The sequence below is a fragment of the Streptomyces sp. NPDC012637 genome, from assembly GCF_042954805.1.
Classification (GTDB): Bacteria; Actinomycetota; Actinomycetes; order Streptomycetales; family Streptomycetaceae; genus Streptomyces.
This window is the reverse complement of record NZ_JBIBDS010000007.1, coordinates 458,086-514,018: the sequence shown is the minus strand read 5'-3', so window position 1 is coordinate 514,018 and position 55,933 is coordinate 458,086. Positions and strand designations below refer to the sequence as shown.

The 55,933-nt window shown below is 74.7% G+C and carries 49 protein-coding genes and 1 pseudogene (1 of these 50 cut by a window edge); 24 read left to right on the top strand and 26 right to left on the bottom strand.

Annotated elements, in window-relative coordinates:
- On the bottom strand, positions 1 to 701 hold the 5' portion of the coding sequence (locus tag ACFY8W_RS28090) for an undecaprenyl-diphosphate phosphatase (protein WP_391110811.1). The gene continues 202 nt to the left of window position 1, outside the view; the window shows 701 of its 903 coding nt (coding positions 1-701); its start codon is at positions 699 to 701; the stop codon falls past the left edge of the window.
- A gap of 238 nt (positions 702 to 939) precedes the next feature.
- Positions 940 to 1,401, bottom strand: coding sequence for a winged helix-turn-helix transcriptional regulator (locus tag ACFY8W_RS28085; RefSeq protein ID WP_391110808.1), 462 nt, complete (start codon positions 1,399 to 1,401; stop codon positions 940 to 942).
- Between the two features lie 145 nt (positions 1,402 to 1,546).
- On the opposite strand from ACFY8W_RS28085, the gene ACFY8W_RS28080 reads away from it, so the two are divergent.
- Positions 1,547 to 2,716 (top strand): acetyl-CoA C-acyltransferase, encoded by a 1,170-nt coding sequence (locus ACFY8W_RS28080; protein ID WP_391110805.1) that lies wholly within the window; start codon positions 1,547 to 1,549, stop codon positions 2,714 to 2,716.
- Between the two features lie 103 nt (positions 2,717 to 2,819).
- On the opposite strand, the gene ACFY8W_RS28075 is transcribed toward ACFY8W_RS28080, so the two are convergent.
- Positions 2,820 to 3,599 carry a VTT domain-containing protein gene (locus ACFY8W_RS28075; protein ID WP_391110802.1) on the bottom strand — a complete coding sequence of 260 codons (780 nt, stop codon included), beginning with the start codon at positions 3,597 to 3,599 and terminating at the stop codon, positions 2,820 to 2,822.
- Positions 3,600 to 3,672: 73 nt separating this feature from the next.
- On the opposite strand from ACFY8W_RS28075, the gene ACFY8W_RS28070 reads away from it, so the two are divergent.
- The 5 genes from ACFY8W_RS28070 (at position 3,673) to ACFY8W_RS28050 (ending at position 7,832) form a co-directional block, all read left to right on the top strand.
- A complete protein-coding gene (locus tag ACFY8W_RS28070) occupies positions 3,673 to 4,395 on the top strand; it encodes a DNA alkylation repair protein (protein ID WP_391110799.1) in 723 nt (240 codons plus the stop codon).
- Positions 4,396 to 4,595: 200 nt separating this feature from the next.
- Positions 4,596 to 4,751: a hypothetical protein gene (locus tag ACFY8W_RS28065; protein WP_391110796.1), complete on the top strand. Its 156-nt coding sequence runs from the start codon at positions 4,596 to 4,598 to the stop codon at positions 4,749 to 4,751.
- A gap of 97 nt (positions 4,752 to 4,848) precedes the next feature.
- Complete coding sequence (gene tuf / locus ACFY8W_RS28060; RefSeq protein ID WP_391110793.1) at positions 4,849 to 6,027, top strand: elongation factor Tu; 1,179 nt, start codon at positions 4,849 to 4,851, stop codon at positions 6,025 to 6,027.
- Between the two features lie 97 nt (positions 6,028 to 6,124).
- Positions 6,125 to 6,982, top strand: coding sequence for a patatin-like phospholipase family protein (locus ACFY8W_RS28055; RefSeq protein ID WP_391110790.1), 858 nt, complete (start codon positions 6,125 to 6,127; stop codon positions 6,980 to 6,982).
- A gap of 4 nt (positions 6,983 to 6,986) precedes the next feature.
- Entirely contained in the window at positions 6,987 to 7,832 is an 846-nt protein-coding gene (locus tag ACFY8W_RS28050; RefSeq protein WP_391110788.1) for a fused MFS/spermidine synthase, read from the top strand.
- Here the strand turns inward: ACFY8W_RS28050 and ACFY8W_RS28045 are convergent.
- Both ACFY8W_RS28045 and ACFY8W_RS28040 read right to left on the bottom strand, forming a co-directional pair.
- Entirely contained in the window at positions 7,794 to 9,314 is a 1,521-nt protein-coding gene (locus ACFY8W_RS28045; protein ID WP_391110785.1) for an MFS transporter, read from the bottom strand. The two genes, ACFY8W_RS28050 and ACFY8W_RS28045, sit on opposite strands and share 39 nt — an antisense overlap.
- Positions 9,311 to 10,420 (bottom strand): hypothetical protein, encoded by a 1,110-nt coding sequence (locus ACFY8W_RS28040; RefSeq protein ID WP_391110782.1) that lies wholly within the window; start codon positions 10,418 to 10,420, stop codon positions 9,311 to 9,313. Before ACFY8W_RS28040 ends, ACFY8W_RS28045 begins: the two co-directional genes overlap by 4 nt.
- Before the next feature lie 94 nt (positions 10,421 to 10,514).
- On the opposite strand from ACFY8W_RS28040, the gene ACFY8W_RS28035 reads away from it, so the two are divergent.
- From ACFY8W_RS28035 to ACFY8W_RS28025, 3 genes are all read left to right on the top strand, one after another.
- Positions 10,515 to 10,967: a DUF4442 domain-containing protein gene (locus ACFY8W_RS28035; protein ID WP_391110779.1), complete on the top strand. Its 453-nt coding sequence runs from the start codon at positions 10,515 to 10,517 to the stop codon at positions 10,965 to 10,967.
- A 128-nt stretch (positions 10,968 to 11,095) separates the two neighbouring features.
- Positions 11,096 to 13,669: a glycoside hydrolase family 3 C-terminal domain-containing protein gene (locus ACFY8W_RS28030; protein ID WP_391110776.1), complete on the top strand. Its 2,574-nt coding sequence runs from the start codon at positions 11,096 to 11,098 to the stop codon at positions 13,667 to 13,669.
- Positions 13,670 to 13,735: 66 nt separating this feature from the next.
- On the top strand, positions 13,736 to 14,473 hold the full coding sequence (locus ACFY8W_RS28025) for a VTT domain-containing protein (RefSeq protein WP_391110773.1): 738 nt from the start codon (positions 13,736 to 13,738) through the stop codon (positions 14,471 to 14,473).
- Between the two features lie 96 nt (positions 14,474 to 14,569).
- Here ACFY8W_RS28025 and ACFY8W_RS28020 read toward each other — a convergent pair whose 3' ends face one another.
- A complete protein-coding gene (locus ACFY8W_RS28020) occupies positions 14,570 to 15,115 on the bottom strand; it encodes a DapH/DapD/GlmU-related protein (protein WP_391110770.1) in 546 nt (181 codons plus the stop codon).
- 123 nt (positions 15,116 to 15,238) lie between these two features.
- On the opposite strand from ACFY8W_RS28020, the gene ACFY8W_RS28015 reads away from it, so the two are divergent.
- Complete coding sequence (locus ACFY8W_RS28015) at positions 15,239 to 16,006, top strand: DapH/DapD/GlmU-related protein (RefSeq protein ID WP_391110767.1); 768 nt, start codon at positions 15,239 to 15,241, stop codon at positions 16,004 to 16,006.
- A gap of 140 nt (positions 16,007 to 16,146) precedes the next feature.
- Here the strand turns inward: ACFY8W_RS28015 and ACFY8W_RS28010 are convergent, their stop codons facing one another.
- On the bottom strand, positions 16,147 to 17,016 hold the full coding sequence (locus ACFY8W_RS28010; protein WP_391111081.1) for an EamA family transporter: 870 nt from the start codon (positions 17,014 to 17,016) through the stop codon (positions 16,147 to 16,149).
- Between the two features lie 104 nt (positions 17,017 to 17,120).
- On the opposite strand from ACFY8W_RS28010, the gene ACFY8W_RS28005 reads away from it, so the two are divergent.
- Positions 17,121 to 17,693, top strand: a complete 573-nt coding sequence (locus tag ACFY8W_RS28005; RefSeq protein ID WP_391110764.1) for a cupin domain-containing protein — start codon at positions 17,121 to 17,123, stop codon at positions 17,691 to 17,693.
- A gap of 44 nt (positions 17,694 to 17,737) precedes the next feature.
- On the top strand, positions 17,738 to 18,310 hold the full coding sequence (locus ACFY8W_RS28000) for a YbaK/EbsC family protein (RefSeq protein ID WP_391110761.1): 573 nt from the start codon (positions 17,738 to 17,740) through the stop codon (positions 18,308 to 18,310).
- Positions 18,311 to 18,371: 61 nt separating this feature from the next.
- Here ACFY8W_RS28000 and ACFY8W_RS27995 read toward each other — a convergent pair whose 3' ends face one another.
- Complete coding sequence (locus ACFY8W_RS27995) at positions 18,372 to 18,770, bottom strand: nuclear transport factor 2 family protein (RefSeq protein WP_391110758.1); 399 nt, start codon at positions 18,768 to 18,770, stop codon at positions 18,372 to 18,374.
- A 102-nt stretch (positions 18,771 to 18,872) separates the two neighbouring features.
- Positions 18,873 to 19,301 (bottom strand): CoA-binding protein, encoded by a 429-nt coding sequence (locus tag ACFY8W_RS27990; RefSeq protein WP_391110755.1) that lies wholly within the window; start codon positions 19,299 to 19,301, stop codon positions 18,873 to 18,875.
- Positions 19,302 to 19,436: 135 nt separating this feature from the next.
- Between ACFY8W_RS27990 and ACFY8W_RS27985 the strand changes: the two genes are divergently transcribed.
- The 3 genes from ACFY8W_RS27985 to ACFY8W_RS27975 all read left to right on the top strand — a co-directional run bounded on the left by ACFY8W_RS27985 (position 19,437) and on the right by ACFY8W_RS27975 (position 24,466).
- The gene (locus tag ACFY8W_RS27985) at positions 19,437 to 20,063 is read left to right on the top strand and encodes a YigZ family protein (protein WP_391110752.1); all 627 of its coding nucleotides are present in this window, start codon (positions 19,437 to 19,439) and stop codon (positions 20,061 to 20,063) included.
- A gap of 177 nt (positions 20,064 to 20,240) precedes the next feature.
- Positions 20,241 to 21,410, top strand: a complete 1,170-nt coding sequence (locus ACFY8W_RS27980) for an exonuclease SbcCD subunit D C-terminal domain-containing protein (RefSeq protein ID WP_391110749.1) — start codon at positions 20,241 to 20,243, stop codon at positions 21,408 to 21,410.
- Entirely contained in the window at positions 21,407 to 24,466 is a 3,060-nt protein-coding gene (locus ACFY8W_RS27975) for an AAA family ATPase (RefSeq protein WP_391110746.1), read from the top strand. The genes ACFY8W_RS27980 and ACFY8W_RS27975 overlap by 4 nt, the downstream gene beginning before the upstream one ends.
- On the opposite strand, the gene ACFY8W_RS27970 is transcribed toward ACFY8W_RS27975, so the two are convergent.
- From ACFY8W_RS27970 to ACFY8W_RS27960, 3 genes are all read right to left on the bottom strand, one after another.
- The gene (locus ACFY8W_RS27970) at positions 24,456 to 24,905 is read right to left on the bottom strand and encodes an AsnC family transcriptional regulator (RefSeq protein ID WP_391110743.1); all 450 of its coding nucleotides are present in this window, start codon (positions 24,903 to 24,905) and stop codon (positions 24,456 to 24,458) included. The two genes, ACFY8W_RS27975 and ACFY8W_RS27970, sit on opposite strands and share 11 nt — an antisense overlap.
- A gap of 290 nt (positions 24,906 to 25,195) precedes the next feature.
- On the bottom strand, positions 25,196 to 26,914 hold the full coding sequence (locus tag ACFY8W_RS27965) for a DUF885 family protein (protein WP_391110741.1): 1,719 nt from the start codon (positions 26,912 to 26,914) through the stop codon (positions 25,196 to 25,198).
- A gap of 49 nt (positions 26,915 to 26,963) precedes the next feature.
- Complete coding sequence (locus tag ACFY8W_RS27960) at positions 26,964 to 27,461, bottom strand: Lrp/AsnC family transcriptional regulator (protein WP_384415935.1); 498 nt, start codon at positions 27,459 to 27,461, stop codon at positions 26,964 to 26,966.
- 66 nt (positions 27,462 to 27,527) lie between these two features.
- Here ACFY8W_RS27960 and ACFY8W_RS27955 point away from each other — a divergent pair, with 66 nt between their 5' ends.
- Positions 27,528 to 28,727: a PLP-dependent transferase gene (locus ACFY8W_RS27955; RefSeq protein ID WP_391111079.1), complete on the top strand. Its 1,200-nt coding sequence runs from the start codon at positions 27,528 to 27,530 to the stop codon at positions 28,725 to 28,727.
- On the opposite strand, the gene ACFY8W_RS27950 is transcribed toward ACFY8W_RS27955, so the two are convergent.
- From ACFY8W_RS27950 to ACFY8W_RS27925, 6 genes are all read right to left on the bottom strand, one after another.
- Positions 28,675 to 30,129 carry a GNAT family N-acetyltransferase gene (locus tag ACFY8W_RS27950; protein WP_391111076.1) on the bottom strand — a complete coding sequence of 485 codons (1,455 nt, stop codon included), beginning with the start codon at positions 30,127 to 30,129 and terminating at the stop codon, positions 28,675 to 28,677. The two genes, ACFY8W_RS27955 and ACFY8W_RS27950, sit on opposite strands and share 53 nt — an antisense overlap.
- Positions 30,130 to 30,226: 97 nt before the next feature.
- The gene (locus ACFY8W_RS27945; RefSeq protein ID WP_391110738.1) at positions 30,227 to 32,893 is read right to left on the bottom strand and encodes a DUF6493 family protein; all 2,667 of its coding nucleotides are present in this window, start codon (positions 32,891 to 32,893) and stop codon (positions 30,227 to 30,229) included.
- On the bottom strand, positions 32,890 to 34,296 hold the full coding sequence (locus tag ACFY8W_RS27940; RefSeq protein WP_391110735.1) for an SWIM zinc finger family protein: 1,407 nt from the start codon (positions 34,294 to 34,296) through the stop codon (positions 32,890 to 32,892). The genes ACFY8W_RS27945 and ACFY8W_RS27940 overlap by 4 nt, the downstream gene beginning before the upstream one ends.
- Positions 34,297 to 34,729: 433 nt before the next feature.
- Complete coding sequence (locus tag ACFY8W_RS27935; protein ID WP_391110732.1) at positions 34,730 to 36,334, bottom strand: alkaline phosphatase D family protein; 1,605 nt, start codon at positions 36,332 to 36,334, stop codon at positions 34,730 to 34,732.
- A gap of 206 nt (positions 36,335 to 36,540) precedes the next feature.
- Entirely contained in the window at positions 36,541 to 37,131 is a 591-nt protein-coding gene (locus tag ACFY8W_RS27930; protein WP_391110729.1) for a dihydrofolate reductase family protein, read from the bottom strand.
- Between the two features lie 76 nt (positions 37,132 to 37,207).
- Positions 37,208 to 38,644, bottom strand: coding sequence for an aminotransferase class I/II-fold pyridoxal phosphate-dependent enzyme (locus tag ACFY8W_RS27925; protein WP_391110726.1), 1,437 nt, complete (start codon positions 38,642 to 38,644; stop codon positions 37,208 to 37,210).
- A 166-nt stretch (positions 38,645 to 38,810) separates the two neighbouring features.
- Here ACFY8W_RS27925 and ACFY8W_RS27920 point away from each other — a divergent pair, with 166 nt between their 5' ends.
- The 3 genes from ACFY8W_RS27920 (at position 38,811) to ACFY8W_RS27910 (ending at position 42,633) form a co-directional block, all read left to right on the top strand.
- On the top strand, positions 38,811 to 39,563 hold the full coding sequence (locus tag ACFY8W_RS27920) for an ATP-binding cassette domain-containing protein (protein WP_391111074.1): 753 nt from the start codon (positions 38,811 to 38,813) through the stop codon (positions 39,561 to 39,563).
- A 5-nt stretch (positions 39,564 to 39,568) separates the two neighbouring features.
- Positions 39,569 to 40,945: an FtsX-like permease family protein gene (locus tag ACFY8W_RS27915; protein WP_391110724.1), complete on the top strand. Its 1,377-nt coding sequence runs from the start codon at positions 39,569 to 39,571 to the stop codon at positions 40,943 to 40,945.
- Positions 40,946 to 41,412: 467 nt separating this feature from the next.
- Complete coding sequence (locus ACFY8W_RS27910) at positions 41,413 to 42,633, top strand: sensor domain-containing protein (RefSeq protein ID WP_391110721.1); 1,221 nt, start codon at positions 41,413 to 41,415, stop codon at positions 42,631 to 42,633.
- Positions 42,634 to 42,637: 4 nt separating this feature from the next.
- On the opposite strand, the gene ACFY8W_RS27905 is transcribed toward ACFY8W_RS27910, so the two are convergent.
- Positions 42,638 to 43,303: a response regulator gene (locus ACFY8W_RS27905; RefSeq protein WP_391110718.1), complete on the bottom strand. Its 666-nt coding sequence runs from the start codon at positions 43,301 to 43,303 to the stop codon at positions 42,638 to 42,640.
- 147 nt (positions 43,304 to 43,450) lie between these two features.
- Here ACFY8W_RS27905 and ACFY8W_RS27900 point away from each other — a divergent pair.
- Positions 43,451 to 44,344: pseudogene (locus ACFY8W_RS27900) on the top strand (DMT family transporter); the annotation flags it as partial.
- A 51-nt stretch (positions 44,345 to 44,395) separates the two neighbouring features.
- Here the strand turns inward: ACFY8W_RS27900 and ACFY8W_RS27895 are convergent.
- Positions 44,396 to 45,229 carry an alpha/beta fold hydrolase gene (locus tag ACFY8W_RS27895; RefSeq protein ID WP_391110715.1) on the bottom strand — a complete coding sequence of 278 codons (834 nt, stop codon included), beginning with the start codon at positions 45,227 to 45,229 and terminating at the stop codon, positions 44,396 to 44,398.
- Positions 45,230 to 45,381: 152 nt separating this feature from the next.
- Between ACFY8W_RS27895 and sigJ the strand changes: the two genes are divergently transcribed.
- Positions 45,382 to 46,263 carry an RNA polymerase sigma factor SigJ gene (sigJ, locus tag ACFY8W_RS27890; RefSeq protein ID WP_391111071.1) on the top strand — a complete coding sequence of 294 codons (882 nt, stop codon included), beginning with the start codon at positions 45,382 to 45,384 and terminating at the stop codon, positions 46,261 to 46,263.
- 351 nt (positions 46,264 to 46,614) lie between these two features.
- Positions 46,615 to 47,355 (top strand): UTRA domain-containing protein, encoded by a 741-nt coding sequence (locus tag ACFY8W_RS27885; RefSeq protein WP_391110712.1) that lies wholly within the window; start codon positions 46,615 to 46,617, stop codon positions 47,353 to 47,355.
- Positions 47,356 to 47,472: 117 nt separating this feature from the next.
- On the opposite strand, the gene ACFY8W_RS27880 is transcribed toward ACFY8W_RS27885, so the two are convergent.
- Positions 47,473 to 48,630: an ROK family protein gene (locus ACFY8W_RS27880; RefSeq protein WP_391110709.1), complete on the bottom strand. Its 1,158-nt coding sequence runs from the start codon at positions 48,628 to 48,630 to the stop codon at positions 47,473 to 47,475.
- Positions 48,631 to 48,784: 154 nt separating this feature from the next.
- Between ACFY8W_RS27880 and ACFY8W_RS27875 the strand changes: the two genes are divergently transcribed.
- Positions 48,785 to 49,153, top strand: a complete 369-nt coding sequence (locus ACFY8W_RS27875; protein WP_391110706.1) for a hypothetical protein — start codon at positions 48,785 to 48,787, stop codon at positions 49,151 to 49,153.
- A gap of 91 nt (positions 49,154 to 49,244) precedes the next feature.
- Here the strand turns inward: ACFY8W_RS27875 and mug are convergent, their stop codons facing one another.
- The 3 genes from mug to ACFY8W_RS27860 form a co-directional block, all read right to left on the bottom strand.
- Positions 49,245 to 49,820: a G/U mismatch-specific DNA glycosylase gene (mug, locus tag ACFY8W_RS27870; RefSeq protein ID WP_391111068.1), complete on the bottom strand. Its 576-nt coding sequence runs from the start codon at positions 49,818 to 49,820 to the stop codon at positions 49,245 to 49,247.
- Complete coding sequence (purB, locus tag ACFY8W_RS27865; RefSeq protein ID WP_391110703.1) at positions 49,817 to 51,259, bottom strand: adenylosuccinate lyase; 1,443 nt, start codon at positions 51,257 to 51,259, stop codon at positions 49,817 to 49,819. Before purB ends, mug begins: the two co-directional genes overlap by 4 nt.
- 73 nt (positions 51,260 to 51,332) lie before the next feature.
- Complete coding sequence (locus ACFY8W_RS27860; RefSeq protein WP_391110700.1) at positions 51,333 to 52,118, bottom strand: GDSL-type esterase/lipase family protein; 786 nt, start codon at positions 52,116 to 52,118, stop codon at positions 51,333 to 51,335.
- 66 nt (positions 52,119 to 52,184) lie between these two features.
- Between ACFY8W_RS27860 and ACFY8W_RS27855 the strand changes: the two genes are divergently transcribed.
- On the top strand, positions 52,185 to 53,198 hold the full coding sequence (locus ACFY8W_RS27855) for a maleylpyruvate isomerase family mycothiol-dependent enzyme (protein ID WP_391110697.1): 1,014 nt from the start codon (positions 52,185 to 52,187) through the stop codon (positions 53,196 to 53,198).
- Between the two features lie 61 nt (positions 53,199 to 53,259).
- Here the strand turns inward: ACFY8W_RS27855 and ACFY8W_RS27850 are convergent, their stop codons facing one another.
- Positions 53,260 to 54,279, bottom strand: coding sequence for a CNNM domain-containing protein (locus ACFY8W_RS27850; RefSeq protein WP_391110694.1), 1,020 nt, complete (start codon positions 54,277 to 54,279; stop codon positions 53,260 to 53,262).
- The gene (locus ACFY8W_RS27845) at positions 54,276 to 55,616 is read right to left on the bottom strand and encodes a CNNM domain-containing protein (protein ID WP_391110691.1); all 1,341 of its coding nucleotides are present in this window, start codon (positions 55,614 to 55,616) and stop codon (positions 54,276 to 54,278) included. The genes ACFY8W_RS27850 and ACFY8W_RS27845 overlap by 4 nt, the downstream gene beginning before the upstream one ends.
- Between the last annotated feature and the right edge of the window lie 317 nt (positions 55,617 to 55,933).

Here is a 55,933-nt window from a genome sequence, read left to right as displayed (position 1 = left end):
AAGGCCGTCGGCCCCCAGGAGACGTGGCCGCCCTCGGTCGCGTCCTTCAGTTCGAACAGCCCGGAGGCGAGCACCGCCGGGATGGCGAGCAGGAAGGAGTAACGGGCGGCGGCCTCACGGGTGTAGCCCATGAGCAGACCGCCGGAGATCGTGGCGCCGGACCGGGAGACACCCGGGACCAGGGCCATCGCCTGGCAGGCGCCGAAGATCAGGCCGTCGCGCACGCCCAGCTCCTTGAGCGACTTGCGCTCGCGCACCGCGCGGTGCTTGCCGCCGATCTCGTCGCGCGCGGCGAGCCGGTCGGCGATGCCGAGCACGACGCCCATGACGATGAGCATCGTGGCGGTCAGCCGGAGATCGCGGAACGGGCCCTCGATCTGGTCCTTGAGCGTGACGCCGAGGACGCCGATGGGGATCGAGCCCACGATGACCAGCCAGCCCATCTGGGCGTCGTGGTCGGAGCGCATCGCCTTGTCGAAGAGGGAACGGAACCAGGCCGAGACGATCCGCGCGATGTCCTTGCGGAAGTAGATGAGGACGGCGGCCTCGGTGCCGATCTGGGTGATGGCCGTGAACGCGGCGCCCGGGTCCTCCCAGCCGGCGAACGCGGCGGTGAGCCGCAGATGCGCGCTGGAGGAGATGGGAAGGAACTCCGTCAGCCCCTGGACGAGCCCGAGGATGAATGCTTCGAACCAACTCATGGAGCCAGGGCCGTCCCGAATGTACGTGTGCGGTCATAAGGTCGGTGCGCAGCGTACCGTCCTCAGGTGACACGCCCGTTCGCAGGGCGGGCGCCGCGGCCCGCACGGGACCGGTGACCGGGTCCGCACGGCGGATGCCGGGTCGGGCCCGGCCCGGCATCGGGACTGCCGGGCGGATGCCGGGCCGCCGCCGGGATCGGACCCGCTCGCCGGTGGCCGGGTGGGCAAGGACCCGGGCTCAGTCCTCCACGGGGCCCGTCGTCGTCCAGCCCGGTGCGCGCACGTGCGTCGTGAGGCTCGGGCGGTCGGCGCGCTCGCCGCAGTGGGCGCAGACCACGCGCGGGCTGAGCGTCTCGCCGCAGCTGTGTTCGAGCACCACCGGCCGGTCCTTCTCGTTGAGGTGGCGGTCGCCCCAGGCCATCAGGGTCACGAGGACCGGACCGAGCTCCTCGCCGGCCGGTGTGGCCCGGTACTCGTAGCGCAGGGGCCGTTCGCTGTACGCGACCTTCTCCAGGATCCCGGCCTCGACGAGCCGCTTGAGCCGGGCCGTGAGGATGTCGCGCGGCGCGCCGGTGTTGCGGGCGATCCGGTCGAAGCGGTGGACGCCGAGCGAGACCTCGCGCAGCACGAGGAGCGAGTACTTCTCGCCGACGAGAGCGAGGGTGTCGGCGATGGAGCAGGGGCGGGCGGCGGCCTTCATGAGCCAAGACTAAAGCAGCGGGCGGAGTGAGGGTTTGAAAACCCAACCCACTGGGCTATGTTACCGACAGGTGTTGATTTGGATTTCCAACTCTCTAGGTCTCCCGCTCTCCCACCCCACCCCCGAGGCACTCCAGGAGCCGTTCATGCGTGACGCCGTCATCGTCGAAGCAGTCCGTACGCCCATAGGGAAGGGCAAGCCCGGCGGTGCGCTCGCCGGCGTCCACCCCGTCGCCCTGCTCTCCCACACCCTGCGCGCCCTGGTCGACCGGACCGGCATCGACCCCGCCCTCGTCGACGACGTCATCGGCGGCACCGTCGACCAGGTCGGCGAGCAGGCCATGAACACCACCCGCTACGCCTGGCTGGGGGCGGGTCTCCCCGAGACCGTGCCCGCCACCACCGTCGACCGGCAGTGCGGCTCCTCGCAGCAGGCCGTGCACTTCGCCGCGCAGGGCGTGCTGTCCGGGGCGTACGACATCGCCGTCGCCTGCGGCGTCGAGTCCATGAGCCGCGTGCCCATGTGGTCCAACGTGCCGCCCGGCACCGATCCCTTCGGTCCCGGCGTCGCCGCCCGCTACCCCGACGGCCTCGTCCCGCAGGGCATCAGTGCCGAACTCATCGCCGCGAAGTGGGGCGTCGGGCGCGAGGCCATGGACGAGTTCTCCGCTGCCTCGCACGCCAGGGCCGCGCGGAGCTGGGCGGCCGGACTCTTCGACGACGAGGTCGTCCCGTACGGCGACGTGCGCCGCGACGAGTCGGTGCGACCCGCCACCACGCCCGGGGTCCTGGCCGGACTGCGGCCGGCCTTCGAGGACCCGGGCTTCGCCGAGCGCTTCCCGCAGATCGACTGGTCCGTCACCGCCGGCAACAGCAGCCCGGTCAACGACGGTGCCTCCGCCGTCCTCGTCATGGCCGCGGACACCGCGCGCGCCCTCGGTCTGCGCCCGCTCGCCCGGCTCCATTCCTTCGCCGTCACGGGCTCCGACCCGCTGCTCATGCTCACCGGCGTCATCCCGGCCACGGAGAAGGTGCTGCGGCGGGCGGGTCTCGCCCTCGACGACATCGACCTCTTCGAGATCAACGAGGCCTTCGCGAGCGTCGTCCTCGCCTGGCAGCAGGAGACCGGCGCCGATCCGGACAGGGTCAACGTCCACGGCGGCGCGATCGCCCTCGGCCACCCGCTCGGCGCGAGCGGCACCCGTCTGACCACGACGCTGGTCCACGCCCTTCGCGCACGGGGTGCCCGTTACGGACTGCAGGCGATGTGCGAGGCGGGCGGGCTGGCGAACGCGATGATCGTGGAGGCGCTGTAGGGCCGCCTCTTCCGGATCTCGGCCGGGTCCGCGGCGTGGTCCGAAAGAAACGGCCGAGAGCCGAGGGCGGCCCCTCCGGCCGTTCCCGGTGCGGACCGGAGGCCTAGGAAGCGGTGCCCGCCCCGGCCGGCTCCCGCTCGCCGGCACCCGCCTCCGGCCCGGAGTACCCGGCCGCGGACACCACCGCCTCCGGCGCCTCGGCCCGCGCCGCGATCCGGTGCCGCTTGCGCCAGCCCACGACCGCGGCGACCGCCGCCGACAGGACGATGAAGCCCATCGAGACCAGGAAGGCGGGAGAGGTCGGCGAGGTGGCCTGGCTGCCCGCGATCACGTACGCCGCCGTGTTCGGTACGGAGCCGAGACCGGTCGCCACCAGGAAGGGGAGGTACCGCATCCGGGAGACGGCGGCCGCGTAGTTGGCCACCGCGAACGGCATGCCGGGGAAGAGCCGGATCGCCAGCATCGAGCGGAAGCCGTGCCGGCTCAGCTGCCCGTCCGCCGCCTCCAGCCAGCGGCCCCGCACGTACGGCCGCAGCGCCTCCTGGCCGAGCGTGCGGCCCAACGCGAACGAGAGGCCCGCGCCCAGGACCGTGCCGCCCAGGGACGCGGCGAAGCCGGCCTGGGCCCCGAACAGCGCGCCCGCCGCCAGGTTGAGGATCGGCCGCGGCACCAGGGCCGCCGTGCACACGCCGTAAGCGAGGCCGAAGACCAGCACGGCGCCGGCGCCGCTCAGCTGCGGCGGCCAGCCCGCCGCGAGCAGCCGCTGCGGCTCGAAGAGCAGCACGGACGCTCCTGCGGCCAGCAGGATGACGGCGAGGCAGGCCAGCCGGGCCCGGGGCGGGAGCAGCACGCGGGAGCGGCGGACGGGCACGGGCTCGAACACCCGGGGAGAGTAACCGACACCGGCATGTGATCGCCGTAATGTGCGCCGCGCGGGCCGCCCGTACAGTGAGGCGATGAGCACACCCGCCGCTCCCGCCGTCGTCCCCGACAGCGCCCTCGCCGACACGCTGCTCGGCCGGCTCACGGAGGTCTACCCGGCGGCCGGGGACCCGTTCCGGGCGCAGGAGATGATCGCCTACATGAAGGGCGTCGCGCCCTTCCTCGGCGTGCGCACGCCCGAGCGCCGCGGCCTCTCCCGCACCGTCCTCGCCGGACTGCCCGCGCCCGACGAGACGGACTGCACGGCCCTCGCCCTGCGCTGCTTCGCGCTCCCCGAGCGCGAGTACCACTACTTCGCCGTCGACTACCTGCGCCGCCACGTGAAGCGCCTCTCCTCCGGCTTCCTGCCGGTGGCCCGCACGCTGATCACCACCGTCTCCTGGTGGGACACCGTCGACCACCTCGCCGCCCACGTCGTCGGCGGTCTCGTCGCCGCCGATCCGGCGCTCGCGCCGCGCATGGACGAGTGGATCGCCGACGACGACCTGTGGATCGCCCGCACCGCCCTCCTCCACCAGCTCCGCTTCAAGGCGGACACCGACGCCGACCGCCTCTTCTCCTACTGCCTGCTCCGCTCCGGCCACCCCGACTTCTTCATCCGCAAGGCCATCGGCTGGAGCCTGCGCGAGTACGCCAAGACGGCCCCGTCCGAGGTCCGCGCCTTCGTCGCGCACAACTCCTCGCGCCTTTCGCCGCTGTCCGTGCGCGAGGCGCTGAAGAACCTGGACCCCGTGTGACGGCCCCGGGAGGGTCCTGGGTCCTGTCGTCAGACTCCCGTCGTCGCCCGGAGGGCGGCCGCGCGTGCCTGGCGTCGCGGGGCAGGCGGGAGTTCGACGACAGGGCCTAGGTCCGCCCGGGGCCGCCGCCCGCCCCAAATGCCCGTCGGCGCCCGGAAATCCGGTCGACCCGGCGCGGGCGAGCGGCCATCATCGGTGTCATGTCCCGGCACGCCTTCCCCGCAGCGCCGTCCGCAGTCGCGGACGCGCCGAAGGCTGCCGTCCTCCCGGTACTCACCGCGCCCACGGCGTGCACGGTCCTCACCGTGCCCACCGTCCAGGCCGTCCTGGCGGCGCCCGGCGGCGACCGAAGCTGACTCTCCCCGGATCGTCCGGCGGACCCCACAGGGGGAGGGTCGGTCCGGCCCCGGGGTCCCCCTTCACGCTTCGAGCACCGAAACGAGCGATTCAGCCATGCCCAAGCAGGCATACGCACGCACCAAGCCGCACCTCAACATCGGCACCACGGGCCACGTCGACCACGGCAAGACCACCCTCACCGCCGCCATCACCAAGGTCCTCAGCGAGCGCGGCACCGGCGGCCCGACCACGTACGTGCCCTTCGACCGGATCGACCGGGCGCCCGAGGAGGCCCGGCGGGGCATCACCATCAACGCCGCGCACGTGGAGTACGAGACGGACACCCGGCACTACGCCCATGTCGACATGCCCGGGCACGCCGACTACATCAAGAACATGGTGACGGGGGCGGCGCAGCTCGACGGGGCGATCCTCGTCGTCTCGGCGCTCGACGGGATCATGCCGCAGACCGCCGAGCACGTCCTGCTCGCCCGTCAGGTCGGCGTCGACCACGTCGTCGTCGCCCTCAACAAGGCGGACGGCGCCGACGACGAACTGACCGACCTGGTCGAGCTGGAGGTACGGGAGCTGCTCACCGCGCACGGCTACGGCGGCGACGCGGTGCCCGTCGTCCGGGTCTCCGGGCTCCGCGCCCTGGAGGGCGACCCGCGCTGGACCGCGTCCGTGGAGGCGCTGCTCGACGCGGTGGACACGTACGTGCCGGTGCCGGTGCGGTACGTGGAGGCGCCGTTCCTGATGCCGGTGGAGAGCGTGCTCACCATCACCGGCCGCGGGACCGTCGTCACCGGCGCCGTCGAGCGCGGCACGGTCCGCGTCGGCGACCGCGTGGCGGTGCTCGGCGCGGGGACCGAGACGGTCGTCACCGGCGTCGAGACCTTCGGCAGGCCGATGGAGTCGGCCCAGGCCGGTGACAACGTGGCCCTGCTGCTGCGAGGGGTGCCGCGCGGCGAGGTCCGCCGCGGCCACGTGGTGGCCGAGCCGGGCAGCGTCGCCCCGCGCAGCCGGTTCACGGCGCGGGTGTACGTGCTGTCCGCCCGCGAGGGCGGCCGCACGACACCCGTCGCCACCGGCTACCGCCCGCAGTTCCACCTCCGCACGGCGGACGTCGTGGGCGACGTCGACCTCGGCGACACGGCCGTGGCCCGCCCCGGTGACACGGTCACCATGACCGTCGAACTGGGCCGCGCCCTCCCCCTGGAGCCAGGTCTCGGCTTCGCCATCCGCGAGGGCGGGCGCACGGTGGGCGCGGGGACGGTGACGGAGGTCTTGTGACCGCGTCACCTGCCGCGCCAGCGGCCGGCGGGGCCCGGAAGGCAACCTTCCGGGCCCCGCCCCGCACCCCACGACCCGCGTCCGCCAGACTCGGGTCATGACCGACACGTCGAGGCGTACGGCACTGGTACTGGGCTCGGGTGGGCTGACCGGGGCGGGATGGACAGTCGGGGTTCTGTGGGGCCTCGCCGAGGGCGGGGCGGATCTGACGGAGGCCGACCTGGTGGTCGGCAGTTCCGCCGGAGCGGTCGTCGGGGCGCAGCTCGCTTCCGGGGCCTTTCCGCTCGGCGCGCTCTACGAGAGCCAGTCGGCGCCGCCCGACGGTGAGCTCACCGCCCGCCTCGGGCTCGGACTGATCCTCAGGTACGCCGTCGCCGTGCTCGGCTCGCGTACGCCCGAGGAGTACGGGCGCAAGCTCGGCCGGCTCGCCGGCGCGGCCCGTACCGTCGGGCCCGGCGTGCGCCGGGAGGTCGTCGCGCGGCGGCTGGGGGACGCCGTCGAGTGGCCCGGGCGGCGGCTGCTGGTCACCGCCGTGGACGCCGGGAGCGGCGAGCTCACCGCCTTCGACAAGGACGCCGGCGTCCCGCTCGTCGACGCCGTCACCGCCAGCTGCGCCATCCCCGGCGTCTGGCCCGTCGTGGAACTCGCGGGGCGCCGGTGGATCGACGGCGGGCTGCACTCCACCGCCAACGCCCACCTCGCCGCCGGCTACGAGCGGGTCGTCGTCATTGCGCCCAGCGCCACCGGGAACAAGGTGCTGCACTCGCCCGCCCGGCAGGGCTCCGCACTCGCCGCCGCCGGTGCGCGGGTCGAGGTCATCACGCCCGACGCGGCGTCCAGGAAGGCCTTCGGCCGCAACCCCCTCGACCCGAGCCGCCGCGGTCCCGCCGCCCGCGCCGGGCGGGCCCAGGCCGCCACCCACGCGCGGGCCGTCACCGCCCTGTGGGCACAATGAGGACGTGAACGAGCAGATTCCCGTCATCCGCGACGTCGACCACGGCACCGCCAGGCTGATGCCCGACGTGGACACCGAGCGGGGCTGGCTGCTCACCGTCGACGGCGCCCCGCAGTCGTACGTGGACCTCGACGACCCGTCGCACCTGGAGTTCGAGTACGCCCGGCGCCTCGCGCACGTCGTCGACCTCGTCGCGGACGAAGGCGCCCCGCTCGACGCCGTCCACCTGGGCGGCGGGGCGCTCACCCTGCCCCGGTACGTCGCCGCCACCCGCCCCGGCTCCCGGCAGCAGGTCGCCGAGGCCGACCGCGGCCTGCTCGCGCTCGTCGCCGAACACCTGCCGCTGCCGCCGGACTCGGGCGTCGCCGTGCACGGCGCGGACGCCCGCGAGTGGCTGGAGGCCGCGCCGGACGACTCGGCGGACCTGCTGATCGCCGACGTGTTCGGCGGCTCACGCGTGCCCGCGCACCTGACCTCCGTCGAGTACGCCCGGCAGGCGCGGCGGGTGCTGCGCCCGGGCGGCACCTACGCGGCGAACCTCGCCGACGGGGCGCCGTTCGCCTTCCTCCGCTCGCAGCTGGCCACCTTCGCGGCCGTGTTCCCCGAGCTCACGCTGATCGCCGAGCCGGCCGTGCTGCGCGGGCGCCGCTTCGGCAACGCCGTCCTGGTCGCCTCCGACCGGGAGATCGACGTCGCCGGCCTCGCCCGCCGCACCGCCGCGGATCCGTTCCCGGCGCGGGTGGAGTGGGGCGACGCCGTGGACCGGCTCACCGGCGACGCGCGCCCGGTACGGGACGCGGACGCCGTCCCGTCACCCGTGCCCCCGGACGGTGCCTTCGGCATCGGCTGAGGCCACGGCACCGGGGGCCGGACCGGAGGCACCGGCCGGGCCCGAGGGGGCGGCCGGCTCCGTCGGCGCGGCCGGGTCCGAGGCGGCGGCAGCGACACCGGCTGGAGCAGCGACACCGGCTGGAGCAGCGGCACCGGCTGGAGAAGCGGCACCGGCTGGAGCAGCGGCACCGGCTGGAGCAGCGGCACCGGCTGGAGCAGCGGTACCGGCCGGAGCAGCGGTACCGGCGCTCTGCGTGCCGGGCACCGGCACCGCTCCCGACACCGGCTTCGTACGGCGCGTCAGGTTCCGTACGTCCGGTACGAGCAGCACCAGCGCCGTGACCACCACGATCAGCGCCGCCGAGCCCCACAGTGCGTTGCTCCGGCCGAACACGCTCTCCGCCGGTCCGGCCAGCGCCGTGGACAGCGGCAGCATCGCCGTCGAGCCGAACCAGTCGTACGCCGAGACCCGTGAGAGCTTCTCCTCGGGGATCTCCTGGTGCAGCGTCGTCATCCACGACACGCCGAAGACCTCGATCGCGACGCCGCTCACGAACATCGCCGTCGAGAGCCCGACCACGTCGAGCGGCACCGCGAGCGCCGCCGAGGGCAGCGCGATGGGGAAGACGCACAGGGTGCCCACGAGCAGCATCCGGCGCGGCTTCCAGCGCGCCATCAGCACCGCGCCGCACAGCGTGCCCACGCCGAACGCGGCCAGCGCGAGGCCCCACGGCCGGGCGCCGCCGAGTTCGTCCCGGGCGACCAGCGGCCCGTACACCGACTCGGCCGCGCCGACCAGTGCCACCACGATGGCGAACTGGGCGACGATCGACCACAGCCAGGGCCGGCCGACGAACTCGTCCCAGCCCTCGCGCAGATCGGCCAGGAGCCCGCCGCCCGGCGCCCGTTCGGGCACGTGCCGGACGTCGAGGAAGGCGCGCAGCGCGCCCGCCACCGCGAAGGCGGCGGCGTCGATCGCGAGCACCCAGCCGGGACCGAAGGCGGCGATCAGCGCGCCGCCGAGGGCGGCGCCGCCGATGCCCGCGCCGTTCATGGCCATCCGGAAGAGGGCGAAGGCCCGGCCGGCCTGTTCGCCGTCCACGCTGGACATCAGCATGCCCTCGGCGGCCGGGTTGAAGAACGCCTGTCCGGTGCCGCACAGCGCGGTCAGCAGCATCATGTGCCACAGCCGCGCCTCGCCGGTGAGGACGAGCGCCGCGAACACCGCCTGCGAGGCGCAGTTGAGGGCGTTGGCGGCGACCATCACCCGGTGCCGGGGCACCCGGTCGGCGATCGCGCCGCCGATGAGCAGGAAGAGCACCAGCGGCAGCGTGCGGGCCATCGCCACCAGACCGACGTCGCCGCCGTCACCGCCGGACTGGATGACGGCGAACGCCGCCGCGATCAGGGCGCCGTGGGTGCCCAGGTTGGTGACGATCGCGGCGGCGGTCAGCAGGAGGTAGTTACGGCCCGCCCAGCCGGGAGTGCGAAGGCGGATCACGACCCCGTGGATTCGGGAGCGAGGCGCACGGTGGAGACGATCTTCTTGATGGTCTCGTCCGACAGCTCGTCCTTCACGCCGTCGGCCCCGTACAGCACGAAGGAGGAGAAGTCGCCCTTGGCGGTCTTGAAGGCGAAGGCGATGGACTTGCCGTCCGACTCGCACTTGTTGCGCTTCTTGATGCCGGGGGCGACGGCCGTCGCCATGCTGCCCTGCAGGCCGGACGTAGCGGTGTACGGCACGGCCTTGGTGATCTTGACGGTGCCCTTGGGCATGTGCTGGGCGTAGCCCGCCCACGCCCAGGTGCCGGCCGCGTTGTACGCCGCCTCCGCGGTGTCCTTGGCGCCCTGGGCGCCCTTCGTGCCGGCGGTGCTGAGGCCCCAGGTCTCCTCGGTGCCGTTCTTGTCGGTGTCGAACGCGCACCAGTTGGTCTTGAGGTACGCCGGCGCGGACATGACGACGACGGGGGAGCCGTCGCCCTTCTTCTCGTCCTCGAAACCGGTGACGGTACCCGGCTTCGAGACCTCCCAGTCCGGCGGTACGTCGAACAGGGTGCCGTACTTCGGGTTGAAGACGACCTTCCAGCCGGGGATCGTCGGCTGCTGGGCGGCGCCGTCGCGCGGGTTGTCGAGCGGCGGGGAGGACGAGGTCGACGGCTTCGCGCTGACCGACTGCGTCGGCTTCGGGTCGTCGGCCTGGTTCTTCTTCTCGTCGTCCTTGCCAAGGACGAGGTAGCCGGTCACGCCGGCGGCCGCGAGCACCGCCACGGCGGCGACGATCGCCACCACGGTGGTCTGCTTCTTCTTCCCGCCGTCACCGCCGCCCGGCTGCGCCGGACCCGGCATCGCGTACTGCGCCGCCACGGTCGGCTGCTGGTACGGGTTCGGCTGCCCGTAACCGGGCTGCGCGCCCGGCTGCTGCTGGTAGGGGTTGGGCTGTCCGTACGCGGGCTGCGGCACGGTCGGCTGCTGGTACGGGTTCGGCTGTCCGTAGCCCGGCTGCGCGCCGGGCTGCGCGCCGGGCTGCTGTCCCGGCTGCGCGTACGGGTTCTGACTCTGGTCCTGCGGGTTCTGCTCGCCCCCGGGCGGCTGCTGTCCTGGCCACATGGGCCGTAACGATAGAGGGGTGGCCGGTGCGGGGCTACGGCCGCCCCCGTGCGGGGATGGCGAAGACTGCTACTGGTGGGTAACATCACGGCCCATGAGCGCAGACCAGATGACCGTCGGCGAGATGCTCGCCGCCACGGTGCCCATGGCCAGGACCCTCAAGCTGGAGTTCCTGGAGACCACCGCCGAGCGCGCCGTCGTGCGCCTGCCGGACCAGGCCGAGTACCACAACCACGTGGGCGGCCCGCACGCCGGCGCCATGTTCACCCTCGCCGAGTCCGCCAGCGGCGCCATCGTCCTGGCCGCCTTCGGCGACCAGCTGAGCCGCGCGGTGCCGCTCGCCGTCAACGCCGAGATCGGCTACAAGAAGCTCGCGATGGGCGTCGTCACGGCCACCGCGACGCTGGGCCGCCCGGCCGCCGAGGTCGTCGCCGAGCTCGACGCGGGCCGGCGCCCCGAGTTCCCGGTCCACATCGCCATCACCCGCGAGGACGGCGCCGTGACGGGCGAGATGACCGTGGTCTGGACCCTCCGCCCCAACTCCTGACGCGCACAGCCGGCCCGGCGACCCCCGGGTGGTCGTCCGGCACGGCGGCGCGGAATCGGACGGACCGTCACGCATAGTGCGTTCACCGCATGATCGACGGAATCGTGCCGGTCCGAAGGAGCGCCGCCGTGCCCCACGCATCCCACCCGGAACGACCGGACGCGGCCCCGGAGCGGCCCGCGGCAGGGCACCGGCCGGCCGTCGCCCGTCGTCCCTCCCGGCGGCGGTTGCTGTTCGCCTTCGCGGGCGTCGCCGCCCTCACCGTCGCGCCGGCCGGCGGGATCCGGACCGCCGCCGCGGCCCCCGGGCGGCGCGCCCCGGCCGCCCCGGACGCCGCGTCGCGCGTCGACGCGCTCCTCGCGCGGCTCACGCTCGACGAGAAGACCGCCCTGCTGCACGGCGCCGCCGACCCCGACGGGCTCGGCCAGGCCGGCTACGTGCCCGGAGTGCCACGGCTGGGGATTCCCGCGCTGCGCCTCGCCGACGGTCCCGCCGGGGTGCGGGTGCGGGCGACCGCCACCGCGCTGCCCGCGCCCGTGATGCTCGCCGCCGCCTTCGACCCCGGACTCGCCCGCGCCTACGGGCGCGTGATCGGCCGGGAGGGCCGGGCGCTCGGCCAGGACGTGCTGCTCTCGCCGATGGTCAACCTCATCCGCACGCCCTACGCGGGACGGAACTTCGAGACCTTCTCCGAGGACCCGCTGCTCTCCGCCGACCTGGTCGCCGAGGAGATCCGAGGCATCCAGGCCGAGGGCCTGATCGCCACCGTCAAGCACCTCGCCCTCAACAACCAGGAGCGCGACCGGACCACCGTCGACGTCCGGGCCGGGGCACGGACCCTCCACGAGACCGAACTGCGCGGTTTCGAGGCCGCCGTCGCCGCCGGCGCGGGCGCCGTCATGGCCGCGTACAACAAGGTCGACGGCGTCCACGCCACCGAGAGCCGGGCCCTGCTCACCGACGTCCTGCGCGGACGCTGGGGCTTCGAGGGCTGGGTCATGGGCGACTGGGACGCCGTGCACTCCACCGGACCCGCCCTCGCCGCGGGCTGTGACATGGAGATGCCCGCCGGCGTCCACTACGGCGCCGCCCTGAGCGGCGCCGTGCGCGACGGTCACGTCGACGAGGGCGCGGTCGACACCGCCGTCCGCCGGGTGCTCACCGTCCGCGCCCGCTTCGGCCTCCTCGACGCCTCCGCCGCCCGGCCGGTCCGCGACCCCGCGGCCGGCGCCCGCCTCGCCCACCGCGTGGCCACCGCCGGGGCCACCCTCCTCCGCAACGAACGCGGAACGCTGCCGCTCACCGGCCCGGCCGCCCGCTCGATCGCCGTCGTCGGACCCACCGGCGCCGTGCCCTTCGTCAGCGGCGGCGGCAGCGCCCACGTCGTCCCCGACGCCGCCGTCAGCCCGCTCGACGCGCTGCGCGCCCGCGCCGGTGCCGGCGCCACCGTCACGTACGCCCCGGGCGAGGACCTGTACGGCAAGCCGCTGCCCGCCACCGGCGCCCGCCTCGAACCCCCGCTCCCGACGGACGACATCGGCGTCGCCGCGGGAGCCGCCTGGAGCTACGAGGGCACGCTCACCACCACGGCCGACGACGACTGGAGCTTCTTCGTCCACTACGGCGGCGGCCGGCGGCCCGCCGTGACCCTCGACGGCGCCGAGCTCTTCCCGGTACGGGAAGGCGTCGCCGAGTACTTCGCCGGCGGCCTCACCGCACGCTCCGCCGACTGCCTCGACCTCCGCCGGGCCGACCGCCGCCTCGCGGCCGGGGCCCACCGCGTCACCGTCACCGCGCACGGCGGTGCCGACGGCCTGCGCTTCCGGCTGCGCGCCGCCGACGGCACCACCAGGGCCGCCGACCTCGCCGGGGCCGTCGCCACCGCCCGCGCCGCCCACGCCGTCGTGCTCTTCGCCTACGAGGACGCCACCGAGGGCCGCGACCGTACCCACCTCGCGCTGCCCGGCGGCCAGGAAGGCCTCATCGCGGCCGTGACAGCCGCCAACCCCCGTACCACCGTGGTCCTCAACACCTCGTCGGCCGTCACCATGCCCTGGCTCGACGCCACCGGCGCCGTGCTCCAGATGTACTACCCGGGCCAGGAGGGCGGCCCCGCGACCGCCGCCGTGCTCTTCGGCGACGCCGACCCGGGCGGCCGGCTCACCCAGACCTTCCCGCGCTCCGACGACGCCCACCCCACCGCCGGCGACCCGCGCCGCTACCCCGGACAGGACGGCGTCGAGGAGTACGGCGAAGGCGTCCACGTCGGCCACCGCTGGTACGACGCCGAGGCCGTGGCCCCGCTCTTCCCGTTCGGCCACGGCCTGTCGTACACCACGTTCGCGTACGAGGACCTGCGCGTCGCCCCCGCCGCCGACGGGCCCGGACTCCACGTCACCTTCACCGTCGCCAACACCGGGGCGCGCGCCGGTGTCGAGGTCGCCCAGGTCTACGCCGGGCCCTCGCCCGACCTCGCCGCGCTCGGCGTCGACCAGCCGCGCCGGATCCTCGCCGGCTACCGGCGACTCGAGCTCGCGGCCGGCGAGCGCCGCCGTGTCACCGTCCCGGTCGCCGCCCGCACGCTCTCCTCCTGGGACCCGGCGACGGACGGCTGGGTCCTGGGCACCGGCCGCCGTGAGATCCGGGTCGGGTCCTCCTCCCGCGCGCTCGTTCTGCGGGCCGAGGCCCGGGTCGGCGCGTAGCCGGCGCCTGCCGCGACCGGGGTAGGCTGCCGGGGACCGTCACCGACAGGGGGAGAGGAACCCGCCGTGCACGTGCAGGAGTGGCTGGAGACGATCCCCGCGGTCGCCGTCTACGCGCTGGTCGGGGTGGTGATCGGCCTGGAGAGCCTGGGCATCCCGCTGCCCGGCGAGATCGTCCTCGTCAGCTCCGCGCTGCTCGCGTCCCAGCACGGCGAGATCAACCCGTACGTCCTCGGCGCCTGCGCCAGTGCCGGAGCCATCATCGGCGACTCGATCGGCTACGCGATCGGCCGCCGGGGCGGCCGGCCGCTGCTCACCAAGCTCGGGAAGAAGTTCCCCAAGCACTTCAGCGACGCCAACATCGGCCTGGCCGAGCGCTCCTTCGAGAAGTGGGGCATGTGGGCGGTCTTCTTCGGCCGCTTCGTCGCCCTGCTGCGGATCTTCGCCGGACCGCTCGCGGGCGTGCTGAGGATGCCGTACTGGAAGTTCCTGATCGCCAACGTCTTCGGCGGCATCCTCTGGGCGGGCGGCACCACGGCCGTCATCTACTCCGTCGGCATCGTCGCCGAGGCCTGGCTCAAGCGCTTCTCGTGGCTCGGCCTGGTGCTCGCGGTGGTCGTCGGCCTGGCGTCGATGCTCATCCTGAAGAACCGCGCCAAGAAGGCCGCGGCCTCCATGCAGGCCACGTCCACGGAATCCGCGCAGCCCGTGCAGTCCGCGCAGTCCGAGTCCTCGCCGTCCGGGCAGCAGACGGCTACGGCCGGCGGGACCACCGCCAGGGAGGCGACGGCCGCGGCCGAGTAGGGCCGGCCGGACCCGGACCCGTCCGCGCCGGCCCGGCGCGGACGCCCGGGGCGGGCGCGCCGCCCTCGGCGCCGCCCCGGGGCCGGCTCCTGCCGGCTACTGCCCGAACGCCTCCGCATGGCCCTTGGCCAGGTGCAGGTACATCTCGGCGTTCAGCCGGATGCCCGCCTGCTCCTCCTCCGTCAGCGGCCGCCGCACCTTCGCGGGCACGCCCGCGACCAGCGATCCGGGCGGCACCTCCATCCCCTGCGGAACCAGTGCCTGCGCCGCGATCAGCGAGCCGGCGCCGATCCTGGCCCCGTTGAGCACCGTGGCACCCATGCCGACGAGCACGTCGTCCTCGATGGTGCAGCCGTGGACGGTCGCGTTGTGGCCGATCGTCACCCGCGCGCCGATCTTCACCGGGAAGCCCGGGTCGACGTGGACGGTGCAGTTGTCCTGGACGTTGGCGTCCTCGCCGACCTCGATCGGACCGCAGTCCGCCCGCAGCACGGCGTGGTACCAGATGCTGGCGCGCGGCCCCAGCGTGACCTCACCGAGCACCACCGAGGTCGGCGCCGTGAAGGCCGTCGGGTCGACCCGCGGCTCCTTGCCGCCCACGCCCCTGATCAACGCCCCGGACACGTCCGTCACCTCTGCCATCGTTTGCTCCTGCTCCGCTGGATCCGTCGGTCGCGCCTTCCGGCGAAGCGTAACCGCGGCTCATGACGGACATCACAGCGCACCGCACTGATCAGCGACGACACCGCCGACTACGGTGTCCGGGTGCCCCGGAACCGAAACACGTTCTCATCGCTGACCGCCTGGCGGCGCCGTGTCGTCGCCCGCGCCCTGCAGAGCGGCTGGCGCCGGATCCAGCAGGCGGGCGCGATCACCGCCGAACACCAGGGCGGGCTGCGCTTCCGCGCGCTCGGCGAGGGCACCCGGCTCGCCTTCCCGCAGGGCACCGTGTTCGGCGAGCCGTGGATCGAGATCGGCGCGTGCTGCATCATCGCCGAACAGGTCACGCTGACCGCGGGGATGCTGCCCGGCCTCGACCTCGGCCAGGACACCGTCCTCACCCTCGGGGACGGCGTCGTCCTCGGCCGCGGCAGCCACGTCATCGCCGACGCGCCGATCACCATCGGCTCCGACACCTACTGCGGGCCGTACGTCTACATCACCTCGACCAACCACAGCTACGACGACCCCGACGTGCCCGTGGGGCGCCAGTGGCCCCGCTCCGAGCCCGTCGTCATAGGCCCGGGCTGCTGGCTCGGCACGGGCGCCGTGATCCTGCCCGGCGCCCGGCTCGGCCGGAACGTCGTGGTGGCCGCCGGAGCGGTCGTACGGGGCGAGGTCCCCGACCACGCGGTGGTGGCGGGCGCGCCCGCGAAGGTGGTCCGTTCCTACGACCCGGACCGCGGCTGGCAGCCCCCGCTGCGCACGCCCGCGCCGCGGCCGATCCCGGAGGGCATCACCCCGGAGCAGCTCGCCGCGCTCGCCGCCCTGGAGGAGTCGGAGCTGAACGACCTGGCGGAACTGGAGCGCTGAGACGCTTTCCGCACCGGCCCGCCAGTACGGTCGCCAGGACGGCCGTGAGGACGGTCGCCAGGACGGGCCGCCGGGACCCGGCCGTGAGGACGGCGCCAGGAGGGGCCGCCGGGACGGCTGAGGGGCGTACGGACGGCCCGTCAGCCCGTCGCGAGCAGGACCGTCCCCACCAGGGCGAGGCCCGCGCCCGCCGCCTGGACCGCGCGGAGGCGTTCCTTGAGCACGCCGCGTGCGGCGAGGGCCGTCACCACCGGATAGAGGCTGGCGAGGACCGCTGCGACCGTGACGGGACCGCGCTGGGCGGCCAGCGCGTACGTGCCGTTCGCGGCGACGTCCGCGAGGCCGACGAACGCGAGCGCGGGCAGCGCCGCGCCGACCGCGCGGAGCCCGCCGCCGTCCTCGGGCAGCGCCCGGCCGCCGCGCCGCACGGAGAACCACAGGGCCGCGCCGCCCACCGCCACGTTGGTGACGCGCTGCACGAAGAGCGCGAGGAAGAGCCCGGTCAGAGTCGTGGACGCCTCGGAGATCAGCGCCATCACCGCGCCGAAGCCGAAGGCCGCGACCAGGGTGAGCAGCACCGCCTGGCGCTGCACCGGGGCGCCCCGCAGCTCGGGGCCGCCCGCGAGGACCACGCCGACGATCGCCACCGCGATCCCGGCGAACTGCAGCAGCCCCGGCCGGTCGCCGAGGAGCAGGCCCACGCCGACCGGGACGACCACGCCGAGCGAGCCCAGCGGCGAGACCACGCCCATGGGGCCGAGCGCGAGCGCCCGGTAGAAGGCCAGCATGGCGGCCGGACCGACGACACCCGCCGCGACCGCGTACCAGAGCAGGGGGCCCGCCTCGCCGAGAGCGCCGGTGGCCAGCACGACGGCGCCGAGGACGACGACGGCTATGGACTGCGACACCACGACGACGGTCGGCGCGGGGAAGCGCCGGGTGAGCAGTCCGCCGCCGAAGTCGGCGAGCCCCCAGAGCAGGCTGGTGCCCAGGGCGAAGATCGCCGTCAGAGCCGTCATGGGGGATGCCTCGCAGTACAGTGCAGTGAACAATGGGGTGCACCACACAGTAGTTCAGTCTGTTGGACTCTGTCATTCACTGTATTGGACGGTACGTGTCGGACCTCGACCAGCTCACCCAGTCGCTCGCCCGGAACCTGAAGCGCTGGCGCAACGAGCGCGGCTTCACCCTGGACGCGCTCGCCGCCCGGGCCGGGGTCAGCCGCGGCATGATCATCCAGATCGAGCAGGCCCGTACCAACCCGAGCGTCGGCACCACGGTCAAACTGGCCGACGCGCTCGGCGTCCCGATCACCACCCTGCTCGACTACGAGCAGGGCCCGCACGTCCGGCTCGTGCCGCCGGAACAGGCCGTCCGCATGTGGTCCACCTCCACCGGAAGCCACACCACGCTGCTCGCCGGCACCGAGGCCCGCGGTCCCCTGGAGCTGTGGCACTGGACCCTGATGCCCGGTGACGGCAGCGCCTCCGACCCGCACCCCGACGGCACCACCGAGCTCCTGCACGTCACGGCGGGCACGCTCACCCTCGTCGTGGACGGCGCGGACCACCTCATCCCCGCCGGCACCTCGGCGGTCTTCGAGAGCAACGTGCCGCACGCCTACCGCAACGCGGGAGAGGAGACGGTGGAGATGACGATGGCCGTCTCCATCCCGCCCGTACGCTGAGACGAACGGCCGCCCCGGGGCCGGGACTTGTTACGGTGCCGGGTATGCGAGCACCCATCGGAGACTTCGACGACGTCCGCCCCGCACCCGACTGCCTCGACCTGCTCACCGAACCCGTCGCCGCTGCCGTCCGAGCCTGGAGCGGCAGCGTCCCCGCGGACCGGATCCTCTACGTGGACACCGACCCGTCCATCGCGGACACCGCCGTCTTCGTCGAGCACTACGGTCAGCGGCTGCTCGACGAGTCCGCGAACTGCGTGATCGTCGCCGGCAAGCGCGGCGAGACCACCACTCTGGCCGCCTGCGTGGTCCGCTCGGCGACCCGCGTCGACGTCAACGGAGCCGTCCGCAAGGAGCTGGGCTCCCGCAAGGTGCGCTTCGCGCCGGTCGAGACCGCCACCGGGGACACCGGCATGGAGTACGGCGGCATCACGCCGATCGGTCTGCCGGCCGGCTGGCCGGTCCTGGTGGACGCGGGCGTCGTCGACACCGAGTGGGTGCTCGTGGGCAGCGGCCGCCGCCGCGGCAAGCTGATCCTCCCGGGCAAGGCCTTCGCCCAGCTCCCGGGCGCCGTCGTCCTGGAGGGCCTGGGCCTCCCCGCCGAGCCGCAGGGCTGAGGGACGGGGCTGAGGAGCAGGGCTGAGGAGCGGGCCCGCGGAGCGCGAGGCCCTCGACCGTTCACATCTCGGCGGAGTCCCCGTGACGGTGGGCGACCCGCCACTCCCCGTCCTCGCGGCGGTAGACCTGCGTCACCCGGAGCGTGTAGCTGGTGGGCTCGCCGTGGACGGAGACGGACGTGCGCTCGAAGCCGGCCGTCCAGGCCATGTCACCCACCACGTCACACGCCCGCAGCTCGAACGCGTACGACGTGCAGGCCGAGAAGGTCTCCGCGAGGTGGGTGAAGAGCTCGTCGACCTCGCGCAGCCCGAAGGCGTTGCGCCAGGCGCCGAGCACGCTCACCGGCTCCTCCCGCGACCACAGCGCCCGCCGCGGGTCCGGGTCGCCGTTGTGGATGGCCAGCTCCGCCTCGTACAGGTCGGAGCCGACCCAGGCCAGGAAGTCCTCGCGCTCGCTCATGCCAGCCATCGAAACGCCGCTCCGGTCCGGCCGCCTCCCGGCCCCGGCAGGTGGGTGAGCCGCCGCGGGCGGCGCGGGGCCGCGGCGGGCCGCCCGGAACGCTCAGCCGAGCTTCGGGATCTCGATGGCGGGGCAGCGGTCCATCACCATGTCGACACCGGCCTCCCGGGTCCGCGCGTACGCCTCCACGTCGACCACGTCGAGCTGGAACCAGACCGCCTTGGCGCCGATGGCGACCGCCTGGTCCGCGACGGCGCCCGCCAGGTCGCTGTTGACGAACACGTCGACCACGTCGACCGGGAACGGGATGTCCGCCAGCGTCGCGTACCCCTGCTCCCCGTGCACCGTCTCCGCCTTCGGGTGGACCGGGACGATCCGCTTGCCGAAGCGCTGGAGCGTGGCCGCCACCCCGTACGCCGCCCGCGAGCGGTTGTTGGAGAGGCCCACGACCGCCCATGTGTCGCCGCTCTCGGTGAGGATCCGGCGGACGGTCTCCGCCTCGGGCTCGACGGTCCTGGACTCGACGCTCATCCCACGCTGCCTTCCGTGAATCGACTGGTCGTCCTGGTGAACGATCCGTGACCCTCGGTCATTCCCGGCCCGGGCGGCACCGTCCCGGGTCACGGCGTGTGCGGGCGGGCCGGCGCGGGCGCATAGGCTGGCGGGATGCAGGAGCAGTACCGCACGCTCGCGGGTGAGGGCGTCCACGAGACCGAGGTCAACCGATCGCGCTTCATCTGCGCGCTGGCGCCCGTCGCCACCGAGGAGGAGGCGCAGGACTTCGTCGCCCGGATCCGCCGGGAACACCCCACCGCCACCCACAACTGCTTCGCGTACGTCATCGGTGCCGACGCCTCCGTACAGAAGGCCTCGGACGACGGCGAGCCCGGCGGGACCGCGGGCGTGCCCATGCTCCAGATGCTGATGCGCCGCGAGATGCGGTACGTCGCCGCCGTCGTCACCCGCTACTACGGCGGCGTGAAGCTCGGCGCCGGCGGGCTCATCCGCGCGTACGGCGGAGCCGTCGGCGAGGCCCTGGACGCCGTCGGCAGCATCACCCGGCGCCGCTACCGGCTCGCCACGCTCACCGTCGACCACCAGCGGGCCGGGAAGCTGCAGAACGACCTGAGGTCCACCGGCCGGTCGGTGCGCGACGTCACCTATGGAGCCGCCGTCACCATCGAGATCGGCCTTCCCGACGCCGACGTGACGGAGTTCACGGCCTGGCTCGCGGACGCGACGGCCGGCGAGGCGACCATCGAACTGGGCGGCGAGGCGTACGACGATGCCTGATCCGCTCCGCCCTGCCGCTCCGGCAGCCGGGGTTCCCTCCCGCCGTAACGCTCCGACAGTCGGGGTTCCCGGCTTCCCCGCCGCTTCCGTGGCCGGGGGCCGCGCCCGCCGTGCCGCTCCCGCGGCTTCCGCCGTTCCCGCCGGACATGTCGTACCCCACCGATACGCTCAGGGATCATGAGGCTTCTGCACACGTCGGACTGGCACCTGGGACGCTCGTTCCACCGGGTCGCCCTGCTCGACGCCCAGGCCGCGTTCCTCGACCACCTGGTGGCGACGGTGCGCGAGCGCGAGGTGGACGCCGTCCTGGTCGCCGGTGACGTCTACGACCGGGCCGTGCCGCCGCTCACCGCCGTCGAGCTGTTCGACACCGCGCTCCACCGGCTCGCCGAGGCCGGCGTGCCCACGGTGATGATCTCCGGCAACCACGACTCGGCCCGCCGCCTCGGCGTCGGCGCGGGCCTCATCGACCGCGCCGGCATCCACCTGCGCACCGACCCCGCCGGCGTCGGCACGCCCGTCGTCCTCGCCGACGCCCACGGTGACATCGCCCTCTACGGCCTGCCGTATCTGGAACCCGCGCTGGTGCGCGAGCAGTTCGGTGCCGAGAAGGCGGGGCACGAGGCCGTGCTCGCCGCCGCCATGGACCGGGTCCGCGCCGACCTCGCGACCCGCCCCGACGGCACCCGCTCCGTCGTCCTCGCCCACGCCTTCGTCGCCGGCGGCGAGGCCAGCGACAGCGAGCGCGACATCACCGTCGGCGGTGTCGCCGCCGTGCCCGCGGGCGTCTTCGACGGGGTCGACTACGTGGCCCTCGGCCACCTCCACGGCAGCCAGACCCTCACGCCCCGGGTCCGCTACTCGGGCTCCCCGCTCGCCTACTCCTTCTCCGAGGCCGACCACCGCAAGACCATGTGGCTGATCGAGCTCGGGCCGGACGGCGCCGTCGACACCGCCGAGCGGATCGACTGCCCCGTGCCCCGGCCGCTCGCCCGGATCCGCGGCCGCCTCGACGACCTGCTCGCCGACCCGGACCTCGCGCGGCACGAGGAGTCCTGGGTCGAGGCGACCCTCACCGACCCGGTCCGCCCGGCCGAGCCCATGGCCCGCCTCGCCGAACGCTTCCCGCACACCCTCAACCTGGTCTTCGAGCCCGAGCGCGCCGACGGCGGCCCGGACGTGTCCTACGCCACCCGGCTGCGGGACCGCAGCGACCGGCAGATCGCGGAGGATTTCGTGGCCCACGTGCGCGGCGGCGCCGGACCCGACGGCGCCGAACGCGCCGTCCTGTACGGCGCCTTCGACGACGTCCGCGTCGACACGGCCGAGCGCGAGGTGGGCCGGTGAGACTCCACCGCCTCGCCGTCACCGCCTTCGGGCCGTTCGGCACCACCCAGGAGATCGACTTCGACACCCTGTCGTCGGCCGGCCTCTTCCTGCTCCACGGGCCCACCGGCGCGGGCAAGACCTCCGTCCTCGACGCGGTGTGCTTCGCCCTGTACGGGACCGTTCCCGGCGCCCGCCAGAGCCCCGGCTCCAGCCTGCGCAGCGACCACGCGCCCCCCGGCACGTACACCGAGGTCACCCTCGAACTCACCGTGGGGGAGCGGCGCCTGGAGATCACCCGCCGCCCCGCCCAGCAGCGGCCCAAGCTCCGCGGCACCGGCTTCACCACCGAGAAGGCCCAGAGCCGGCTGCGCCAGTACGACCCGGCGAGCGGCGAGTGGCGGGCCCTCAGCCGCTCCCACCAGGAGATCGGCGAGGAGATCACCCAGCTCCTCGGCATGAGCCGGGACCAGTTCTGCCAGGTCGTCCTGCTGCCCCAGGGCGACTTCGCCCGCTTCCTGCGCGCCGACGCCGAGGCCCGCGGCAAGCTCCTCGGGCGGCTCTTCGACACCCGCCGCTTCGCCGCCGTCGAGGACCGGCTCGCCGAACTGCGCAAGGCCGCCGAGCGCGAGGTCGGCGCGGGCGACGAGCGGCTGCTCGCCCTCGCGCACCGGATGGCGCAGGTCGCCGGGCCCGGCTCCCCGGGCGCCGCGGCCATCGAGGAGCGCCCCGGCGAACCCGGCCTCGCCGACGCCGTCCGGACCCGCGCCGCCCTCGCCCGCAGCGAGGCCCGTGAAGCCCTCGACATCGCCCGGCTGCGGCTCGCCGCCGCCGAACGGCGGCAGGCCGACGCCCGCGCCGCACTCGCCGCCGCGCGCGACCTCGCCGACCGGCAGGCCCGGCACGCCGACGCGGTCCGGCGCCAGGAGGAGCTCACCGCCCGCCGCCCGCAGCGCGACCGGTGGCAGACCGCCCTCGACCGCTCCCTCAAGGCCGACCGGGTCGCGCCCGCGCTCGGTCTGCGCGAGGACGCCGAGCGTGCCCACCGCACCGCGAACGCCCACCGCGACCGGGTCCGCGCGCTGCTGCCCGCCGAGCTCGCCGAGGCCGGCGCCGAACAGCTCTCCACCGTCGAACGCCGCCTGCGCGAGGAGCTCGGCGGTCTCGAGGCGGCCCGCCGCGCCGAGGCCCGCAGCGCCGGACTGTCCGCCGAGCGGGCCGTCCTCGACCGCGAGTCCCGGGCCGACGAGGACTTCCTCCAGGACGCCGCCGCCTGGCTGGCCGGCTGGGAGGCCCGCCGTGCCGAGCTCAGGCGGCACGCGGAGGACGCCCAGGAGGCGACCACCCGCGCCGAACAGCTCGCCGGACGCCTCGAACCCGCCCGCCGCCGGCTCGCCGCCGCCCGCCGTCGCGACGCACTCGCCACCGAACTCACCGGCGCCCGCGAGCGGCTGACCGCGGCCCGGGAGCGGCGCAACGAGCGCCACGAGCACTGGCTCGACCTCAAGTCCCGCCGCCTGCGCGGCATCGCGGCCGAGCTCGCCGCCGCCCTCGAACCCGGTGCTCCCTGCCAGGTCTGCGGCTCCGCCGCCCACCCCGACCCGGCCCGCGCCACCGCCGACCACGTCGACCGCGCCGCCGAGGACGCGGCCTACGCCGACTACGCCCGCGCCGACGAGGCCCGAACCACCGCCGAGACCTCCGTCGCGGCGACCGCCGAGGCGTGGGAGGCCGCCCGCGCGGAGGCCCGCGCAGGCCTCCGGCCGGGAGACGCCGCCGACCTCACCGACCCCGCCGATCCGGCCGTCTGCGAACTCGCCCACGAGGTGGACGAGTTGGCCTGGCAGCTCGCCGAGGCGCACGCGCTCGCCGCGCAGACGCACGCCGCGCGGGAGGCGCTCGCCCGGGCCGAGCGGGAGTACGAGGAGCGGGGCGCCGCTCAGCGAGAGGCCGAGCGGCGGGTGGCCGCCCGGACCTCGCGACGCGAGGCGCTGGAGCAGCAGCAGGCCGCCCTGGAGGCCGAACTGGCCGTGTCCCGGGGCGAGTCCGGCAGCGTCGCCGCGCACGCCACGCTCCTGGAGCGGCGGATCGCGCTGCTCACGGAGGCCGCCGAGACCGTGCGGGCCGCCGAGGCTGCCGCGCGGGGCCTGAAGGAGGCCGACGACCGGCTCGCCGACGCCGCGTTCAAGGCCGGGTTCGCCACCCCCGCCGAGGCCGCCGCCGCCCTGCTCGACGAGCCGGAGCGCCGCGCGTTCCAGCGGGGCGTGGACGCCTGGCAGGCCGAGGCGGCCGCGGTCGCGGACCGGCTCGGCGAGGCCGCCACCGCGGCCGCCGCCGCGCTGCCGCCCGCCGACCCGGCGGCGGCCGACGCCGAGCACACCGCCGCCGAACGGGCGCTGCGCGAGGCCGACACGGCGCTCGCCGCCGTACGCGAGCGGTGCGAGGCGCTCGACCGGCTCTCCCGGCAGGCGGACACCGAGGTCCGCCGGCTCGGCCCGCTCCGTGAGGAGTACGAGCGGGTGGCCAGGCTCGCCGCGCTCGCCGCGGGCACCGCCGCCGAGAACGAGCGGAAGATGCGCCTGGAGTCGTACGTGCTCGCCGCCCGCCTGGAACAGGTCGCCGCCGCGGCCACCGCCCGCCTCCAGCGGATGTCCTCCGGCCGCTACACGCTGGTCCACTCCGACGCCCGCAGCGGCGGCCGGCGCGCCGGCCTCGGCCTGCACGTCGTGGACGCCTGGACGGGCAACGAGCGGGACACCGCCACCCTGTCCGGCGGTGAGACCTTCTTCGCCTCGCTCGCGCTGGCGCTGGGCCTCGCCGACGTCGTCACCGACGAGGCGGGCGGCGTCCGGCTCGACACCCTCTTCATCGACGAGGGCTTCGGCAGCCTCGACGACCAGACCCTCGACGAGGTCCTGGACGTCCTGGACTCACTGCGCGAGCGGGACCGCAGCGTCGGCATCGTCAGCCACGTGGGCGACCTGCGCCGGCGCATCCCGGCCCAGCTGGAGGTGGTCAAGGCCCGGCACGGCTCGACCGTGCGGCTGCGCACCGGAGGCGACGCGCTCAGCGGCTGATCGGACGCCGGGGGAGCGGCGAGGAGTACACGACGCTCGTCGTGACCGAGCCGAGCGCGCCGACCTTCCCGGAGATCTCCTCCAGATGCCGCATGGACCGGGCGGCGACCTTCAGGACGAAGCAGTCGTCCCCGGTCACGTGGTGCGCCTCCAGGACCTCCGGCGTGGCGGCGACGAGGTCGTGGAAGGGCTTGTAGTTGCCGTGGGGGTAGCGGAGCCGGACGAAGGCGAGGATCGGGAGGCCGAGCCGTTCCTGGTCGACGATCGCCGTGTACCCGGCGATCACCCCGGCCTCCTCCAGGCGCCGCACCCGCTCGGTCACCGCCGACGGTGACATCGCCACCGCCCGGGCGAGCTCGGCGAAGCTGGCCCGGCCCTGGGCCTGAAGGGCGTCGAGGATCCGCCAGTCCGTGGCGTCCGGGGTGTATCCGCTGGTCATGAGCGTGACCTTGCAGGGAACCCCCGGGAAGTTCAAGTCCTCCCGGGGGATTCTCACACTCCGGCCCGGGGCCCCGTGGCCCGAGGCCGGAAGCCCGAGGCCCGAGGCTCGAAGCCCGGGGCTCGTGGACCGAGGTCGGAAGCCCGGGGCCCGAGGCCGGAAGCCCGTGGACCGAGGCCCGTGGCCCGTAGCCGGAAGCCCGGGGCACGAGGCCGGAAGCCCGGGACCGGGCCGGAACCCGAACCGGCACCCGGGCCGGCACGGCGCCGTCGCCGGGGCGGGCCGCCCGCTCAGAGGCGCGAGATCTCGTCCACCAGGTCGTCGAGGCCCAGCGGTCCCTGCGACAGGGCCGCCATGTGCCAGGCCTTCGCGTCGAAGTCGTCGCCGTGCTTGGCCTGTGCGTTGGCCCGGCCGAGCAGCCAGGCCCGCTCGCCCAGCTTGTAGCCGATGGCCTGCGCGGGCACCGAGAGGTAGCGGGTCATCTCGCTCTCCACGAAGGCCGGCGGCCGGCTGCTGTGCCGCTGGAAGAACTCCTGCGCCAGCTCCGGCGTCCACCGCTCGCCCGGGTGGAACGGCGAGTCCGCCGGGATCTCCAGCTCCAGGTGCATCCCGATGTCCACGATCACCCGACAGGCCCGCATCATCTGCGCGTCGAGGTAGCCGAGCCGCCGCTCCGGGTCGCCGAGGAAGCCCAGTTCGTCCATCAGCCGCTCCGCGTACAGCGCCCACCCCTCGGTGTTGGCGCTGACCTTGCCGATGGTGGCCTGGTAGCGGGAGAGCCGGTCGGCCACGTGCGCCCACTGGGCGATCTGCAGGTGATGGCCCGGCACGCCCTCGTGGTACCAGGTCGACACCAGGTCGTACACCGGGAAACGGGTCTGCCCGTCGACGGGCAGCCAGGTCCGGCCGGGGCGGGAGAAGTCCTCCGAGGGGCCGGTGTAGTACGGCGCGGCGGCGCCGCCCGGCGGGGCGATCCGGGACTCGACCTGCCGTACCCGCTCGGCGAGTTCGAAGTGGGTGCCGTCCAGAGAGCTGATCGCCTCGTCCATCAGGGCCTGGAGCCAGGTCCGTACCTCGTCCACGCCCTCGATGTGGGTGCCGTGCTCGTCGAGGTGGGCCAGCGCCTCCCACGGGTCGGAGCCCGGCAGGATCCGGTCCGCCTCCTTGCGCATCTCGCCCAGCAGCCGGTGGTACTCGGACCAGCCGTACGCGTACGCCTGGTCGAGGTCCAGATCGGTGCCGTTGAAGAAGCGCGCCCAGCGGCGGTAGCGCTCGCGGCCCACCGTGTCGGGGGCGTCGGCCACCGCAGGGGCGTACACGTCGCGCATCCAGTCCCGCAGTTCGATCACGGACCGGTCGGCGGCCGGGCCCGCCGCGGCGAGTTCGGCCCGCAGCTCCTGCGGCAGCGTGTCGGGCGCAGAGGACGCGAACCCGGTGAACCAGCCCCGCGCCGCTCCGTCCGGCCCGGCGCCGCCGCCGCAGGCCCACTCGGTGAGCTGCCCGACGAACGTGGTCGTGGCCCGCGGGCCCGCCCGCATGCCACGGTCGAGACCCAGCGCGAGCGAGGCGCGGTAGCCCTCGAGGGCCGCCGGCACCGCGCGCAGCCGCGCGGCGACGGCCGTCCAGTCCGCCGTCGTCGCCGTGGGCAGCATGGTGAACGAGATGCGCACGCTGTGCGCGGGCGAGCGGAGGTTGCTCACCGCGCACAGGCCCTCCTCCGCCTCGTGCACCAGGAGTTGGGCGGTCAGCCGCTCACGCAGGAGCCTGCCACAGCGCCGCTCCGCCTCGTCCTCGGCGCCCGGCCGCCGCTCCGCCGCGTCGAGCCGCTCGAGCGTGCGCCGGGCCAGCTCGGCCAGCTCCTCCTGTCCGGCGGGCGAGAAGTCGGGAAGACGGCCCGCGCTTTCGTGGACTCCCAGGTAGGTGCCGGTGATCGGGTCGAGTTCGATGAGCGCGTCGACGTAGTCGTCGGCGACCTGGCGGGGAAGCGCGGTGCTGGAAGACTCTGGCATGGGTCTCATCCTGTCCCGTGCACCGTGCCCGCGTCACCCTCGTTCGATCTCAGTCGGCTGACAAATGAGCGCCCGGCACGGGCGGCAGCAGGGGCCCGCACTCCCACTGCTGGAAGATCAGCCGGGTCTCCACGCGGGCCACCTCGCGCCGTGAGGTGAACGCGTCCAGGACGAGTCGCTGCAGGTCGGCCGGGTCCGCCACGGCCACGTGCACCAGGTAGTCGTCGGGGCCCGTGAGATGGAACAGGGCCCGGGACTCCGGCAGGGCTCTGACCCGCTCGACGAACGGCCCGATGAGTTCACGCCGGTGCGGCCGGACCTGGACCAGCAGCAGCGCTTCGAGGCCGCGACCGAGTTTGGCTGGATTCAGCTGTAGTCGGTGTCCGAGGATCACGCCGGTGCGCCGCAGCCGCGACACCCGGTCGAGACAGGTCGAGGGAGCAACCCCCACCTCGGCGGCGAGCTCCCGGTAGGTGGTCCGGGCGTCGTTCTGCAGCAGGCGAAGAATGTGCAGATCGACCGCGTCCAGTACGACAGAATCAGCCATTGGCCGAACGTAGCACGGCGATTTCCCGCTACTCCCGGGTATCCGTTCAGAGTGCGCCTCATGGACATGACCAGGGACGCCTTCGCATCCGTCTCCTCGCCCGCCCCCACGAGGGCGCTGGCCACCGAAGCCGTGCACGCCGGCCGCGACGACCTCGCCGAGCTCGGTCTGCACGCCCCGCCGCTCGACCTGTCCACCACCTACCCCTCGTCCGACGCCCGGGCCGAGGCCGCCCGTATCGACGAGTTCGCCACGACCGGCGCCCGGCCGGACGGTCCGCCGATCTACGCCCGCCTCGACAACCCGACGACCGCACGTTTCGAGACGGCCCTCGCCCGTCTGGAGGGCACGGAGGCCGCGGTCGCCTTCGCCAGCGGCATGGCCGCCCTCAGCGCCGTCCTGCTCAGCCGGGCGAGCCTGGGCCTGCGCCACGTGGTGGCCGTCCGCCCGCTCTACGGGTGCAGCGACCACCTCCTGAACGCCGGGCTGCTCGGCACCGAGGTGACCTGGACCGACCCGGCGGGCGTCGCGGACGCCCTCCGGCCCGACACCGGCCTGGTCATGGTCGAGTCGCCCGCCAACCCGACGCTCGCCGAGGCGGACATCCGCGCCCTCGCCCACTCGTGCGGATCGGTTCCGCTGCTCGTCGACAACACCTTCGCCACGCCGGTGCTCCAGCGGCCCGCCGAGCTCGGCGCGCGGATCGTGCTGCACAGCGCCACCAAGTACCTCGGCGGCCACGGCGACGTCATGGGCGGAGTCGTCGCCTGCGACGAGGAGTTCGCCCGGACCCTGCGCCAGGTGCGGTTCGCGACCGGCGGCGTGCTCCACCCGCTCGCGGGCTATCTGCTGCTCCGCGGACTGTCGACGCTTCCGGTGCGGGTACGGGCGGCCTCGGCGACCGCCGCCGAACTGGTCCGCCGGCTCGCCGCCGACCCGCGGATCGCACGGGTGCACTACCCGCGGATCGGCGGGGCGATGATCTCCTTCGAGGTGCACGGGGACCCGCACGACGTGATCGCCGGGGTACGGCTGATCACGCCGGCGGTCAGCCTGGGCAGCGTCGACAGCCTCATCCAGCACCCGGCCTCGATCAGTCACCGCATCGTGGACGCCTCGGACCGCCGCTCGGGCGGGATCGGCGACCGGCTGCTGCGGATGTCGGTCGGCCTGGAGGACGTCGAGGACCTGTGGAGCGACCTCACCCGGGCGCTCAGCGCCGGCCCCGCCGAGGCCCGCCGCCCGGCAGAGGCCGTACGGGCGTAGCCGCGTCCGCCTCCGCCGCCCCCTCCGGGGCGGCGGCCGGCCTCGGGGTCAGCCGCGCGGTGATGACCAGGGTGCCCTCCTCGATCTGGTAGTCGAGCGGCAGGTTCAGCGCGCGCATGGCCGCCACCATGCCCGTGTTGGAGGACTGGGTCACCGCGTAGACGCTGTCGCAGCCGGCCTCCTCGGCCATGGCCACCAGCCGGCCGAGGAGCTCGGAGCCGATGCCGCGCCGCTGCCAGTCGTCCTCGACCATGAGGGCGACCTCGGTCTCGTCGCCGTCCCAGAGCAGATGGCCGAGGGCGACGAACCGGCCGGAGGCGGTGTGCACCGCGAGCGTCCGGCCGAAGCGCGGGCTCAGCAGATGGTCCAGGTAGCGGTCGGCGTCCCCGACCGGGCCGTGGTAGCGCAGGGCCAGGGTGCGCCCGGAGCAGCGGTCGTGCATGGCGCGCGCGGCCGGCAGGTCGCGCTGGTCGGCGCGGCGCACGGTGATGTCGTTGCCCTCGGGCAGGGTCAGCACGTCCCGGCCGCGCGGGAGGCGCGGTCCGAGCCGGGCGTCGAGCTCGACCAGGGCGCGGGCCCGGGCGAACTCGGTCGGTGTGAACGGCAGATAGGGCCGCTCGATGACGAGAGTGCCGCCGTTCGGGTCGCGCAGCCGCATCGCGGTCTCCTCCAGGACGCCTTCCACGGGCGCGGGTTCACCGGTGGGGCGGCCGCTCAGCGAGACGGGCGGAACCGAGCGGATGGTGCAGCGGCCGAGCAGCTGACGCAGGGCGAGGGGCAGTTCGGCCGCGTCGAGCGCGGTGCGGGTGGCCAGGCCGAGCACCCGGGTCGGGGTGTCGACGAGGTCGTGGGCGTCGGCGCGTTCGGTCCAGGTGTCCGTGCCGCCGGCCGCGGCGACCTCCCGGGTGAGCACGCCCGGCTGCAACCCCGCCGGGGCCCGCAGCAGGAACTCGTCGACGGTGCCGCCCTCGGCGAGCGGATGGGTCTGCAGGGTCAGGATGTCCACGCCGTGCCGCGCGAGCACCGTGCACAGCGCGGCCAGGCTGCCCGGGGTGTCGCGGACGGTGGTCCGCATGCGCCACAGGGCCGTTCCGGCGGAGTCCCCCACGGGGGTGGGGTCCTCGCCGGACAGGGCGGCCGGCGGCAGCGGGGTCCGCACCCCGCTGCCGCCGGGATCGTCCGCGGGCGGCGCATGACTGTGCCGCCGGGCCCACCACGTGTGGAAGGCGGCCGTGGCGACCAGAGCGATCGCCGAGAACACCAGCAGGTACGGGCCCTCGGGACCCTTGGCGATGGTCTTGGCGATCGTGTCGGCCACCACCACGGCCGTGAACAGGGCCGCGAGCTCGATCAGGTCGTGCCGCCAGTGGTGGCTGCGGCGGGCGTTCTTCGTGGGCGTCATGTCGGTCATGACCTCACTGTGACCCAGCGGTGTTGCGTGATCACGAACGCTTTGTGACTGACGGGTTAAGCGCCGATCTGGGGGACTAGTGACCGATTTACGCCGCTTCCGGGGCGGTGTGACCGGTCCGCTGTCCCAGGGCGACCGCAAGCCTCCGCGCCTGCGTCACCAGCTGCGTCGCACCCCGCCGCGCGGCCAGCTCGGCAAGCCCCGCCACCTCCCCGGAACCTCCGCTCCGCTCCACGCACTCGGCGGCCACCGCGAGCAGCTCCCCGGCCCCGTGCACCGGCTTCGGCGCCGCGAGCACCGAGGGCAGCAGCCCGAGCAGCACCGCCCGGACCGTCGCGTACGCACCGGTCGCCGCCGCCGTCCGGGCCGCGTCCGCCAGCCGGTTCGGCTTGACCGTGCCGTCGGCGACGAACACGGCGAGCCGCGCGGCGAGCAGGGACGGGTCCAGCTCCCCGCGCGAGGCGAGGACGAGCAGCGCGTCCACGGCGGTCAGCCGGTCCTCGACGTGCCGGCAGCCGAGGCCCACGGCAAGCGCCAGATGGACCGCCGGGCCGACCGGCCCGTCGCCTTCCGCGAGCGCGGTGAGACCCCAGGCCGCACCCCGCTCCTCCCACTCGGCCCCACCGGCCAGCGTGGGCAGCAGCCAGGCCGCGAGCGTCTCCCGGTCGTCGGGCAGGACACCGGGCCAGAGCGGGCGGAGGCCGGACCAGTGGTAATAGCCGCAGCCGCGGACGGTCTCTGTCGGTGACCCGCCCAGCCACTGGAACGCCGGCGGGAACTCGTCCCGTATCGCCCGGCGCTCCCGCATCGCCACCACGAGCCGGTCCGCCAGCCACCACTGCCCCGAACGCTTGTCCCGCCCCCGCTCCAGGAACCGCAGCCCCGGAGCGAGTGATTCGTCCGCCGACAGCCAGTCCGCGAGCCGCGCCCCCGCCCGCGTGCCGAGCGCCGCCGCGTCGGCGGCCGCCTCCGCCGCCGACGGGTCGGCTTTCCGTACCCGCAGCAGCGACTGAGCCAGATCCACCGGCAGCGGCTCGACACCGGCGTCCCGGTACTCCCGCAGCCGCTCCACCAGGACCGGCGGATCGATCGCCCCTGTGTGGTGAGTTGGCGTGGCGAGGAGGAAGGGCAGCGGCGCTGCCGTGGCCACGAGCCACGCGGCTTCCCAGGCGCGCACGTCGATCACACGCGTGAGCGCCTCGTGGGCACAACTCGGCGTACCGGAGGGGCGCCGACGGGCGATGTCGAGCTGCTGCGGCCGCACCGCGCCCACGAGGGCGGCCAGCACAGTGAGGACGCCCTGCGAGCTCCGGGACACATGGTCCCGATGCTCCATCCAGTACGCGCCCGCGAACGCCTCCCGCACCGCCGCCGCCAGCGTCTCCCGGTCCAGGTGCGCCAGTCGTACGACACCGTCCAGGGCTCGCTCGAACTCCTCGACGGACTCGTACGGATTCCGCTCCACCGACACCAGGTCCTCCATCAACTCCGCGACCGTCCCCGCCGCCGGTGCCACCGGGCGCCGCTCCGGAACGGGCGGCAGCACCTCCACGTACGGAAGGTCGTCGGCTGGTGCCGCCAGCCCGAACAGCTCCGCCGCCGCCGTGCGGTGCACCGGGCTCAGCAGCTCCGCCGCGCCCGCCAGCTCCTCGCGCACCCGCTCGTCCGCGACGTCCTTCAGGTGCCGGCCCACCAGGGCGAGCGCCCGCTCCTGGACCGTCGTGTCCTCGTGCCCGAACGCGTCCGTCACCACAGGCAGCAGGTCGGCCGCCGCCCCCGGGTCGCGCCGCAGCGCCTTGCCCAGCAGCGTCAGCTGTGCCCGCACCAGCTTCTTCTCGCTGCGGAACAGCACCGCACCCGACATCTCCGCGAGCTCCCGCACCCCGAGCCCGCCGCCCAGCGCGAGCTCCGCCAGGACCTCCTGGGCGTACGCCGCCACCGGCGAGGGCGCGTCCGCCGCCATGCCCAGCCAGTCGGGGACCCGCGACCGCCGCTCCTCGTCCGTCGTGCCGAGCAGCCGCAGCAGGGCCAGCGGGAAGCGCAGGTCCCGCGGCCGCCCGCCGCGCAGCAGCCGGGACACGCAGCCGTCGACCAGCGCCGTCCGGTCGAGCAGCCCCTCCTCGGCGAGCGCCTTCAGCGCGGTCGGCCAGTGCCCGGGGTCCTCGGGGCCGGCCGACCAGGTGAGCCGGTCGGGCGTCTCCGCCAGCGCGAGCACGTACGGCACGAGCACCGGCGTCTGGGGGTCCTCGCGCAGCCGGTCGAGCAGCCGCCCGTTCGTCAGCGTCCGCGACCAGCCCCGGAGGTAGGCCTCGGTGGTGGGCACCGGGCAGCCCGAGCGGACCACGAGGGTGTGCACCAGGCGGTACTCGTCCTCGGCGACGGACGGCCGCTCGGCGAGCCGCTGCGCCACGTTCGCGAGCCAGGCGGACTCGCGGTCGGCGAGCACCTGGAGCACACCGTCGACCGTGCTCTCCCCCCAGTCCGACAGATCGCGCGCGCCGATCCAGGCGGCCGCCGCGGCGGGCCCCGTGTGGCAGCCGGCTCCCGCCACCCGCAGGGCGCGCCGGATCTCCCGCTGCTCGTTCCACCGCTCCCAGTTCCAGCCGCGCACCTCCTTGCGCAGCTCGCTCAGCTTCGGCAGCGCCGCCTTGCGGGCGTCGGCGTCCAGCCCCGCCAGCAGGCCGGGCACCTTCGCGCACGCGCCCGCGCGGACCGCCCCGAGCAGCTCCTCGACCGCTGTCGTCGTCTCCGTCATCGCGCGCTCCCCGCCGTCTCCGTCGTCCCCGCCGTCTCCGTCGTCTGCACGGCGCCGGTCCGCCGCGCCATGCGCACCGCGAGGGCGTGCTTGCACGGCCCCCGCCGGCCCCGGTACTCCGCCCACCACGGGCAGGTGCAGGTCAGCCGCCCGCCCTCCGACTCCCGCACCTGGTAGCGCCGTTCACCCGAGGACACCGACGCGAGGTCGCCGTCCAAGGTCACCGCGTGCTCCGTGAGCAGCGCCCGGGCCGCCACCAGACGCGGGTTGTGCCGTTCGGCGCGGTCCGCGTCGTACGGCAGCTCGCGGTGGAAGTAGGCCGCCTCCGCCACGTCGTAGCCGACGCGCCCCGCCGTACCCAGCCGGGTGAGGGCGGCCCGCACCCGGTCCACGGTCAGGCCCGACTGCTCCGCCAGATCGGCGAGGTCGATCCGCGGCTCCCAGGCGAGCAGCACCGAGACCAGCTCCGCGTCCTGCGCCGCCTCCTCCGTGGCGAGGGCTTCGAGTACCCCGCCCTCGCCGGAGAAGCCGCGCGCCAGGTCGGGGGAGAGGGTCAGGGTCAGCCGCATGCCCGGCAGCTCCACCTCCCAGGCGCTCGGCGCCGCCACCCCGTCCGGCACCGGCCCGTACACCCGCAGCGCCGTCGCATGCCGCAGCACCCGCTCCAGGGCCACGAGCCGGTCCGGCCCCGCCAGGCACACGGCCCCCGGGACCGGCCGCGTCGTCGGCCGCAGCGTCCGGCCGGACTGCACCACCCACAGCGGGCCCCGGCCACGCGCCTGGGAACGCGGCAGCGAGCGCAGGAAGCGCACCGCCTCCGCCCCGGACAGCTCCGCCCGCAGGTCGAAGCCCGCGGAGGAGACCTGGGCCTCGGCGAAACCGCGCAGCCAGCGGTCCGGCAGCGGCACCTTCTTCTCCACGACCGGGCCGTCGAGCGTGGTCACGGCCAACTCCTCTGGCCCCACCCGCAGATGCAGCGGGTCGTCGCCGGTGAGCCGCGAAAGCGCCTCCCGCAGCGGGTTGTTCACGTCCACGTTCGTCGTGCCGTGCCCGGTCTCCGCCCCGTCCAGACCCGCGCTCAGCACGTCCAGGCGCGCGTACACCCCGCCGCAGCCCGAGAAGGACTCGAAGCGCAGCCGGTCGCCGTTCCCGGTCACTACCGGGTCCAGCGAACCCGGTCGTATCCGCTGGTGGTAGCGGGCCGCGGCCACGTCGGCCACGGCGAGCAGCCCCCGCGCGGCGACCTGCGGCGACGTGAGGAACCCGGAGAAGAAGCGGGGGTTGGCCTCGGCGCCGAGCGGCGTGAGGCCCCCGGCCGTCTCCAGGCCGAGCAGCCGCCCGGAGCCGGCGGGCGCAAGGGCGGAAGGGCGTGCGTAGGCGAGCGCCTGTACGGATCGCGTCATGGAAACGACCGTAGGACCCGGCACTGACAACGGGCCCTGGGCCGCCCGCCGTCGCCGCTGCGAACCGCCCGCCGTCGCCGCTCGCCCGGCACCCGCCGCTCGCCCGGTGAGCGTCGGCCTCCACTGCCCGGTGAGCGTCGGCCTCCACTGCCCGACGAGCGTCGGCCTCCACTGCCCGACGAGCGCCGGTCTCCACTGCCCGGTGAGCGCCGGTCTCCACTGCCCGGTGAGCGTCGGCCTCCACTGCCCGATGAGCGCCGGCCTCCACTGCCCGACGAGCGTCGGCCTCCACTGCCCGACGAGCGCCGGTCTCCACTGCCCGACGAGCGCCGGTCTCCACTGCCCGGTGAGCGTCGGCCTCCACTGCCCGGTGAGCGCCGGTCTCCACTGCCCGACGAGCGTCGGCGGCCTCCACCGCCTGGCGAGCGGGCCGTTACTGCCCGACGCGACCCGGCTGGAGCACCTTCGAGAACAGCACCGTGCCGCCCTCCGCGCGCAGCCGGACCGTCAGTTCCCCGCTGTCGCCGTCGATGTCGACCTCGCCGAAGTACTGAGGGCTTTCCATCGGCGACAGGTTGGCCCGCTCCGGAGCCCGCACGAAGACCCGCTCGGGCCCGAAGGTGTCGTCCAGCCTGTTCGCCGGGAAACCGCCCGCCGCCAGCGGGCCCGACACGAACTCCCAGAACGGCGCGAAGTCCTGGAACGCGGCGCGCTCCGGCGCGTAGTGCTGCGCCGAGGTGTAGTGCACGTCCGCCGTCAGCCACAGCGTGCCGGTGATCCGCCGGTGCTTGATGAACCGCAGCAGCTCCGCGATCTGCAGCTCGCGGCCGAGCGGAGCGCCCGGGTCGCCCTGCGCGACCGCCTCGAAGTCCGTGGCGCCGTCGGTGACCACGAGCCCGAGCGGCATGTCCGCCGCCAGGACCTTCCACACCGCGCGCGAACGGCTCAGCTCCCGCTTCAGCCACTCCAGCTGCTCCGCACCCAGGATGCCCGTCGTGTCGTCGGCCTGGCGGCCCGGCGAGTTGGCGTTCCGGTACGAGCGCATGTCGAGCACGAAGACGTCGAGCAGCGGCCCGTAGCGCACCACCCGGTGCATCCGGCCCTCCGACCGGCTCTCGCCCGCGCGCGCGTGCAGCGTGGACACCGGGAAGTACTCGGCGAAGGCGCGCGAGGCCCGGGCCGCGAGGACGTCGACGTCCTTCTCGGTGTAGCGGGCGTCGTCGAGGATCTGCCCGGGGTACCAGTTGTTGCGGACCTCGTGGTCGTCCCACTGCACGACCGTCGGCACCTGGGCGTTGAACGCGCGCACGTTGTGGTCGAGCAGGTTGTAGCGGAAGTTGCCCCGGTACTCGGCCAGGGTTTCGGCGACCTTCGACTTCTCGGGCGTGGTGACGTTCCGCCAGATCCGGCCGTCCGGCAGGGTCACGCTGGGCTGGATGACGCCGTCCGCGTAGACGGTGTCGCCGCTGCACAGGAAGAAGTCCGGGTCGAGCCGGCGCATCTCCTCGTACGCGCGGAAGCCGCCGATGTCCGGGTTGATGCCCCAGCCCTGCCCGGCGATGTCGCCCGACCACAGGAACCGCACGCCGTCCCGGCGCCGCGCGGGCGCCGTACGGAACGTGCCGGTCACCGGCTCGCCGGTACGGCGCGGGTCGTCCGGGTCGGCGAGCGTGACCCGGTAGTGGATCTGCTCGCCGGCCGGCAGGCCGCGCAGCGCGGTGGTCCCGGTGAAGTCCGTGCCGGGGCCGAGGAGCGGCCCCAGGTGCTGGTGGACCCGGCGGAACGATTCGCCCGACGAGGTCTCCACGATCATGCGGGCGGGCCGGTCCGAGCGGACCCACACCAGGCCCGCGTGCGCGGTCACGTCACCGGTCTGCACGCCCCACGCGGCCGACGGCCGTCCCGACAGCGCGAACGCCGGGCCCGCGAAGGCACCGCCGCCGGCCGTCAGGGCCGCCGCCGACGCGGCGAGCGACCCGCGCAGCACCGTGCGACGGGCGGGAACGGCGGGTGTCTGACCGGGTGTGGGCTGGGACATCGAGCGCCTCCAAGGACGGGTCGGAACGGGCCGGTCCCATCCCTAGCGTCCGGGGGAGGCGCCCAGCCGAACCCCGCGTGAACAACGGCCCGGACGGGGACGCTCGAGGCCGGCGGGGGCCGTCGCGTCCCGCGTGAGAACCGCGGGCCCGCGGGCGGGGCGAACCGGTGGTCGCCCAGGTCGGTGGTGCCCGTTCGCGTACCCGCTCAGATCGGTCGACGGCGCACCCGATAGCGCAGGTGAAGCACCCGGTCGCCCCGGATCACCACGTCGGGATCCTCCAGCAGGTGCTGCGCGTGGACCGACCCGAAGTAGCGCTTGCCGGACCCGAACACGACGGGCACGACGTCCATGCGCACCTCGTCGACCAGGCCCGCGGCAAGCACCTGGCCACCGACGTCGCCGGCGGCGACCTCGACCACGCGGTCACCGGCGAGCTCCTGCGCCTTGGCCACGGCTGCCCCGATGCCGTCGACGAAGTGGAACGGCGCCTCGGGGTCCCAGCCCTCGGGCTCCGGCCGGTGCGACACGACGACCACGTGGTCGACACCGCTCGGCGGCTTCCCGTCCCAGCCGTCCGTCAGGTCGAAGACGTGGCGGCCGGCGATCGTGACGCCGATCCGGTCCCAGTACGGCCGGGTGTAGTCGTAGGACGTCTGCGACACCTTCAGCTCGCCGCTGTCGTCCAACGGGACGTCACCGCTGGACAACCAGTCGAACAGCGGTCCGGGCTGGTCGTTCTCGTCCGCGACGAAGCCGTCCACCGACACCGAGCCGTACATGACCACCTTGCCCACGGGGCTCTCCTCTGCTGTGGGGTGCCCCAAATTAGCGTGTCGTGGGCCGTCGTTCCCGCAAGCGGACTCCACTGGCCTAAGCGGCCCCCGGCCGTCCGCGCGGCGGCCGTCCCTCCGCCCCGTAGGCCTCCGCGAGCAGCCGCACGCCCAGGGCGACGGCCGACGCCGTCAGATGCGCGTAGCCGACCACCAGGCGTACGGCGCCGTCGTCGGGGGCGGCGGTGCCGTAGTCCTCCAAAGGGCGGACGGCCACTCCGGCGGCGCGGGCCCGCTCCAGCAGGCGCGGCGCCGGACCGTATTCCGCCGGCACGCGCGCGATGACGTGCAGTCCGGCGGCGATCCCGGTGACCTCCGTGCCGGGGAAGTGCCGCTCCAGGGCCTCGACCAGGGCGTCCCGGCGCTCGCGGTAGGCCCGCTGGCAGCGCCGCAGCTGTCGGTCGTACCCGCCGCTCGTCACGAACCGGGCGAGCACCGCCTGGTCGAGGGCCGGATTGCCGAGGTCCATGGTGCGCTTGCGCTCCACGACCTCGTCGAGCAGCGCTTCCGGCACCAGCATCCAGCCGAGCCGGAGCCCCGGCGCGAGGGACTTGCTCACCGAGCCCGCGTACGCGACCCGCTCCGGATCGAGCCCCTGCAGCGCCCCGACCGGCGCCCGGTCGTAGCGGAAGTCCCCGTCGTAGTCGTCCTCCAGGACGAAGCCGTCCACCGACCGCGCCCAGACGAGCAGTTCGGCCCGCCGCCGCGCCGTGTACGCGATCCCCGACGGGAACTGGTGGGACGGCGTCACCACCAGCGCCCGCACCCCGGACGCCGCCGGCGCACCCGGCACGAGCCCCTCCGCGTCGACCGGCAGCCCCACCGTGTCCAGGCCGGTCGCGGCGAACAGCCTCGCGTGCTCCGGACTCCCCGGATCCTCCACCCCCACCGTGCGGTGACCGCGAGCCCGGAGGGCGAACCCGAGCAGCGTCGCCGCCTGCGCCACCCCCGAACACACCACCAGGCGCTCGGGATCGGCCACCACCCCGCGGCGCCGCGCCAGCAGCGCCGCGAGCGCGCTCCGCAGCTCGGGCAGACCGCGAGGATCCGGATAGCCCAGCTGCCGGTGCTCCAGCTCGGCCAGCACGGCCCGTTGGGCGGCGCCCCACGCGGACCTCGGGAACAGCGACAGGTCGGGCGTCCCCGGATGGAAGTCGACCCGCAGGCCGGGCGGGCGCGGCGCCAGGTCCCGTACGCCCGGCGCGGCGGCCCGGGCCGCGCCGCCGACCCAGGTGCCCGACCCCCGGTCGCTGCGCAGGTACCCCTCAGCGGTCAGCTGCTCGTACGCCTCGGTCACCAGACCCCGGGAGACGGCGAGGTCGGCGGCGAGCGCCCGGCTCGACGGCAGCCGCGTCCCGGGCGCCAGCCGGCCCGTGCGCACCGCCTCCCGCAGCGCCTCCCGCAACGACCGCCCGCGCTGCCGCGCCGGTGCCGCCGCCGCGGGCAGCAGCAGTTCCCAGGCCGGATGCCCGCGCATGCGCCCCGTCCCCCTCGTCCCGTCGGCCGAACCGTCCGGCGCGGAGCCTACCTGGGGTTCGGTTTCCCGAACCCCGGGTCCGGGGGCCGGCACGATCGACCGCCGCGCCCCGCCCGCGAAGGATGGAGGCATGCGTGAAGGCAAGGACGAAGGCGAGGACGGGGACATGTCCGCAGGACGGACGGGACACGGCACGGGTGCGGCCGCACGGGCGCAGGACCTGCACCGCGAGTACGGCCGCGGCAACGCCGCCGTGCGCGCGCTGCGCGGGGTGTCGGTGACCCTGGCACCCGGGACGTTCACGGCGGTGATGGGCCCCTCGGGCTCGGGGAAGACGACGCTGCTGCACTGCCTCGCCGGGATGGACCGGCCCACCCGCGGCACCGTGTGGTGGGGAGACACCGAGGTGTCCCGGCTGCCCGAGCGGCGGCTCGCGGAACTGCGGCGCAGCCGGGTCGGGTTCGTGTTCCAGGCGTTCAACCTGATGCCGGCGATGACGGCCGCGCAGAACGTCGAGCTGCCCGGCCGGCTGGCCGGCCGGCGCCCCGACCGGGGCCGCGTCCTCGACGCGCTCGCCCGGGTGGGCCTGGCCGGACGGGAACGCCACCGGCCCGGGCAGCTGTCCGGCGGCCAGCAGCAGCGGGTGGCGATCGCCCGCGCCCTCGTCGCCCGCCCCGAGGTGCTGTTCGCCGACGAACCGACCGGCGCGCTCGACCGCGCCACCGGACACGAGGTCCTCGCCCTGCTGCGCGAGGGAGTGGACCGGGACGGACGGACGTGTGTGATGGTGACCCACGACCCCGTCGCCGCCGGGTACGCGGACCGGGTGCTGCTGCTCGCCGACGGCCTGGTCGTGGACGAACTGCACCGGCCCACCACCGCGCAGGTCGGCGAACGCCTCAGCCGGCTGGGCGGGTGAGCGCGATGGCCTCGATCGCCCTCGGACAGATGCGCCGGCGCCCTCCGGCCTTCGCCGGCCTCGCGGTCGCGCTGCTGCTCGCCGTCGCCACCCTCACCCTGTTCGGTTCGCTGGTGGCAGCCGAGGCCACCGCGCCGCCCGGCGCGGCCCGGGCCGCGGACGGGCCCGGACTGATGCTGATCGCCGGAGCCTTCGGCGAGATCGCCGTGCTGGTCGCGTTCTTCGTCGTCGTCAACACCCTCGGCTTCGCCCTCCGCCAGCAGTACCGGGAACTGGCCCTGCTCCGCACCATCGCGGCCACGCCCCGCCAGGCCCGGCGCATGGTGCGCGGCCAGGTCGTGGCGACGACCCTGCTGGTCGCCGCACCGGGCTGGGCGGTCGGCTGGGCGGCGGCCCGGCGCTTCCTGGCCGAGCTGCAGCGGCGAGGGCTGGCGGCGCCGGAGGTGCGGGTGCCGGGAGCGCCCGTCGCGACGGTGGTCGCGCCCGTCGCGCTCGCCGCCGTGCTCGCCGTCGGCCTGGCGGCCACGGCCGTCGCGGCCCGGCGGATCTCCCGGATCGCTCCGGCGGCCGCCCTCACCGCGAGTTCCACCGAGCACGGCCGGACCGGCGCGGTACGGCTCGTCGCCGGCGCGGGCGTCCTGGTGGGCGGCGGTCTGCTGCTGCGACTGGCCGCGACCCGGACGCCGGAGGAAGCGGACAAGGCCGGCCAGGCGACGCTGCTCGGCTCACTGGTGCTGCTGGTCGCGGTGGCCCTGCTGGGGCCGCTGGTGGCCCGCGTCCTCGCCGCGGCGCTGGGCGCGCCGGTACGGGCCCTGGCGCCCGGCGCGGGCTGGCTGGCCGACGCCAACCTGCGCGGCTACGCGCGGCGGCTGTCGTACGCCGTGGTGCCGGTCGCACTCCTGGTGGGGCTGTCGGGCACCATGTCGATCATGACGTCCACCGCCGAGCACGCCGCGACCGCGGCGACGACCGGCGCGACCTCCGCCACCGACGTCTGGCTGCGCCAGGCCGAGTTGGCGCTGCTCGCGTGCTTCGCCGCCGTCTCCACGGTCAACACCCTGGTCGCCGTGACCGCCGACCGCCGCCGTGAGTTCGCGCTGCTGCGGCTCGTCGGCGCGACCCGCACCCAGCTGATGCGCATGCTGACCGTGGAAGCGGTCCTGACCACGGTGGTCGGCGTCCTCCTCGGTGCGGCGGTCGCGGCCACGGCCACGGCGGCCTTCAGTACCGCCCTCACCGGCTCGCCGCTGCCGCACGTCCGTCCGGCCGACTGCGCCTGGATCGTCGCCGGCGCGGCGGCGCTGACCGTCCCGGGCATCCTGGCCACGGGCCTCCGCGCCGTACGCGGCGCGGCGGCGGAAGCGGCGGGCGGCCGTGACTGACCGCGGGCCAGAGCACCGCCCCTGGTGCGCGCTGCCGACGCGAAGGCCCGCCGACGCGCTCCCGGTGCGCAGGCCGGCTGACGCGGCCCCGGCGCGCAGGCCAGCCGACGTGCTTTTGATGGGAGGGCCGGCCGACGTGCTCCCGACCCGAGGGCCCGCCGACGCGCTCCCGGTGCGCAGGCCGGCTGACCCGGCCCCGGCGCGAAGGTCCGCCGACGTGGTCCCGGTGCGAAGGCCCACCGACCCGGTCCCGACGCGCAGGCCGGCTGACGCGGCCCCGACGCGCAGGCCAGCCGACGTGCTTTTGATGGGAGGGCCGGCCGACGTGCTCCCGACCCGAGGGCCCGCCGACGCGCTCCCGGTGCGCAGGCCGGCTGACCCGGCCCCGGCGCGAAGGTCCGCCGGCGCGCTCCCGTCGCGAAGGTCGGCCGCGGGCGGGGCATCCGCCTCCGTTTCCTGGGGCGGGCGTGGCTGAGTCGCGGGCCCGCCCCTCGCTCCACGGCGGCGAATGGGTCTTCGCCGTCGTGGGGTTGCCGCTCGCCCTGGTGGGCGGCGGCTACGCGCTGGCGGTCGTGTACGCGGGGGCGTTGCTGTCGCTCACCGTGCTCGGGCTGCCGTTCGTGGTGCTCGGACTGCTCGGCGCGCGCGGGCTCGGCGCTCCGCACCGGTGGCTGGTCGGGAGGCTGCTCGGGGAGGCGGTCGAGGCGCCCGGCGCGCTGCCCCGGCCGACGGGCGTGGTCGCCCGGGGCCGTGCCGTGCTGACCGATCCCGTCGCGTGGCGGACGCTGCTCTATCTGGTGCTGCGGATGCCCCTCGGTCTGCTGGGGTTCGCCGCCGCCGTCGTGCTTCCCCTCGGCACTGTCTGGCTGCTCGGCTACCCGCTCTGGGCCCGGCTGCTCGAACCGGGCCCGCGGCCCCTGCGGTGGGACCTCGTCGCCGTCGTCCTCGGCCTGCTGCTCCTCTCCGCGGTGCCCGGCGCGGTCCGGGCGCTGAGTGCGGCGAACCGGTGGCTGGCCCGGCAGCTGCTGGGCCCCGCGCGGGCCCAGCAGCGGGTACGGGAGCTGGAGACCGCCCGGGCCACGCTGCTCACGGACAGCGGTGACCGGCTGCGCCGGCTGGAGCGGGACCTGCACGACGGCACCCAGGCCCGCCTGGTCGCCCTCGCCATCACCCTCTCGCTGGCCGACGACGCGCTGGCCCCCGCCGAGGGCCCGGACCTCGACCGGCTGCGCACCCTGGTGGACCGGGCCCGGGGCCAGACCGACGAGACCGTCGCCGAACTGCGGCGGCTCACCCGCGGCATTCACCCGGTGGCCCTGGACGGCGGTCTCGGCGAGGCGCTGCCGAGCCTCGCCGCCACCTCACCCGTACCGCTCGCCGTCCGGCTGGACCTGAGGGAACGCCCGGACCCGGCAGTGGAGCGCGCCGTGTACTTCTGCGCGGCGGAACTGCTCACCAACATCGCCCGTCACAGCGCTGCCCGTTCCGCCGAACTCACCGCGCGAGCGGCCGGCGGCCGGGTCCGGCTGACCGTGCGCGACGACGGCCGAGGCGGCGCGGCGCTCGGCGCGGGCAGCGGCCTGACCGGTCTCGCCGAGCGGCTCGCGGCCGTGGACGGCGGGCTGCGGGTGGAGAGTCCGCACGGCGGACCCACCGTGGTCACCGCAGAGTTGCCGAGCCGCCTGTGACGGATCAGCCGCCGCTCTCCGCCAGGTAGGTCAGCACCGCCTTCACCCGGCGGTTGTCCGTCTCCGTCGCACGGAGACCGAACTTGGCGAACACGGCGGCCACGTGCTTCTCCACCGCCCGCTCCGACACCACGAGCAGCCCGGCGATGGAGCGGTTGGAGTGGCCCTGCGCCATGAGCTCCAGGACCTCGCGCTCACGCGCGGTCAGGGTGTCCACCCGGCCGCGCGCACGGCCGCGCATCAGCCGGGTCACCACCTCGGGGTCGAGCGCCGTGCCTCCGCCGGCGACCCGGTGCAGGGCGGCCACGAACTCGGAGGTGCGGGCGACCCGTTCCTTCAGCAGGTAGCCGACGCCCGCCGCGCCGTCCGCGAGCAGCCGGGCGGCCCACGCGGTCTCCACGTGCTGGGAGAAGACCAGGATGCCGACCTCGGGGGTCCGGGCACGGATCTCGACGGCGGCGCGGATGCCCTCGTCGGTGTGTGTGGGAGGCATCCGGATGTCCACCACGGCCACGTCGGGCCGGTGCTCGGCCACGCCGGCGAGCAGTTCGGACGCCGTCCCCGCGGTGCCCACCACCTCGCATCCGCGGGCGCCGAGCAGCTCGACCATGCCGTCCCGGAGGATGACGGAGTCCTCGGCCAGTACCACGCGCAACTGCCTGTTGATCACGGTGCCATTCGATCACGAGTCACGCCGACCGGGACCGGCCCACCGCACGACGTCCCCGCCTCGAGGCCCCGCTCCCTTCCGCTCCCTTCCGCTCCCTTCCGCTCCTCTCCGCTCCTCTCCGCTCCTCTCCGCCGGAAGTGGTCCCCGATGACGTGGTTTAAGTGGACCCCGAACCGGGCCCGTCGGGTTCCTAGCGTCGACGGCATGAACGCGAACAGCCTGCGCGGCGCGCTCCTCGTGACCGTCGCCTACGCCCTCGTCGGCGCCTCCTTCACCGCCAACAGCCTGCTCGGCGCCTATCCGTACGCGGGCGGCCAGGCGCTGCGCTACGGCGCGGCCTGTCTGCTCCTGCTGCCCCTGCTCGGCCGGGGCGGCCTCGCCCCGCTGCGGGCCCTGACCGTCCGGCACTGGCTCCGGCTCGTGCTGCTCGCCGCCGTCGGCATGGTCGGCTTCAACCTTGCCGTGCTCGCCGCCGAACGCACCGCCGAACCCGCCGTCCCCGGAGTCCTGGTCGGCTGTGCTCCCGTCGTGGTCGCCGTCCTGGTGCCGTTGACCGAAGGCCGCAGGCCGACCCGGCCGGTGCTGTACGGGGCGGTGCTCGTCGCCGCGGGCGCCTTCACGGTCCAGGGCTGGGGCCGAACCGACGCGGCCGGACTGGGGTGGTCGGTGGCCGCGCTCGCGGGCGAGGTGGGCTTCACCGTGCTCGCGGTGCCGGTGCTGCGCCCGCTCGGGCCCAAGCTGCTGACCGCGGTGGTGTGCGGCCTCGCGGCCGTCGAGTCGGCGGTGATCGGGCTCCTCGCCGACGGGACGGCCGTCCTGCGCGTGCCGACGCCGGTGGAGACCGGCGCGCTGGTGTGGCAGGCCGCGCTCGCGACCGTCGTCGGATTCGTGCTCTTCTACATGGGCGTCCAGCGGATGGGCATGGAACGGGCGACGCTGTTCACCGGTGCCATCCCGGTGGCCGCCGCGCTGACCGCCGCCGCGGTCGCGCACGGCTCGTTCGGCCCGGCCCAGGCTGTCGGCGGCATCCTGGTGGGGGCCGGAGCGGCGCTGGGCACGGGCCTGTTCGGGCGCGGCCGGGCCGACGGCGGGTCAGCCGGCGCTGCCGTCCAGGACGACGCGGGCGACCAGCGCGGGGTCGTCGTTCATCGGCACGTGACCGCAGCCCGGCAGCCGGACCAGCCGGGCGCCCGGGATGGCGCGCTTGGCGCGGATCCCCTGGCGGCGCAGCAGGAGCCGGTCCTTGCTGCCCCACGCGACGGTCACGGGCACGGCGGGGACGTCCTCGGTGAACAGCACGTTCCGGCCCGCCGCGAGGGTCTCCTCGAAGCCGGTGGCCCGGCTCAGGGACAACGTCTCGGCGACCGCGGCCTCGGGTGACAGGCGCCCGGGGCGGGCGTAGATGGTGCTGGTGAGCACGGTGCGCCCGGCCGCGCTCCGGGACAGCCGCTCGACCAGCGGGACCGGCATCGCCCGCGCGGCGCCCCGCATCGCGCGCAGCGTCGTGAAGGCGTAGCGCCGCTCGGCCTGCGACCAGAAGCCGGCCGGCGAGAGCGCCGTCACCGAGCGCACCAGCTTCTCGCGGCCGAGCTGCAGGGCGAGCAGTCCGCCCAGCGAATTGCCTGCCACGTGCGGGCGTTCGATCCCGAGCGCCCCGCAGAACGCGTCGAGCACCGGCACCACCGTGCTCAGGTCGTACGCGAGCGGCGGCGGCAGCGCCGGGGAGGAACCGAAGCCGGGGAGGTCGACGGCGATGACGTCCCGCTCGGTGGCGAGGATGTCGATGACCGGCTCCCAGGCCTGCCAGAGGTGGCCGATGCCGTGGAGCAGCAGCAGGGGTTCCCCAACGCCCCGGCGCTCGTACGTCACGGTGACCGTGCGCGGTCCGGCCGTGGACTCCACGGGGAACGAGATCTGAGCGGACATGGTTCTCCCTGTCGTGCGTGGTCGTGCGTACGGCACTCTGCAAGACACTCTGTCAGCAAGAATTACCGGTGAGTAGAGTCGAGTTCAAGTCCTCGGTCCGCAACTGGACACGGGACACCGCGTGGGCTGGGATGGAGGGCGTGCCGACCGAGATGCTGACCGACCCGACCGACCTCTTCGAGGAACACCGCGCGATGCTCACCGGCGTCGCCTACCGCATGCTCGGCCGGGCCGCCGACGCCGAGGACGTGGTGCAGGAGGCCTGGCTGCGCTGGTCCTCCGGCGACCGCGCCGAGGTCCGCGAGCCACGCGCGTACCTCGTCCGCATCACCACCAGGCTCGCCATCGACCGGCTCCGCCAGGTCCAGTCCCGCCGCGAGTCCTACGTCGGCCCCTGGCTGCCCGAGCCGATCGTCACCGACTTCGGGCCCGCCGTGCCCGACACCGCCGAACGCGCCCTGCTCGCCGACTCGGTGTCCCTCGCCCTGCTCGTCGTCCTCGAGTCCCTCTCGCCGCTGGAGCGCGCGGTGTTCGTGCTCAGGGAGGCCTTCGGCTTCCCCTTCGCCGAGATCGCCACCACCCTCGACCGCAGCGAGTCCGCCGTCCGCCAGCTCGCCGCCCGCGCCCGCAAGCACGTCGACGAGGGCCGGCCCCGCTACGACGTCGACCCGGCCCAACGGCGCGACCTCACCGAGCGGTTCCTCGCCGCCGCCGCGAACGGCGACCTGGAGGGCCTGCTGGCCCTGCTCGCACCGGACGTACGCCTGGTCGGCGACAGCGGCGGCAAGGCCAAGGCCCCGCTGCGCATCATGGAGACCGCCGACAAGATCGGCCGCTTCATGGTCGCCGTCGCCCAGGGCGCCGGTGCGGACTTCGACTTCCGTTTCGAGGAGATCAACGGCGGCCCGGCGCTCGTCGCGCTCGTCGGCGGCAAGGTCGACGCCGTCTACCAGGTCGACGTCCGCGACGGCCGGATCGCCTGCATGTACATCCTGCGCAACCCCGACAAGCTCCAGGGCCTCACCCTGGACTGAGCCCGCTCCCGGGCCACCCGGCCCGGACCGCCGCCCGGGGGCACCCGTCTCGGACCGCCTGCCCCCTGGACGAACCGTCCCGGACCGCCGGCCCTCACACCGCCGGCCCTCACACCGCCCGCCCCGGAGCCGGACGCTCCGGGGCGGGCCTTTTGCTGCCCGGGGCGCACCAGGACGCGAACGTCCTGTGAACGATCTAGGTCAGAGGGTCACATTCGGGGTCGCGCGACGGAGGATTGGTCTTGACCAAGGGTGTGCCGCGCCTTATGGTCGCAGAGTTAGTGCAGGAACCTTTAATAAACAAGGGCGCGGAAAACGCCGCGGGACACGGCGAATGTGCGGAGGATCAGGGTGGGGACCACGCAGCTCGAAGCAGCACCGGAGCCGAAGTACTGGCACCTCAAGACCGTGATCAGCGAAGCCCTCGACTCGGAGTTCGCGGTCGGGGAGATCCTGCCCAACGAGCGTGAGCTGGCCGCCCGCTTCGGCGTCGCCCGCGCCACCCTGCGGCAGGCCCTGGAGCAGCTGGAGCTGGAAGGCCGTCTGCAGCGCCGCCGCGGCGTCGGCACCACCGTCGCCCCGCCGCGTGTCGGCGTCGACGTCTCCACCACCCAGCACGCCTGGCCCGGCGTCGGCGAGGAGACCTGGCAGTCCGTCGACTGTGCCGCCGACACCGCCCCGGCCGCCGTCGCCCGCCTCCTGGACATCCAGGCCGGCGAGCGCGTGCACATCGTGCGCCGGCTGCGCGTCACCGAGGGCCGGCCCGTCGCCGCCGAACTGCTCTACGTGCCCGCCGGCTCCGTGCCCGGCCTCATCGCGGCCGACAGCACCGACGGGCCCACCCGCGCCCGTGCCGTGCTGCGCGAGCTGCGGCAGCTCGACCTCGAGGGCCAGGACCGCGCCGTCGAACTCGGCTCGGCCCGCGCCGACGACGCCAAGGAACTCGACCGGCTGCCCGGCTCCCCGGTCCTCGTCGTCACCACCCGCTACCTCTCCGGCGGCCGCACCGCCGCCGTGTCCGTGGCCACCTACCGCGCCGACACCTGCCGCCTCACCTTCGGCGACTCCGGCGACCTGGCCATGGCCTCCTGACGCACGGCCTCCTGACACCGTCACAGACCACATGGGGAAGGCCCCGGGCACGCGCCCGGGGCCTTCCCCATGTGCTCCTCCGCGTCGCGATACCGTCCTCCGCGTCGCGCGGACGTCTCAACGCCGGGCCGTCACCCTGCCGTCCACCGCGAACAGCTGCTCCTCCACGTGGTCGAGCGCCAGGCGCAGCGCGCCCGTGCCCACCGCGGCCTCGCCCAGCATCGACAGCACCACCCGCGGCGGTCGCAGACAGAACCGGGCCAGCTCCTCGCGCAGGGGCTGCAACACCCCGTCGAGGCCCGCCGCCCAGCCGCCGATCACCACCAGCTCCGGATCGAGCGCGAGGACGAGCGCCGCCACGTCGTGCACCAGACGCTGGATGAACCGCTCCACCGCGGCCTCCGCCGGCGCGTGACCCTGCCGGGCCAGCGCGAACACCTCCGCCACCGCCTGCTCGTCGAGCGGGTGGAGCGGTTCGTCGGTCGGCGACAGCAGATGCTCGGGCGTGACCCCGCGGCCCAGCAGGTGCAGGGCGCCGATCTCGCCGGCCGCCCCGCCGAAACCGCGGTGCAGCCGCCCACCGATCAGCGAACCGGCGCCCGGACTCAGCCCGGCGAGCACGAACACGATGTCGTCGGAATCGGTCGCCGCACCCTTCCAGTGCTCGGCGACCGCCGCCGCGTTGGCGTCGTTCTCCACGATCACCGGGCAGCGGAAGGAGCGCCGCAGCCGCTCGCCCAGCGCGAGCCCCGTCCAGCCCGGCAGCGCCGTCCCCAGCCGGACCGTCCCGTCCGCCTCCACGATCCCGGGCGTACCGACGCCGACGGCGCGCAGGTTCGACCGGGACACCCCGGTCCGCCGCAGCACGTCGGCCACCACGGTCCGCACCCGGTCGAGGCGCTCGTCCTCCGGCGCGGTCTCCGCGACCTCGCGCGAACCCGCGCCGATGATCCGGCCGTCCAGACCGGAGATCAGGGCGGCGACCCGGTGCGGCCCGATCTCGATGCCGAGCAGATGCCCCGCCTCCGCCCGGAAGCGGAACCTCCGGGCCGGCCGGCCCTGTCGCCGGGTCTCGCCCTCCTCGGGCGCCGCCTCGACGACCAGACCGCCCTCGATCAGCCCCTCGGTCACCCCCTCGACCGTCGGCCGGGAAAGCCCCGTGATCCGGGTCAGATCCGTGAGCGTGAGCGCGTCGGAGCCCCGCAGCGCATGGAGTACCACCGCGGAATTGATCCGCCGCAGCAGCGACGGATCCCCGCCGGTCAGCCGCCCCACCGTGTGTCCTCCCAGCTCGTGCGCCTCTTTGGCCGGATGTTACTCAATGGACCCGGTAGCGGCGAGCGCCGCCCGGGGACCACCGGGCGGCCGGCGGGCGCCAGGGACGTCTGACGGACCACCAGCTGTCAGTGCCCGGCGCTTTACTGGACCCATGACCCTGGCACGGCACGTCGCCGCACTCGACCTGCTGCGCGGACGCCCCTTCCGCGACGGCGGGCACCACCTGGCCGAGTTATCCGCCGCCGACGCCTCCGAGGAACAGACGGAGGCGGAGCGGACGGCGCTCGCCGGCCGTCTCGCCGACCGCTGGGGACCGCCGCAGCACATCGGCCTCGGCTCGCTGCTGCTCCGCGCCGAACGGGGCGAGCACATACCCGCGCCCTGGGACCTGCTGAGCGAGACGGCCGCCGACGTCGAGCTGTGGCGCGCGGACGGGAGGTGGATCGCGCTCGGAGTCGTACGGACGGGGGAGGACGAGCACCGCATACTCGTCTGCGTCACCGCGGTGGACCCACCCTGAGCCCTGAGCCCCCGGCCTTGAGCCCTCGGCCTTGAGTCGGCGACCGGCGACCAGACCAGCGACCGTACGTGCCGGACGGGCCGTACGTGCCCTAGGAGGTGCGCCGGTCCGGCACGCCCGCCGCCTCCCGCAGCCGCCCGAACTCCTCCGCCATGGTCTGCGCCGTCCAACGCGCGTTCAGACCGCTGGGACTGGGCAGCGCCCAGATCCGGGTGGTCCCGTGCGGCCCCGTGATCGTCCGCTCCTGCGGCCCGATCGCCGCCCTCGGCTCGCCGAAGGCCGTGCGGTACGCGGTGACCCCGGCGATCGCCAGCCACCGCGGGGCCAGCCGGCCCACCTTCTCGGCGAGGATCCGGCCGCCCTCCCGGTACTCCTCCGCGCTCAGCTCGTCGGCCCGCGCGCTCGCCCGGGCCACCACGTTGGTGATCCCGAGCCCGTACCCGAGCAGCTCCTCCTGCTCCGCGGGCGCGAGCTGCCGCGGGGTGAAACCGGACAGGTGCAGGACCGGCCAGAACCGGTTGCCGGGGCGGGCGAAGTGAAGGCCGGTCGCCGCCGTCATCAGACCCGGGTTGATCCCGCAGAACAGCACCGAAAGGCCGCCCGCGGTCACGTCGGGGACGAGACGGTCGCGGGCGGCCTCCAGCTGCTGCGGGGTGAAGCGGGTCAGAGGATCGACCCGGGGGTGTAACCGGCGGCCTCCGGGTGCTGCTTGGCGATCTCCTCGATGCGCGAGACCACGACGGCGACCTGGTCGGCGGCGGCACCGGTGAAGGACAGCTTGTCCGCCATCAGCGCGTCCAGCTGCTCACGGTCCAGCGGGATCCGCTCGTCGGCGGCCAGCTTGTCCAGCAGCTCGTTGCGCTCGGCGCCCTGCTCGCGCATGGCGAGGGCGGAGGCGACGGCGTTCTCCTTGATGGCCTCGTGGGCGACCTCGCGGCCCACGCCGGCGCGCACCGCGCCCATGAGGACCTTGGTCGTGGCCAGGAACGGCAGGTAGCGGTCGAGCTCGCGGGCGACGACGGCCGGGAACGCGCCGAACTCGTCGAGCACGGTGAGGAAGGTCTCCAGGAGACCGTCGAAGGCGAAGAAGGCGTCCGGCAGGGCCACCCGGCGCACCACCGAGCAGGAGACGTCGCCCTCGTTCCACTGGTCGCCCGCCAGCTCGCCGGTCATCGACGCGTAGCCGCGCAGGATGACCATGAGGCCGTTGACGCGCTCGCAGGAGCGGGTGTTCATCTTGTGCGGCATCGCGGAGGAGCCGACCTGGCCGGGCTTGAAGCCCTCCGTGACCAGCTCGTGGCCGGCCATCAGACGGATCGTCTTGGCGATCGACGACGGGGCGGCGGCCAGCTGCACGAGCGTGGTGACCACGTCGTAGTCGAGCGAGCGCGGGTAGACCTGGCCGACCGAGGTGAAGGCGTGGGCGAAGCCGAGGTGACCGGCGATCCGCTGCTCCAGCTCCGCCAGCTTCGAGGCGTCGCCGCCGAGCAGGTCGAGCATGTCCTGGGCGGTGCCGACCGGGCCCTTGATGCCGCGCAGCGGGTAGCGGCCGAGCAGCTCCTCCAGGCGCGCGTACGCCGCGAGCAGCTCGTCGGCGGCGGTCGCGAAGCGCTTGCCGAGGGTGGTGGCCTGCGCGGCCACGTTGTGCGAGCGGCCGGCCATGACCAGCTCCGCGTACTCGGCGGAGAGCTTGCCGAGGCGGGCGAGGACGGCGACCGTACGGTCCCGCATCAGCTCCAGGGAGAGCCGGATCTGCAGCTGCTCGACGTTCTCGGTGAGGTCGCGCGAGGTCATGCCCTTGTGCACGTGCTCGTGGCCGGCGAGGTCGTTGAACTCCTCGATGCGGGCCTTCACGTCGTGCCGGGTGACCTTCTCGCGCTCGGCGATCGAGCCGAGGTCGACCTGGTCGAGCACGCGCTCGTAGTCGGCGAGGGCGGCGTCGGGAACCTCGATCCCGAGGTCCTTCTGCGCACGCAGCACGGCGAGCCACAGCTGACGCTCCAGCTTCACCTTCTGCTCGGGGGACCAGAGGACGGCGAGCTCCGCGGAGGCGTAGCGGCCGGCCAGGACGTTGGGGATACGGGGCTTCGCAGTCGCAGCAGTCACGTGTCCAGATTCTACTGGCGATTTCTGCAGGCCAGCGCCAGGGTCCGGGCTGGAGCTTGCTACGAGACGAGGGTCACGTCAGGGGGTCCGGCGCCTCGTAGGGCAGCAGGTCCGGGCGCTTCGGCGGGCGGCCGTCTCCCGAGGAGCGGCCGGTGAGCCGGCGGCCTATCCACGGCCCCAGGTGCTCCCTGGCGAACCGGGCGTCGGCGATCCGGCGGGACGCCCAGCCCGGGCGGGCGGTCGGGGCGAGCGGCGAACGCCAGTCGTGCTCCTCCGGCAGGCCGAGCGTCTGCCAGACGGCCTCCGCGACCCGCCGGTGGCCCTCGGCGGTCAGGTGGAGCCGGTCAACGTCCCACATCCGCGGGTCGGCGAGCGCCGGGGCGCCGTACAGGTCGACCACCAGGGCGCCGTGCCGGGCGGCGAGCTCGTCGACGTACGCGAAGAGCTCCTCCATGCGGGGCCGGAAGCGCTCCAGGACCGGGCCGTTGCGGCCCGGGCTGCGCATCAGCACCAGCTGCCCGCACGAGGGGGCCAGCCGCTCGACGGCCTCGCCGAGCAGGCCCCGCACCCGGCCCATGTCGCACTTGGGGCGCAGGGTGTCGTTGAGACCGCCGACCAGGGTCACCACGTCGGCCTTCATCGCCGCCGCCGTGTCCACCTGCTCGTCGACGATCTGCCCGATGAGCTTCCCGCGCACGGCCAGGTTGGCGTAGCGGAAGCCGGGCGTGCGGGCGGCGAGCCGGCCGGCGAGGACGTCGGCCCAGCCCCGGTAGGAACCGTCCGGCTGCAGATCCGACATACCCTCGGTGAAGCTGTCGCCCACGGCGACGAGACTGGTGTAGGTGGCATTGATCTCCATGGCCCCGCGATCATACCGCTCGGTATGGGCCGCTCGCCCACGGAGAAACCGGGAGGGAAGACCCAGATGAGCGACGCGTTGCCGAACACGCTGGCCGAGGCGCTGGCCGACCTGGTGACGGCGGTCGACACCTCCGACGACGCGGTGCTCCCGGACACGGCCACGAAGTGGCTCGAGAGCACCGCCTCCTGCCTGGGCGGACTCTCCGCCGCCGACCGCCGGGCCCTCGACCGGCTGTTCCGCGACGCCGCCCTGCGGCAGCCGGCGGGCCCCCGGCGCGACGAGCTCCTGAAGGTCTCCGAGCGCCTCGGCCTCACCGACGACGCCCACGCCGGGTACTGCGACCTGGTCCGGTCCCACGTCGAGAGCTTCGTCACCCTCGTCCGCGGCGCCGACCCCGCCATCCCCGTCCCGACCTGCCCCGGCTGGACGCTCGCCGACCTGGTGGAGCACCACGGCACCACCCACCGCTGGATCGAGCACCTCGTCCGCACCCGTGCCACCGAGCGCGTGTGGTCCCGTGACGTGCCGCTCGACCTGCCCGACGACCCCGCCGCGTACCCCGACTGGCTGGCCGCGAGCGCCGAGGCGAGCCTGCGCGCCCTGCGCGCGGCCGACCCCGACACCGTCCTGTGGTCACACGGCGCCGACCCGCACGTACGGTTCTTCCCGCGCCGACTGCTCTTCGAGGCGGTCGTCCACCTGACCGACGCCGAACTCGCCCTCGGCCGCGAGCCCGGTCGCGTCGACCCGGGCACGGCCGCCGACGGCATCGAGGAGTTCCTGGACAACCTGCCGTACTTCTCCTGGGTCGCCGAACCCGTCGCCCAGCTCGGCCGGGACGGCGAGAGCCTGCGGCTGGCCGCCGCCGACACCGGAGCCGCCTGGACCGTGACCCTGGGCGGCGGCGGCTTCACCTGGCGCCGCCACGCCGACGGCGCGGCCACGGCCGCTGTCGAGGCCACCGCCGGCGAGCTGCTGCTGCTCCTCTACGGGCGGTACGCGGCCGACGACCCGCGCTTCACGCACTCCGGCGACCGGGCCGCCCTCGACGCCTGGCTTCGGGCGACCGCGCTCTGACACGCCGGAGGGCCCGGAACGCACACCGCGTTCCGGGCCCTCCGGCGGAGCGAGAGGCCGCCTAGGGCGCCGAGGGGCGCCCCACCAGCTCGCGCAGCACGTCCTCCATCGTCACCAGACCGGCCAGCTTGCCGTCCTCGTCGAGGACGGCCGCCAGATGGGTACGGCTGCGCCGCATCGCCGTCAGCACGTCGTCCATCGGCGTCGCCGCCCGCACCCGGGCGATCGGCCGCATCGCCGACACCGGGAACGGCAGGTCGCGCGGCGTGATGTCCAGGGCGTCCTTCACGTGGAGGTAGCCCTGGATCCCGCGGTCCGCGTCGACCACGGGGAAGCGCGAGAACCCGGAGTGCGCGGACAGCGCCTCCAGCTCCTCCGGAGTCGTGCCCACCCGCGCGTACACGACCTTCTCCACCGGCATCACGACGTCACGCACCGGGCGCCGGCCCAGCTCAAGGGCGTCGTGCAGACGTTCGGCGGCCCGGTCGTCGAGCAGACCGGCGTCACCCGCGTCGGTGACCATCCGGGCCAGCTCGTCGTCCGAGAACGTGGCCGCCACCTCGCCCTTGGCATCCACCCGCAGCAGCTTCAGGATCCCGTTGGCGAAGGCGTTGATCGCGAAGATCACCGGCCTCAGCGCGCGCGTGAGGGCCACCAGCGGCGGGCCGAGGATCAGCGCCGTACGGGTCGGCTCGGCCAGCGCGATGTTCTTCGGGACCATCTCGCCCAGCAGCATGTGCAGGTACGTGGCGAGCGTGAGCGCGATCACGAAGGAGATCGGGTGCACCAGGCCGTGCGGCACGCCGACGGCGTCGAACACCGGCTCCAGCAGGTGCGCGATGGCCGGCTCGGCCACGATGCCGAGCACCAGGGTGCTCAGGGTGATGCCGAGCTGGGCGGCGGCGAGCAGCGCCGAGACGTGCTCGAGCCCCCAGATGACACTGCGCGCCCTGCGGTCGCCGGACTCGGCGTGCGGTTCGATCTGGCTTCGACGCACGGAGATCATGGCGAACTCGGCGCCGACGAAGAAGGCGTTGACGACCAGGGTCGCCAGGCCGATCAGCAGCTGGACCGCGGTCATCGGCCGGCCTCCTCATCCGTGTCGCCGGAGCGGAGGAGCGGGGCGTGCAGCAGCACGCGGGCCGCGCGCCGCCCGGAGGCGTCCACCACGTCGAGCCGCCAGCCGGCCAGCTCCATGCTGTCGCCGACGGCCGGGATCCGGCCGAGCTCGGTGGCGAGCACGCCCGCCAGGGTCTCGTACGGGCCCTCCGGCACCGTCAGGCCGATGGTCTGGAGCTGGTCGGTGCGGGCGGCGCCGTCCGCCGACCACAGGGCGCGGCCGTCGGGGTCCTCGCCCGCCCGGGCCAGGTCCGGCGTCTCGTGCGGATCGTGCTCGTCGCGCACCTCGCCGACGACCTCCTCGACGATGTCCTCCAGGGTCGCGACGCCGGCCGTACCGCCGTACTCGTCGATGACGACGGCCATGGTCTGCTTCCCGGAGAGCCGGTCGAGCAGCTTGTCCACGGTCAGGCTCTCCGGCACGAGCAGCGGCTCGCGCAGCATGTCGCCGACGGAGCGGCGGGGCCGCTCGTCGGCCGGTATGGCCAGCACGTCCTTGATGTGCGCGATGCCGACGACCGAGTCGAGGTTGCCCCGGTAGACGGGGAAGCGGCTCAGACCCGTCGCGCGGGTCGCGTTGGCGACGTCCTCGGCGGTGGCCTGCACCTCCAGGGCGGTCACCTGGACGCGCGGGGTCATCACGTTCTCCGCGGTCAACTCGGCCAGGTTCAGCGTGCGGACGAACAGCTCGGCGGTGTCCGCCTCCAGCGCGCCCTCCCTCGCGGAGTGCCGGGCCAGCGCCACCAGCTCCTTCGGGGAGCGGGCGGAGGCCAGCTCCTCGGTCGGCTCCATGCCGAGCCGGCGGAGGACCCGGTTGGCCGTGTTGTTCAGATGGCTGATCAGCGGCTTGAACGCGGCGGTGAAGATCCGCTGCGGGGTGCCCACCACCTTGGCGACCGCCAGCGGCGAGGAGATCGCCCAGTTCTTGGGCACGAGCTCGCCGACGACCATGAGGACCACGGTCGACAGGGCGGTGCCGAGGACCAGGGCCAGGGAGGAGGAGACCGACTCGGAGAAGCCGAGGGACTCCAGCGGGCCGCGGATGAGCGCGGCGATCGACGGCTCGGAGAGCATGCCGACGACCAGGTTGGTGACGGTGATGCCGAGCTGGGCGCCGGAGAGCTGGAAGGTGAGCGACCTGACCGCCTTCAGCGCGCCGGACGCACCGCGCTCGCCGCGCGCCGCCGCGGCCTCGAGCTCGCCGCGCTCGACGGTGGTCAGCGAGAACTCCGCCGCGACGAACGCACCGCACGCCACGGCGAGCAGCAGCGCCACCAGGAGCAGCAGTACCTCGGTCATCGGTTCACCTCCGTCCCCGGGTGAGTCCCATGATCAGTCAGGGACGGAAGGTCCGCGCGGTGTCGGAAGCGGGAACGGCTACTGGGAGGCTCGCCCATGGGCGGACGCTCACACCTTTCGGTCGGATGATCGGATTCTGCCCACTCATGGTAAAGGATCGGCAAAGCGGGGTGACGGCCGGTGGTGGCCGATCGGCTCGGGCAGCGGGGGAGGGGGTCCCGGGCGGGGGCCCAGGGCCGGGCGAGGGGCGGTTCCCCCGGACCGGCGAGGGCGCCGGGCCGGGTCGCGGGTGGTCCGCCCGGGCCTGGCAGGAGGCG

Bases quoted from the DNA above. Each gene is read 5' to 3' on its own strand.
- ACFY8W_RS28085 (WP_391110808.1), bottom strand. From the start codon at position 1,401: ATGAAGGCCGCCGCCCGCCCCTGCTCCATCGCCGACACCCTCGCTCTC.
- ACFY8W_RS28080 (WP_391110805.1), top strand. From the start codon at position 1,547: ATGCGTGACGCCGTCATCGTCGAAGCAGTCCGTACGCCCATAGGGAAG.
- ACFY8W_RS28070 (WP_391110799.1), top strand. From the start codon at position 3,673: ATGAGCACACCCGCCGCTCCCGCCGTCGTCCCCGACAGCGCCCTCGCC.
- ACFY8W_RS28065 (WP_391110796.1), top strand. From the start codon at position 4,596: ATGTCCCGGCACGCCTTCCCCGCAGCGCCGTCCGCAGTCGCGGACGCG.
- tuf (WP_391110793.1), top strand. From the start codon at position 4,849: ATGCCCAAGCAGGCATACGCACGCACCAAGCCGCACCTCAACATCGGC.
- ACFY8W_RS28055 (WP_391110790.1), top strand. From the start codon at position 6,125: ATGACCGACACGTCGAGGCGTACGGCACTGGTACTGGGCTCGGGTGGG.
- ACFY8W_RS28040 (WP_391110782.1), bottom strand. From the start codon at position 10,420: ATGTGGCCAGGACAGCAGCCGCCCGGGGGCGAGCAGAACCCGCAGGAC.
- ACFY8W_RS28035 (WP_391110779.1), top strand. From the start codon at position 10,515: ATGAGCGCAGACCAGATGACCGTCGGCGAGATGCTCGCCGCCACGGTG.
- ACFY8W_RS28020 (WP_391110770.1), bottom strand. From the start codon at position 15,115: ATGGCAGAGGTGACGGACGTGTCCGGGGCGTTGATCAGGGGCGTGGGC.
- ACFY8W_RS28000 (WP_391110761.1), top strand. From the start codon at position 17,738: ATGCGAGCACCCATCGGAGACTTCGACGACGTCCGCCCCGCACCCGAC.
- ACFY8W_RS27995 (WP_391110758.1), bottom strand. From the start codon at position 18,770: ATGAGCGAGCGCGAGGACTTCCTGGCCTGGGTCGGCTCCGACCTGTAC.
- ACFY8W_RS27990 (WP_391110755.1), bottom strand. From the start codon at position 19,301: ATGAGCGTCGAGTCCAGGACCGTCGAGCCCGAGGCGGAGACCGTCCGC.
- ACFY8W_RS27985 (WP_391110752.1), top strand. From the start codon at position 19,437: ATGCAGGAGCAGTACCGCACGCTCGCGGGTGAGGGCGTCCACGAGACC.
- ACFY8W_RS27980 (WP_391110749.1), top strand. From the start codon at position 20,241: ATGAGGCTTCTGCACACGTCGGACTGGCACCTGGGACGCTCGTTCCAC.
- ACFY8W_RS27970 (WP_391110743.1), bottom strand. From the start codon at position 24,905: ATGACCAGCGGATACACCCCGGACGCCACGGACTGGCGGATCCTCGAC.
- ACFY8W_RS27965 (WP_391110741.1), bottom strand. From the start codon at position 26,914: ATGCCAGAGTCTTCCAGCACCGCGCTTCCCCGCCAGGTCGCCGACGAC.
- ACFY8W_RS27960 (WP_384415935.1), bottom strand. From the start codon at position 27,461: ATGGCTGATTCTGTCGTACTGGACGCGGTCGATCTGCACATTCTTCGC.
- ACFY8W_RS27955 (WP_391111079.1), top strand. From the start codon at position 27,528: ATGACCAGGGACGCCTTCGCATCCGTCTCCTCGCCCGCCCCCACGAGG.
- ACFY8W_RS27950 (WP_391111076.1), bottom strand. From the start codon at position 30,129: ATGACGCCCACGAAGAACGCCCGCCGCAGCCACCACTGGCGGCACGAC.
- ACFY8W_RS27945 (WP_391110738.1), bottom strand. From the start codon at position 32,893: ATGACGGAGACGACGACAGCGGTCGAGGAGCTGCTCGGGGCGGTCCGC.
- ACFY8W_RS27940 (WP_391110735.1), bottom strand. From the start codon at position 34,296: ATGACGCGATCCGTACAGGCGCTCGCCTACGCACGCCCTTCCGCCCTT.
- ACFY8W_RS27935 (WP_391110732.1), bottom strand. From the start codon at position 36,334: ATGTCCCAGCCCACACCCGGTCAGACACCCGCCGTTCCCGCCCGTCGC.
- ACFY8W_RS27925 (WP_391110726.1), bottom strand. From the start codon at position 38,644: ATGCGCGGGCATCCGGCCTGGGAACTGCTGCTGCCCGCGGCGGCGGCA.
- ACFY8W_RS27920 (WP_391111074.1), top strand. From the start codon at position 38,811: ATGTCCGCAGGACGGACGGGACACGGCACGGGTGCGGCCGCACGGGCG.
- ACFY8W_RS27915 (WP_391110724.1), top strand. From the start codon at position 39,569: ATGGCCTCGATCGCCCTCGGACAGATGCGCCGGCGCCCTCCGGCCTTC.
- ACFY8W_RS27895 (WP_391110715.1), bottom strand. From the start codon at position 45,229: ATGTCCGCTCAGATCTCGTTCCCCGTGGAGTCCACGGCCGGACCGCGC.
- sigJ (WP_391111071.1), top strand. From the start codon at position 45,382: ATGCTGACCGACCCGACCGACCTCTTCGAGGAACACCGCGCGATGCTC.
- ACFY8W_RS27875 (WP_391110706.1), top strand. From the start codon at position 48,785: ATGACCCTGGCACGGCACGTCGCCGCACTCGACCTGCTGCGCGGACGC.
- ACFY8W_RS27860 (WP_391110700.1), bottom strand. From the start codon at position 52,118: ATGGAGATCAATGCCACCTACACCAGTCTCGTCGCCGTGGGCGACAGC.
- ACFY8W_RS27855 (WP_391110697.1), top strand. From the start codon at position 52,185: ATGAGCGACGCGTTGCCGAACACGCTGGCCGAGGCGCTGGCCGACCTG.
- ACFY8W_RS27850 (WP_391110694.1), bottom strand. From the start codon at position 54,279: ATGACCGCGGTCCAGCTGCTGATCGGCCTGGCGACCCTGGTCGTCAAC.
- ACFY8W_RS27845 (WP_391110691.1), bottom strand. From the start codon at position 55,616: ATGACCGAGGTACTGCTGCTCCTGGTGGCGCTGCTGCTCGCCGTGGCG.